Here is a 57,671-nt window from a genome sequence, read left to right as displayed (position 1 = left end):
ATGTTGCTGCTCATCAACGACCTGGTGAACAAGCCCGAGTTCTCCGCGCTCAAGGCCTATCTCGCCCTCATCCACACGACGCTCCAGAACCATCCGGAGGCCGTCAAGCGGGTTCGCATCACCGTGAAGGGCCGCCGTTCGCGCAACGACGCCGAAGGCCATTACAACATCACGGACAAGGAGGTCGTGCTGAACGCGGGTTACCGCACGCGCAAGGGAAGGTATGTCCTCCGCTCCGCCCAGGAGTTTCTGAGCTTGATGGTCCACGAGTACACGCATGTGCTCGACTTCGTGACGCGGGGACAGAACCCCACGACCCGGACGAGGGCGGGGGCTCAGGTCGCATACACCCAATACATCAACGGAGGAGCGGGGCTCGAGCACCTCAGCATGCGGAAGCTGCTCAACGCGATGGTCTCCCGGAAGATTGGCGGACACTATGGCTACAACGCGTCGCTGACGTTCTCGGAGATCATGGCCCGGTTCTCGGAGCTGGGAACCGGCTACGGGACGACCATGGGGCTGGCGTACAACCTGTATCTCTTCGCGGTGGAGTCATTGGGACGGCAGCAGGGAATCCAGGCGCGGGACGAGGATGAGGATGAGGAGGCGCTCGCGGCACGCGCTGCGGAGATGTTGCAGCGCCTGGGCACGACCATCGACGAGATCATCCTCGCCATCTTCCAGGACGTCGTCATGCCGTTCTGCCGGGCCGTGAACTCCAAGGCCTGCTCCGACTATTACATGGAGATCCTGATGATGAAGCTGCCCTCGGGAACGACCCTCTCCCAGCAGGGAATGCTGATGATGCAGGCGCAGATGCAGTTCCTGATGGGCGCGTCGATGAACGCGGAACCATAGGACGTCCGCAGACATTCCACTCACAACCGACCTCGCCAAGACGGTACACTCAAACGCAAAGTCCAATAAAACGGACCGTCTCGTGTGAACGATTCACATTTGAATTTGAAAGTGAGAGCACCATGCACAAAAGAACAACCCACCCCATGCTTCCGCTCCTCTTTGCGTTGTCGGTTTCTCTCATCACCTCGGGGTGTGGAGCCGATGAGAACGCTTCTGCGTCAGTCGATCGGCACCTCGCCACGAATGCGCGCGCTGACAGCTCCTTTGCCGATGAGGGGCTCTGGCAGCGGGTCGGTTATTGCACCACGTTGTGCCCTCCCAATGAATGCTGGCCCCCCGTCAACCCGGACGGTCAAGATTGCAAGCCGGTAGGCTCTACTTGCTTCTTCTGGGCCAGTGGTACGACTCGTACTGAGTGGAAGTGCGAGCCGTACTGAGTGGAAGTGCGAGTAGGGACGGCTCACTCACACCCGTTGAATGGCGTACGGCCAGGGCTGCTTCGAAACGCCTCCGGCGCCGTTCGAACTCGGCGGCAAGCACTACACCGAGCAGTTCGAGGCCGCGAAGAAGTCCCTCCGCGCCGGCCAGGGAGCACCGTGACCATGCGCCTCCACCGAGTCCTGCCGCTCGCGCTCGTCGTCCTCCAGGTGGCGCTCCTCACCGCCTGCCAGCCGCCCCTGGAGGTGACGCTCGCATCCAGCAACGAGCACCTGCCGGGCCCTGCCTTCCTCATCGACGAGCCGTCCCAGGACGGCGGTCCGCCGCGGTACGACGTCATCCGCGTCCTGGCCGAGGATGGGACGCAGGTGTGGCACGTGCGCGCCCTCTCCTTTGACGGGACGCGCGGACGCCGCGTCGTCTACGGCGAAGCGCCGGAGGGCTTCGAGACGGTGCAGTCCCCACAGCCCCTGGAGAGCGGACGGCTCTACAGCATCAGCGTCTCCGGCGAAGCGTCGGGCGCGCTGCGCTTCGTTGTCGACCCGGACGGCAGTGTCCATCCGGAGAAGGAGTAGCTCCCCGGTCGTCCCGCGCATCCGACCCAACAGGCTGCGCTCGCAGCTGTGACTTCACTTCCTCGGTTTGCCGTGCTGGCATGTTGAACCGTGCCAGCCGTCCTCCCTCCCCATCGTGCCGCGGGTGTTGCCGCGCTTCTCGCCCTCGCCGGGTGCGGCTCGGCCACCGTCAGCGGGGGAGGCTCTCCAGCGCGCGCGAAGTGGGTCAGCCCGGTCTTCACCACGCCGGACGGGGGCCAACTCCGGACGACCATTTACTACGGGCCCTGGCAGTGCAGCGCCGCGTTCCTGTCCCGCTGCGAGCGGAAGTGCTCGGCTCAGGGACTTCCCCTCATGGGCTGCATCTGGCTGGCCGACATCAAGGGGGACTGGCAGGGGCGCTACCTCTTCATGCCCGCGGAAGCAGGGGGCCGCCTTGCCATCACCCACTGCTGCTGCGACTACCCAAAGATCAGCAACACGCAACGCCTTCGAGACCAGTGGTCCAACGCCAGGGACCGGTTTCGCGACGAGTGGGCCTCCGAGTTCGGCGCGTGGCCCACGACGAGCGCAGGTAAGAACTTCCCCGGGCACCACATCTTCGACCTGGGCCACGGCGGCCCTCCAGTGGCTCCGGGCAACATCATCCCCGTCCCGGCCGACATCCACCAGACGTTCAACGACGAGTACCCCGCCTGCTACGCGCCTGGCGGAAAATGGCTGACGCCCGGGCCCGCGCGTCCGTACGTGGACTGAGGACGCGCTCGTGCTCATGGACAACCTGTTGGCCGAGTTCTTCCGGCACCACCATCCGAATCCTCCTGCGAGCGCCCAGCAGATCGCCGCCTTCGAGGCACGCATGGGATGGCAGCTGGACGCGGAGATGCGCGCCTTCTACCTGCGCTCCAACGGCGGAGGGCTCTTCTCGCCGATGCCGAATCCAAAGTACGGCATCTTGCCGCTGGACGAGATTCAGCGGGCTCGTGTCGCCATCCGGGGACGAGACCAGGACAGCGCAGGTCCCGCATCCCACTTCACGCTGGTGGACATGCAGGACACCGACTTCGTCATCGTGGACGTGGCCAGACGTGAGAATGACAGCTACCCGCTGCTTGACGCCTTCCATGAGACGTACCCGGGCGAGACGCCACGCATAGCGTCGAGCTTCGGGGAGTTCCTGGAGAAGGCCCTTCGAAGTCGGGGCCGAGCCTTCTGGTTAAGCGAGTGAGCACTGGTCGCGCATGGCGCGCATCCCTCATGCGTGCGATGTCCGCGCCGTGCCGACCCACGACAAGACGAAGACGCCGCCGGAGCGGCGCCGAGTACCCGCCGCCTCGGCCACGCCCACGACCGTCCAGCCCGCCGCTAATAATTGCAGCACCCGGGCTCGCCGCAACACCCGCACCGACTCGCGTCCTCGGTGCGTCAGCGCCTCCAGCGCTGCGCTGTCCGCCTGCTTCAGCTTCACGATGCGGCCGGAGCTGGAGGAGATGAAGAGCTCCGGCCCGAGCTCGCCCACCAGGTGCGCCTGCTGCGCGCGGACGGATCCGTCGGCCGCGTGGGCACCGCCCAGCATGAAGGTGTAGGTGCCGCTCATGTCCGCGCCGCCGACGCGAACCACGCCAGGTCCTTCAGGATGCCGTCCACCAGGGCGGAGAACTCCAGCCGGCCCGTGGTGACGAAGTTCGCGAAGGCGTCCGCCATGTGCTGCGTGGCCGTGCCGACGATCTCCTTCGTGTAGGAGAAGCCGCCGTGGAGCTGGTCCTGGAGGCGCTCCACCTCTTGCCGGTACTGCTCTGCGGTGATGCGCCCGTCTGCGAAGAGCTGCTTCACCATCTCCAGACGCTTCTGCAGTTCCGCCGTGGGGTTGAGCTGCTTGGCAGGCTGGTCAATCTCCGTTTTCATCGCCGCCGCGAACTCCGCGGCCTTGAGATGCCATGCCCAGACACAGGCTACGGGGGTTCGAAGGCTCTACCGGAATTCGTTCACGATGTAGACGCCTGCACGGGGCGAACCGAGCACGGCGGTTCCAGGCTTTGACTCCGGCAGCTTCCGGAGTTGTCCGAGCCCCAGCCTCGCGACCGCGCAGATGGGAACCTGATCTCCCCCATCCAGGGGTTGGGCGGCGTAGTACCGGATCACGGCCTGTGGCCCATCCGCCCAGACGCGGCCGTAGAGCCGGGCTGGTGCGTCAAGCGGACCCAGGTTGTCTTCGAGGACGCTTTCGATGGGGCCTGCGTACAGGGTGATGGGGTAGGCACGGGACTGGTTCGCGTCGAGCTGAACCCAGGCGGAGTCCCCCACGAACAGCCGCAGGTACTTCATCGCCTTGCGTGCTTCCTCGGGACAGTCCTCCGGTCCCGGCGTGCCGTCGGAACGCAGGGCCACCTTGCCCGTCGCCGTGCCGGGGCAGCCAGGTGCCGCCATGAGCAGGACGGAGCAGCCCAGGAGCGTGAACGTGCGGGATGCCATGCCTCGCGCTCCTATCGCGCCAGCAGCGCTGGATCTAGCTGGACAAACGCCTGCCTCAAGCCGTCCTGGCGGTAGATCTCAAGGAAGAGGCTGGTCAACACGCCTTCGGCCATGAACGCACTGCTGTCCACGACAGCGGCCACCACGCCGGAGCTTCCCAGCGTGATTTCGCGCGTCGTGACGCGAATCGCGACGGATCGCGCATGGCCGCCGTCCTTGGTCACCAGACGCGCTGACTTCAGGCTCCAGGGTTTTTGGGAGTGGGTGTTCTTGACCTTGAAGACGACCGCGACCTTTCCCTTGCCCTGGAACACCTGGGCATCCACTTCGCTGTCATCGTCCTTGCCGGAGAAGCGGTCCGCGAGCTTGAACGGTGTCTGAGCGATGGCCTCCGAAGCCAGCAGCGCCGCGAGCGCATGGTCCTCCGAGGTCTCTTCCTTGCGGTAGCGCTCGTTCTCCTCGGTCAGCGCGAAGTTCTCCTTGAGCGCGCGACGCAGCGCCGCGTGCATGCTCGCGTAGCTCTCTGGATCCCTGAACACGTCGACCTGCTGGTCCGCACCGTCCGACTGCCTCCAACCCGGGTGGCGAAGGAGGAACGCCACTTCCGTCCCATCCACCAGCGTCACGATCAGGGGAATGCCCTCGTCGTCAGCGAGATCATGGGTGGGCTCCAGAACGACCTTGTTGCGTACCACTGCCAAGGGTTCGAGGCGCCCCTCCCACCCGAGCAGCTTCGTCTTGCTGGCGTCCACGGTCTTCTCGAACCGCAGCGTCGTGACCATCTGCCCCCGCACATAGACGCGGTGGGTGGCGTCACTCGGATGCTCCGAGAGCAGCAGGGGCCGGACGACCGGTTCGCGGTCACGGGCCACGGCAGCGGAGGCCACGAACAGGCAGAGCAGCGCGGTCCGGAAGGGGGGGCGGGTTCGCATTTCGTGGCCAACCTAACAAGGCAGGTTCGCCTCAGACAACTCCTGAGGGTGGCCCGGCAGAGGCACTCCGCCCCGGCGCCCATCGCTGCACGCCCACGGACAAAAAAAACGCCCTGCTTCCACGGACTTGGGAAGCAGGGCGAGTGACCCCGACAGGAATCGAACCTGTGGCCTGCGGTTTAGGAAACCGCCGCTCTATCCAACTGAGCTACGGGATCGAAGGCGACGGGCGTTATAGCAGGCGACTTGACGCGCGCAACGGGTCTGACGCGCGGCCGGGCACGCTCTGTCCACCGTCCGCCGGACGCCTCGCCGGGGGAGCACACAGCCTCGGGCGCCTGTCTGGAATTGCCGTGCCGGCCGTAGCCGGAATCCGGCACCTTGAAGTCAGGGCGGGAATCATCAAAATGGCCGGGCCACGCGTGCTTCCGGGCCTCCCCGGGCGCTTGCTCCCCCACCCCGCGAGACGACACCCATGCTCGACCGCCCGATGTACCTGAAGCCCGATGTCGCCATCGAGCCGCTGTTCAACCAGTGGTACGTCTGGTGGTACCTCATCTCCCCCGCCACCGCGCCGCTGTTCATGTCCCGCCTGCACCTGAAGCTGATGCAGTCGTTCGTCGCGAACCCGGACGTGCACGTGGCCGCGCTCCAGAACCCGGCGCTCATGGGCGGCCCCTTCATCAACCACCCCGTGTCACGGGTGAACGACGTGAAGGCGCTGATGGAGCGCACCACCCGCGAGAACGCGGACATGCTCGCCTACACCAAGGCCGTGTCCGACCTGGAGCAGCTGCTGGCCAGCTCCAAGGGTGAGTCGCTGGAGCCGCTCTACGCCAAGGTGCCGGACATGCTCCGGGGCTACGTGGAGCTCACGTACGACCTGGCCCACCGGGCCAACGCCCGCATCATGGAGCCCCTGCTCTACCGCAGCAGCCTCTACAAGGAATCGGCGCAGAGCATCTCGCTCATGCGCGTCACCGGCGACGCGCGCAAGTACGTCTTCAGCACCCCGCGCCTGGAGGGCGACTCGCCCCTGTGGCTCCAGGTGCCCTTCCGGCACGAGGGCATCGACGCCCTCTTCCGCATGCGCCACACGCCGGGAAGCCCCGGCCAGGTGGCGGAGATGCTGGGCGTGCCGGCCTCCGCGGCGGACGCGTTCGCGGACCTCTTCACGGAAACCGCCCCGCGCAAGCCCGAGCCCTACACCGGCTCCGGCGTGCGCGTGCGCTACTTCGGCCACGCGTGCGTGCTGATGGAGACGCGCGAGGTGTCCGTCCTCACCGACCCCGTCATCAGCTACGAGTTCCCCACGGAGCAGCGGCGCTTCACCCACGCGGACCTGCCGGAGAAGATCGACTACGTCCTCATCACCCACGGCCACGCGGACCACCTGATGATGGAGACGCTGCTCCAGCTGCGTCACCGCATCGGCACCATCGTCGTGCCCCGCGCGAACGCGTACTCGCTGGCGGACCCGTCGCTGCGCCTGGTGCTGGAGCGGACGGGCTTCCGCAACGTCGTGGAGATTGACGACCTGCAGGAGATTCCCATCCCTGGCGGGTCGCTGATGGGCATCCCCTTCATCGGTGAGCACAGCGACCTGGCCGTGCAGGCGAAGACGGCGCACCTGGTGCGGCTGGCCGGCCGTTCGCTGCTGATGGCCGCGGACTCCAACGCGCTGGAGCCGCGCATGTACCAGCACCTGACGCAGCTGGTGGGGCCGCTGGACGCGCTCTACCTGGGCATGGAGTGCGAGGGCGGCCCGATGAGCTGGATGTACGGCCCGCTGCTCAGCCAGCCCCTGCCGCGCAAGATGGACCAGTCGCGGCGGCTCAACGGCTCAGACAGCGCCCGCGCCACGGAGATCCTCAACCACCTCAATCCGAAAGAGGTGTTCATCTACGCCATGGGCCAGGAGCCCTGGCTGCGCCACGTGATGGTGCTCCAGTACGACGAGACCGCGCCCCAGATGATCGAGTCGAACAAGTTCATCGACGTCTGCAAGGGCCGCGGCATCGCCGCCGCGCGCCCCTTCCTGAGCATGGAGCGCGTCCTCGAGTAGCTCGAGGAGCGCGGCCCCCCGCGGGCTACGGAAGCACGCGGGGCTGCTTGGGCCAGAAGATGTGGAACGTCGCGCCCGAGCCCAGCTCGGACTCGACGGCCACGCGCCCGCCCCGGGTCTCGACGATCTTCTTCACCACCGAGAGCCCGATGCCCGTGCCCTCGACCTTGTCGCGGCTCTCCAGCGTCTGGAAGATGCCCCAGATGCGCTCGTGGTAGCGCGGGTCGATGCCGGGCCCGTTGTCCTTCAGGGTGAAGTCGTGGAACGCGCCCGCGTCCGCACAGTCGATTTCAATGCGCACGTCCGCCCGCCCCGCGTGCTTGAGGGCGTTGCTCATCAGGTTCAGGAAGACCTGCTGGAGCGGCGCACGCTCCGCCTGGACCGTGGGCATCCCCTTCGCGATGACGATGCTCGCCTCCGGGGGCGGCGCGAGCAGGTCCCGGCTCTCCGCGAGGAGCGTGCCGACGTTCACCGTTTCCACCTTCTCGCGGATCCGGCTGACGCGCGAGTAGCTGAGGATGCCGTTGATCAGCGCCTCCAGCCGGTGCACGCGCCCGCGCAGCATGCGCATCTGGTTGCGCGTCTCCCCGTCCATCTTGTCCGTGAGCGCCTCCTCGATCCACTCCGACAGGCTCGCGATGCCGCGCAGCGGGGCCTTCAGGTCGTGTGACGCGACGTAGGCGAACTGATCGAGGTCCTGGTTGGTGACCGCCAGCTCCTGCGTGAGCCGCTCCGCGCGCTGGCGGGCCCGGACCTGCTCGCTCACCTCGAAGGCGATGACGGCGATGCCTTCCACCGTCCGGGAGGCGTCGTAGATGGGCTGGTAGATGAAGTTGAAGTAGCAGTCCTCCAGCCGGCCCTGGCGCAGCAGCGGCACCTGGAGCGCGTCTCCGAAGTACGGCTCACCCGTGCCGTACACCCGGTCCAGCAGCGGCACGACGACATCCTTCAGCTCGGGCAGCGCGTCCTTCAGCGGCTTGCCCACGATGTCGCGGCTCCCGATGAGCTCCAGGTAGCGCGGGTTGGCGAACTCGAAGACGTGGTCGCTCCCGCGCAGGACGCAGATGCCCGCGGGAGCCTGAAGGAAGAGCGACTCCAGCCGGGAGCGCTGCCGCTCGGCCTCGGCGAGCGCCGCCTGCTCCCGGGCCAGCGCCAGGGTCCGCGCGTCCTCCACCCGCTTGCGCTCGACGCCCACGGCGATGGAGTTGGAGACGGAGGCCATCAACCGCAGCGCGTCCGCGTCCAGCACGTTCCGGGAGAACAGGGCCATCACGCCCGCCAGCTCCCCGCCCACGACGAGCGGGTAGCCGGCGAAGGACCGCAATCCCTCGCGGGCCGCCCAGGCCTTGTCGCCCACGCGCTCGTCGTTCAGCACGTCGTTGGTGAGGTGCGGCTGACGCGTCTGGGCGATGGCGCCGATCTTGAGCGCCCCCACGGGCACCTCGCTGTGCGCGCCGTCCAGGTGCGTGTACATGCCCGCGCTCGCATGGAGCACCAGGACGTTCCGCGCCGGGTCGAGCACCCAGATGCGCGCGAACGCCGCGTCCACGTGCCTCACGATGGCTTCACAGCATTGCCGCAGCTGGTCGCCCAGCGGCTCGGCGCGGGTCAGCGCCGCGCCGACGTCCGCGCCCAGCTGCGCGCGGCGGGTGGCGATGCGGGTCTCCTCGTGGACCCGCGCGTTGGAGACCGCCGTCGCGATGTGCCCGGCCGCCAGGTCGAAGAAGTCCTGGTACGCCGCGTCCAGCGCGCGGCGCGGGCTGACGCCCATCACGAGGAAGCCCTGGAGCGCGTTCTCGCTGGAGCGGAACAGCGGGTGCACGACCGCCTCGCGGGACGGCTCGGGCCAGGCCCCACCCGGCCAGGGCGTGGCGTGCCCGGTGCTGGCCACGTGGACGGACCGCTGCGTGCGGGCGGCCTCCGCGAAGGGCCACGGGCCCTCCTCCACGCGGAGGCGTTGGGGGCTCACCGGCCCCCCGGCCTCGATTCCCAGCGTCGCCGCGAGGTGGGCTTCCGTCTCGTCGGGCGAGAGCAGGTACAGCAGCGCGAACGACACGTCCTCGCGGCTCTCGGCGAGCGTCCGCAGGGAGTGCTCGCAGGCCTCGTGGACCGAGGCCGTGGGCGCCGCGGCCGTCTGCGCGCCCAGGTTGCGCAGCAGCCGCAGCCGGCGCGCGCTCACGAGGCGTGAGGTCGTCTCCGCGCAGGCGCAGAAGATGCCGCCGACGCTCCCGTCCTCGCTCCAGAGCGGCGCGTAGGAGAACGTGAAGTACGTCTCCTCCAGGTAGCCGTTGCGCATCAGCATCAGCGGGAAGTCTTCCGACCACGTCGCCTTGCCCGTGTCGCGCACGCTGTCGAGCATGGGGCCAATGACGTCCCAGATCTCCCCCCAGCACTCCCGGCCGGGGCGCCCCAGGAACTGCGGGTGCTTCGTCGCTCCGAGGATGGGCCGGTACGCGTCGTTGTAGAGGCGCGCGTATTCAGGCCCCCACCAGATTTCGATGGGGTGCCTGGAGGCCAGGCACACGCTGACCGCGGTGCGCAGGGTCTGCGGCCACTGCTCCACCGGACCGACCGGGGAGCTGGCCCAGTCGAACTCGCGCATGCGCGTCGCCATCTCCCCCTCCCCCGCGAGGAAGGGGGCGCCAGGAGGGGCCATCACCAGCGCGGAGCGTTCACCCTGCGTCATGTCGTTCCTCACGCCTTGGGCCAGGTGAAGTGGAAGGTCGCGCCCTCCCCTTGCACAGAGTCCACCCAGGCCCTGCCGCCCCGGGTCTCGACGATCTTCCGCACCACGGACAGCCCGATGCCGGTGCCCTCGACCTTGTCGCGGCTCTCCAGCGTCTGGAAGATGCCCCAGATGCGCTCGTGGAACTCCGGGGCGATGCCCGCGCCGTTGTCCGCGACGGTGAACTCGTACTGCTCTCCGGCGTCCCGCCACGTCACCTGGATGCGCGGATCCGGGCGGTGCAGGCGCGTGAACTTGATGGCGTTCCCGATGAGGTTGAGGAACACCTGCTGCAACTTCACGCGCTCGGCGCTCACCGTGGGGCCTCCCGGCTGCACCGTGAGCTCCACCTCGGGCGGCGGGGCCAGCAGCTCCACGACCTCCTTGATCAGGGCCCCCGTGTCCACGGGGCCGGGCTCGTTCACCTTGCCCGCGCGGGAATAGGTGAGGATGCCGTCGATGAGCGCCTCCATGCGGTGCACCCGGCCGTGCAGACGCGTGATGAACTCCTGCGCCTCGGCGGTGAGGTTCGTGCCCACCTCCTCCTTGAGCCACTCCGCCAGGTTCGCGATGCCGCGCAGCGGCGCCTTGAGGTCGTGGGAGGCCACGTAGGCGAACTGATCCAGCTCGCGGTTGGACTGCTCCAGCGCCTGGGTGAGCCGCATCAGCTCGCGGTTGCGCTCCTCGGCCTGATGGCGGGCGCGCACCATCTCGGTGACCTCCACCGCGTGGGTCATGACGCCGAAGGACTCCCCCTTCTCGTCGAGGAGCGGCTGGTAGACGAAGTTGAAGTACGCGTCGTCCACCCGGCCGAAGCGCGCGACCCGCACGGGCACCTCGTTCCCGATGAAGGGCTCCTTCGTGGCGAACACCTGGTCGTAGAGCTCGAAGAGGCCCTGGCCCGCGAGGTCCGGGAAGGCGTCCGGAATGGTCTTGCCCACCAGGGGCCGGTTGCCCGTCACCTGGTCGTAGCCCGGGTTGGAGACCTGGATGACGTGCGTGGGCCCGCGCGCCACCATGATGGCCGCGGGCGCCTGCATGAAGACCTGGGTCAGCCGGTTGCGCTCCAGCTCCAGCTGCTGCTCCAGCCGGTGCTGCTGGGTGATGTCACGCAGGGTGAGCACCACGCCCAGCAGGGAGCGGGTCTCGGTGTAGACCGGGATGGCGCTGCCCTGGACGCGCAGCTTGTGGCCGTCCGGCGTGCAGATGTTCCACACCTCGTTGAGGACGCGCTCCCCGCGCCCCGCCCGCGCCGGAGGCAGCTCGCCGGTGGAGAGTGGCGTGCCGTCCACCCGCTCCTGCCGGAAGGCCTGTGCGGAGAAGGGCTCGCCCAGGCGCAGCCCCGGGTAGAGCGTCCGGGCCATTTCGTTGAGGAAGGTGATGTGGCCCGCCGTGTCGAAGGTGATCACGGCGTCGGCGATGTGGCCCAGCATCGCGATGCGCTCGGCCGCCAGCGCTTCGATGCTCCTGCGCGCCAGCACCTGCTCCGTGGTCTCCACCGCGTGCGCCATGATGCCGTACACGCTGCCGCTCGCGTCCTTGAGCGGCTGGTAGACGAAGTCCAGGTAGACGTCCTCCACCTCGCCGGTGCCCTTGCGGTCCAGCCGGACCAGCGCGTCGTGCGCGATGTAGGGCTTGCCGGTGGACCTGACGTTGTCCAGCAGCTCCCGGAAGCCCTGGTCCGCGATCTCCGGCAGGGCCTCGGTCACGGGCCTGCCGAGCAGGTCCCGGTTTCCCGTCAGCTGCTGGTACAGCGGGTTGGACACGGTGAAGCGGTGCTCAGGCCCTTCCAGCACGGCGATGCTGGCCGGGGCCTGCATGAAGACCTCGTACAGGCGCTCGCGCTCCGCCCGCGCCTCCGCCAGGGCGCGGTCGCGCTCGTTGCGGGCCTGGACCTCGCGGGTCACGTCGAAGACGGAGACGAAGACGCCGCCCACCTCACCCGTCTCGTCGCGGACCGGGCTGTAGCAGAGCGTGAGGTAGAACTCCTCGGGGTAGCCGTGCGGCGCGAGCGGGTACATCCGCTCCTCGAAGTTGACCGTCTCCCCGTTGAAGATGCGCGGGTAGATGGTCTCGTTGATGTGCCACACCTCCGGCCAGCACTCCTTGTTGCCCTGTCCCAGGCCGCCGGGGTGCTTGGTGCCCATGAGCAGCCGGTACCCGTCGTTGTAGAACTGGTAGAGCTGCGGACCCCACAGGACGATGAGCGGGAACTGGGAGCCCAGCACCATGCTCACCGCGGTCTTCAGGCTCTGGGGCCATTGCTCCGGGGGGCCCAGAGGATGCGCGCTCCAGTCCTTCTCCCGGTACAGCGCACCGACGTCACCTCCGCCGGGGAAGACCTGGGCCGCCGCGTTCGTTCCTGGCGTCCGCTGCACGGCCATGTCAGGGCATCTCCACGAGGGTCCAGTACTTGTTGAGCGTGGCCATGACCTCCACGAAGTTGATGAACGTGACGGGCTTGAGCAGGTAGCCGGCGACGTTCAGGTTGTACGCGTCGATCTTGTCCCGCTCGTCCGCGGACGTGGTGAGCACCACCACGGAGACGGTGCGCAGCTCCGGATCCGCGCGCAGCACGCGCAGGAACTCCAGGCCGTTCATCTTGGGCAGGTTGAGGTCCAGCAGCACCAGCCGGCGCCCCTCGGGCACCTTGCCGTTGCGCAGCATCTCCAGTCCCTCCAGGCCGTTGGTGGCGACGTAGAGCGGGTTGGCGATGTGGTTCTTCACGAAGGCGCGGCGGACGTTCATCACGTCCACCTCGTCGTCCTCGATCAGCAGGATGTGCAGCGTTCTGTCACCGGGGGTGGCGGCGGTCATCGGAGCCTTTCGAGCCTGCACGGCATCGCGGCTCAACAGGAGCCCGAGCGCGCCGGCATCTAGCGTTTGCTTCCGTGCGGATATCAGGCACCTTCGGAAGACTGTCTGCTTCCTGACGCGACCCTTCGCACGCCTGCTCGGGAGGGTGACTGGAGAGTGTTGTCTACCCTCCACTCCGCGCCCATGGATTGAGGGCGTTCGCCTGGGGACGGTATGGCGAAGGAGCCGGTGTGCCGCGCTCCCATGGATGACTCCCAGAAGACAAAGGACGAACTCCTCGCCGAGGTCCAGGGCCTGCGAAAGGCCCTGCGGCAGAACAGCGCCGACCTTGATCAGTTCACCTACGTGGCCAGCCATGATCTCCGGGCCCCGCTGCGTGGCATCTCCAACCTGTCCCAGTGGTTGGAGGAGGACCTGGGACCCCAGGTAGGCCCGGGGGCGCGCAAGCAATTGGAGCTGCTCCGGGGGCGCGTGCAGCGGATGGAGGCGATGCTGGATGGGCTGCTGGAGTACAGCCGCGCGGGCCGCGTCCGCCATCCAACCGAGCCGGTGCAGGTGGACCGGTTGATCCACGACGTGATGGCGCGGCTTGCCCCCAGGCCTTCCGCGCGGCTGGAGGCCGGCCCCGGGATGCCGGTCCTCGTCGCGGAGCGCGCGGCGCTGGAACAGGTCTTCCTGCACCTGCTCTCCAACGCCCTGAAGCACGCGGGGCGGGAGGACGTGCGGATCCGGGTGGAGGTGGAGGCCACCTCCGGGGCCCATCACTTCTCCGTCGCGGACGACGGCCAGGGAATCCCGCCCCGGTACCACGAGAAGATCTGGAGCCCGTTCCAGACGCTCGTCTCACGCGACAAGGTCGAGGGTGCGGGCATGGGCCTGAGTGTCGTGAAGAAGCTCGTGGAGGGCCGCGGCGGCCAGGTATGGGTGGAATCGGCCGAGGGCACAGGCACCACGCTCCACTTCACCTGGCCTGACCCGGAGGAACGCACCACGTGAGTGTCACCCCTGTGTCCCCTCCCTCCGAGGAAGTCCCCACCATGACCGAGCACCTCCGGCTGCTGATTGTCGATGACGACGAGGTCGACCGGCTCCTGGTCCAGCGACTCCTGGCCACGACCGGGCTGCCGGTGGACGTGGTGGAGGCCACGAGCGGGAGCGAAGCCCTGGAGCACCTGAAGGCGCGGGCCTTCGACGTCATCCTCCTGGACTTCTTCCTGCCCGGAGAGGACGGGTTCGGGGTGCTGCGCGAGCTGGGCAGCCAGGGCTCGCGCGCCCCCATCGTCGTCCTCACCGGCCAGGGCAGCGAGCAGACGGCTGTCGAGCTGATGAAGGCGGGCGCGTCCGACTACATCGCCAAGGGCCGGCTGTCCGCGGAGCGGCTGGAGCAGAGCCTGCGCCAGGCCATGCGGCTGCACCTGGCGGAGCAGCGGCACCGGGCGCTCGCGGAGGCCCTGCCGCAGATTGTCTGGACGGCGGGCCCTGACGGCCGGCCGGACTACTTCAACCGGCGCTGGTACGACTACACCGGTCTGCCCCCCGTGCCCTCGCTGGAGAAGAACGCGAGCGCGGCCACCCTGCTCCTCCGGGAGGCCATCCACGCGGACGACGTGGTGGGCTGTCTGGGCAAGTGGAACGAGAGCCGTCAGACGGGGACGCCCTTCGAGTGCGAGGGACGCATCCGACGCCATGCGGACGGCGCCTGGCGCTGGCACCTCATCCAGGCCCTGCCGCTGCGCAACGCGCACGGCCGCATCCTCCAGTGGCTGGGCACCTGCACCGACATCGATGATCAGAAGCGCGCCGCGGAGACGCTGAGCTTCCTGGCGGAGGCGAGCACCATGCTCACCGCCTCGCTGGAGATGTCCGTCACGCTGGAGCGGCTCTCCGCGTTGATGCTCCCCCGGCTGGGGGACTGGTGCGCCGTCTACCTCCAGGACGGCGACGGGCCCGTGCTCCAGGCGATGGCCGCCCACGTGGACCCCACCCGGGTGCCCCTGCTGCGCGAGCAGCACCGCGCCTTCCCTCCGTCCGCCACCGTCAGCCACGGCGTCGCGCGGGTGCTGCGCACGGGGGTGCCGGAGCTGGTGCCCGAGCTCACCGAGGACGTCCTCCTGGAGGTCCTGGGTCCGCAGGGCAACGACGAGCGGATCCGCCCGGGGTCGTGGATCATCGTCCCCCTGTGGGCACAGCGGCGCGTCTTCGGCGCGCTCATGGTGTGCGCTTCCCGTTCGGACCGCCGCTACGGCGCGAGGGATCTGGAGCTCGTGCAGGAGCTGGCGCGGCGGGCGGAGATCGCCATCGACAACGCGCGGCTGTTCGAGATGGCCAAGGCGGAGCACCTGGGCGCCGAGCAGGCCAACCGCGCCAAGGACGAGTTCCTGGCCGCGGTCTCCCACGAGCTGCGCACCCCGCTGATGGCGATGCTGGGCTGGACGCGGATGCTGCGCACGGGACAGCTGAGCCCGCAGAAGGCCGCCCGGGCCCTGGAGGCGGTGGAGCGCAACACGCAGGTGCAGACGCAGCTCATCGAGGACCTGCTCGACGTGTCGCGCATCATCACCGGCAAGATGCGGCTGGAGATCCGTCCGGTGAACCCCGCCGCGTTCATCGAGGCGGCGCTGGATTCGGTGCGGCACGCGGCCGACGCGAAGGGCGTCACGCTCTGCGCCGAGCTGCCCCCGGGCTCCGGCTCCATCCATGGCGACGCGGACCGGCTTCAGCAGATGGTCTGGAACCTGCTCTCCAACGCCATCAAGTTCACGCCCCGGGGCGGCCAGGTCACCGTGCGCCTGCTGTGGGTGGAGGGCCACATCCTCATCGAGGTCCAGGACTCCGGCCAGGGCATCCCCCGGGCCTACCTGGGGCAGATCTTCGAGCGCTTCTGGCAGGTCGACGGCAGCTCCACGCGCAAGCATGGCGGCCTGGGGCTGGGGCTGGCCATCGTGCGGCACCTCACGGAGCTGCACGGAGGCACCATCGAGGCGACGAGCGAGGGCGAGGGCCATGGCGCCCTCTTCCGGTTGACGCTGCCGCTGTCGGCCGCGGCGTCGTTACGGGGAGGCCCGCCCCTCCTCCAGTCCCAGGCGCGCCAGGAATCACCGTCGCTCGCCCAGAGCGTGCTGGAGGGGTTGCAGGTGCTGGTGGTGGACGACGAGCCCGACGCGCTCGAGCTGCTCGCGGTGGTGCTGGAGAGCCGCGGGGCCCAGGTCGTCACGGCCTCCAACGCCCGCGAGGCGCTGGAGAAGCAGCAGCTGCACCGGCCCCACGTCATCATCTCCGACATCGGCATGCCTGGAGAGGACGGCTACTCCTTCATCCGCAGGCTGCGCGCCCTGCCGCTGGAGCAGGGCGGCCAGACGCCCGCCATCGCGCTCACCGCCTTCGCGCGGATGGAGGACCGCACCCGGGCCCTGCTCGCGGGCTTCCAGATGCACGTGCCGAAGCCCATCGAGCCCGCGGAGCTCATCATCGTCCTCGCCTCACTCACCGGACGGCATCCGCTGGCGGACGAGCGCGTGCGGGGGCGCTCCGCGTAAAGGCGCGCGCGCTTCAGTGCTTGCGGCGCCGTGACTTGCGCAGGCCCGCGAGCAGCGCCTCGCCATCCGGCGTGCCCAGGCCCGTGCACGCGTTCCACACCGTCGCGTCGCTGGCGAAGTACGCGCCGTTGCCGCCCTGGGTGATGCGCCGGACGACGGGCTGTCCCTCGGTGACGAGCGCGTACAGCCGGGGATGGAGGAAGCCCACGCGCTCCCCCAGCGCCTCGTTGAGGCGGACGATGAGCGCGGCCCACATGGGGGCCGCGGCGCTGGTGCCCGCGGCCACGCCCTGCTGGCCCTTGAAGACGATTTGATAGCCGGTGTGCAGGTCCGCGTTCGCCGCCACGTCCGGCACGCCCCGGCCGGTGCTCCGCGAGACCTGGAACACGCCGCTCTTCCACGACGACTTCACCAGGTCAGGCACGCCCATGCCCTGCTGGTACAGCGGCAGCGCGTTCATGGTGCTGACGCCGCCGCTGCTCGCGCCCGCGGCCGTGGAGTGGGTCCCCAGGAGGCCCATGGACATCGCCTCGCCCAGGCGGTTCCACACGCGCTCGTGGTGGACGACGTCCCCCAGCGCCTCCAGCGTCGTGCCGCCGCAGCCCAGCACCAGCGCGCTCGCGGCGGGGTAGCTTGTCGCGGCCAGGGTGATGGCGCCGGTGGGCGACTGGGCGTTGACGGGCACCTGCGAGCCCAGGTCGCCCGACGCGGCGCACACGGTGATGCCCAGCAGCGCCGCCTGGATGAAGAGCCGCTCGAAGGCCAGCTCCTCGCCCTGCTGGATGAGCGACCCTTCATAGAAGGACCAGCTGGTGGTGAGCACCGACGGCAGGTTCTCCCGGTCGCTGATGGCCTCCGCCAGGACGCGGTGGTAGTCGCGCAGCGAGTAGTCCTTCGAGTCCGCGTTGTAGACGACGACGCGCGCCTGGGGACACACCGAGGCCACCAGCTCCACGTCCATGGTGACCTCCGCGTTGGAGGCGGTGCTGAGCCCTGGAGCGTTGGGCCCCACGTCCACCACCGGCGCCGTGCGCTTCACCCCCACGGACTCCAGGTACCGGGCCAGGTCCGCCGGCCGGTATCCGCCCGCCAGCTCGATGATGCCCACGCACTGGCCCTCGCCCTGGTTGCGGGGGTAGCGGTAGAGGTTCGCCACCTGGGGCGCCGTGTACGAGCGCACCCCCGCCTGCTTCGCCATCTCCCGGGGGATGGGCAGGCCCACCGAGTTGTGGGTGACGAGCGGCCGGGTGTCCAGGCCCAGGACCCACTCCGCCACGCCGTGCAGCGCGCGCGGCAGGGACACCGGCTTCGAGTGGGTCAGGTAGGACGTCTGCCCGTGCTGGTAGCGCCGCAGGTCCACGCCGAAGGCCTTGTTCATCGCCGCCGGGGCCCCCTGGAGGACGACGTAGCCACGGTCGCGGTGCTCGGACACGACGCGCAGCGCGTGCTTCTTCGCGAAGGCGCGGACGGTCTTCAGGTCCTTCGGGTCCGTGCCGTACTTCGCCTCGAACTCGTCGTGGGTGAGGGGGCGGCGCGGCGGATCCGCGCACAGCTCCGCCACCGTGGGCAGCGGCGAGCCGTGGCGCAGCACCAGGGTCACCTCCACGGTGCCGGTGGCGGCGCGGCTGCGGAGGGGACGGTGCACGGACTCCGGGGACACACGCGCGCTCTGCGCCAGGGGGATGCGGGGGGCCATGCGCGGCGTTCTACCACGCGGAGTCCGGGCCCCCGGAAGCAGGGGCCCGGTCGTATCCACGGACGCGGGCGCCGGTTAGGCTCGCGCGCCTGCCCATGGACCGAGTCCTCCGCATCAAGCCCCACCTGCGCGCCGAGGTGCTCGACGCGCGGCGCGTGTTCCTCGTCGGGGAGCGCGCCCAGTTCCTGCTGGAGGGCGAGCTGCACGCGAGCATCGTGCCCCTGCTGGATGGGGAGCGCACCGTGGCGAACGTCATCGCCGCGCTGGCGGGACGGGCCTCCGCGCCGGAGGTGCTCTACGCGCTGTCGCTGCTGGAGGAGCGCGGGCACGTGGAGGAGGCGCACGACGTCTTCGACGCCAGCGTCGCCGGCTTCTGGGAGTCGCTGGGCGTGGGCGCCGCCACCGCGGCCGGGCGGCTGTTGGACATGTCCGTCGCCGTGCGCGCCGTCGATGGCGAGGACGGAGAGCGGCTTTCGGAGGCGCTGCGCGACACCGGCCTGGACGTGCGCGAGGACGCCGACCGCTATGTGCTGCTGGTGGATGATTACCTGTCGCAGGAAGCGCTCGCGCTGGCCCGCGAGGCCCGGAGCGCGGGCGCCGCGTTCCTCCCGCTGAAGGTGTCCGGCACCGCGTGCCATGCGGGCCCGGTGGTGGGCAGCGGCGAGCGCGCGTGCTGGACGTGCCTCACGGCGCGGCTGTTGGACAACCGCCCCATCGAGAAGTACCTCGCGCGCAAGGGCACCCCTCCGCGCGCCGCCCGTCCGCCGCGCACGGGCCTGCCCACCACCGCGCAGGCGGGGCTGTCCTTCGCGGCGACGCTCGTGGCGCGCTGGGTGGTGGACGGGCCTGGCGGCGTGGGACAGACGCGGCTGTGGACGCTGGACTTCGCCACCTGGGCGCTGGAGTCGCACGCGGTGGCGCGGCGTCCGCAGTGTCCGGACTGCGGCGACCCCCAGTGGATGGAGGCGCGCGCGAAGGCGCCGCTGGAGCTGGCCTCGCGCCCCAAGCGCTTCACCGACGACGGTGGCCACCGCATCCTCACGCCCGAGGAGACCTGGGAGCGCCACCGCCACCTCATCAGCCCGGTGACGGGCGTGGTGAGCGACCTGCGCGCGGTGCCAGGTGACGCGCCCCTGGGCCACATCCAGTCCGCCGTCTTCCGCGTGTGTCCGTGGACGGACGCGCCGGCCTCCGGCGACTTCCACCGCGTGGCCAGTGGCAAGGGCCGCACGGAGGCCCAGGCCCGCGCGGGCGCGCTGTGTGAAGCACTGGAGCGCTACAGCGCGGTGTTCCAGGGCGACGAGCCCCGCGTCCACGCCACGGCGGCACAGCTGGGCGCGAAGGCCGTGCATCCAGACGCGCTCCAGCACTTCAGCGCCGCGCAGTTCCAGGCCCGGCCCGGCGACGGAGGCCGCCGCGAACCGCGCACCGCGGTGCCCCTGCCCTACGCGGATCAGCCCATGGACTGGAGCCCCGCGTATTCGCTCACGCACGGCGTGCACAGGTACGTGCCCACGTCGTTCGCGTACCTCTTCGCGCCCGGGCCATTCTGCTTCTTCAACTCCAACGGGAACGCGGCGGGCAACTGCGTGGAGGAGGCCATCCTCCAGGGCTTCCTGGAGCTGGTGGAGCGCGATGCGGTGGCGGTCTGGTGGTACAACCGCCTGCGCCGTCCCCGTCTGGACCTGAGCTCCTTCGACGAGCCGTGGTTCGCTTCCGTGGAGGCGCATTACCGGTCGCTGGGCCTCCAGTTGTCGGTGTTGGACCTCACGCACGACCTGGGCATCCCGGTGTTCGCCGCGCTCGCGTGGTCGCCGGAGCGCGGACGGGCCTGGGCCGGGTGCGGCTGCCACTTCGACGCGAAGCTCGCCGTGCAGCGCGCGCTCACGGAGGTGGCGCAGTGCTACGACCCGAAGGACACGTCCCCGTCGCCCTGGGACTCCGGCGCGCACGACGACGTCAGCTGGCTCTTCCCGGACGAAGCGGTCCCCGCGCGCGTCCGCGCCGACTTCCCGCACGTGTGGCATGACGACCTGCGGGACGACGTGCGCGAGTGCGTGGCCCGGGCCTCGCGCGTGGGACTGGAGACGCTGGTGGTGGAGCAATCACGGCCGGACGTGGGCGTATCCGCGGTGAAGGTCATCGTCCCGGGGCTGCGGCACTTCTGGCCCCGGCTGGGGCCCGGCCGGCTGTATGACGTTCCCGTCCGGATGGGGTGGCTTCAGGCCCCGAAAACCGAAGCGCAGCTCAACCCCGTGCCCTTCTACTTCTGAGCGATGGCGTCCTTCCTTCCTCCCAAACCGCGCATCCTGCTGGTCCAGTGCGGCCCCGACCGGCGCCACGTGGACCGCGAGACGGAGGACTTCGACCCGGAGCGCGGCCTGGTGAAGCGCGCGACGATGACGCCGCTGGCCTGCGCGACGCTCGCGGCGCTCACGCCGGACGGCTTCACCGTGGACATCTGGGACGAGGAGCTGCACGGGCAGCTGCGCGCGGACACGGAGCTGGCGGACTACGACATCGTCGGCGTGTCGGTGATGTACTCCGCCCTCACCTACCAGGCCCGCTTCCTGGGTGGCCTCTTCCGCGACCGGGGCGCCACGGTGGTCGCGGGCGGCCCCGCCGTCTCCGCCGCGCCGGAGGACTACCGGGGCTTCTTCGACGCCCTCTTCGTCAACGAGGCGGAGCGCACCTGGCCGCGATTCCTCGAGGACTGGCGCGGCGGCGAGTACGCGCCCGAGTACCGGCAGATCGACAAACCCTCGCTGAGCGAAAGCCCCCTGCCGCGCTGGGACGCCATCGCGGCGGACCTCCCGCGCTACGCGTGGGGCTCCGTGCAGACGACGCGCGGCTGTCCGTTCGACTGCTCCTTCTGCGACGTCATCTACCTGTACGGCCGCAAGCAGCGGCACAAGCCGGTGGAGCAGGTGCTGGAGGAGGTGCGCACCCACGCGGCGCTCGGCGCGGAGGGAGTCTTCTTCGCGGATGACGAGTTCATCGGCGACGCGGCGTACGCGAAGCAGGTGCTCGCGGGGCTGGTGCCGTTGAACCGCGCCCTGCCCCGCCCGCTGCGCTTCTTCACCCAGGTGACGATGAACCTGAGCCGCGACGCCGCGCTGCTGGAAGGCATGGCGGACGCCAACTTCTACACCGTCGTCCTGGGCATCGAGTCCTTCGACCCCGCGGCGCTCAAGGAGGCGCAGAAGCACCAGAACGTGCGCGCGGACCTCGTGGGCGACCTCTTGCGCATCCAGGCGCACGGCATCGGGCCGCGGGGCAGCTTCATCGTCGGGTTCGACCACGACACGCCCGCGGTCTTCGACTCGCTGTACGCGAACATCCAGCGCACGCACCTGCCCTGGGTGGTGGTGGCGCCCCTCCAGGCTCCGCGCGGCACGAAGCTGTGGACGCGGCTGCGCGCGGAAGGACGGCTCGCCACGCCTCGCAAGACCCACGCGAAGGACCGGGGCGCCATCGTGCTCAACGTGATGCCGCTGGGCATGACGCGGCCCCAGCTGCTCGAAGGCTTCCGCGACCTGGTGGAGCAGCTGTCCACCTGGGACGCCGCCTGCGAGCGCATCCGGGGCTTCATCGCCGGCATCCAGCGCCCGCCCCAGGTGAACGAGCCCCAGTGGCCAGAGGCCGTCACCGACCGCTTCCTGCGCGAGGCCACCGCCGCGTGGGCCCTGACGCCCACGGAGCGCCAGACCCTGGGGGACACGCTCGCACAGGTGCGCCGCACCGCCCCGGGGATGCTGCCGCGCGCGGTGTTCTTCCTCGCGCGCAACCAGAACGAGCGCCGCCGCCACGAGCGCCTCTTCACGGACTTCGACGCGGTGCTGGCCGCGGAACGGCAGGGCGACCTCGTGCCGGACACGCAGCCCGTCTACGTCCCGGCCACCTTCGCCACCGCGATGCGCGACGTGTTCCCGGACCTCTTCGTGCGCCTGAGCCGCGACCTGCCCGACCGCCGCGACGTGCCGGAGGCCTCGCGCGACGTGCTGGTGGACTTCGTCGCCCGCTGGGGCGAGGGCTTCCAGATGCTCCAGCCGCAGCACCACGAATTCCTGCGCGAGTTGTGCGACCGCGCGGTGGAGGCCCGGGGCGGACAGCCGGGCACGCTGGAGCACCAGGAGGAGCAGGCCCTGCGCACCCAGGCCCGCCGCACGGGCCTCCTGGAAGCGCTGCTCAAGGACGTGCGCGACGAGCTCGCGAGCTGGGGACCCTGACGCATGCGCGACGGCCTTCACATCTTCGACGCGGACCGGCACGTCCTGGAGCCGCTGAGCCTGTGGGCGGAGCAGCTGGAGCCCGGCCTGCGCCGTCACGCGCCCAGGCCGGGGCGCCCGCCGGACGAAACGCTGGAAGCACGCGTGGCGCGGCTGGGCCCCCAGGGCCTCCTGCCCGTGCTGCCCCTGCCGGAGGTGGACGGCAAGCCGCTGTGGAACCACATGCCGGAGAAGGCCTGGGTGGAGTTCTCCGCGCGCTCCTACGCGCAGCTGGGCCGTAATGAACTGCTTCAGCGGCCGGACGTGTACCTGGCCCAGATGGACCGCGACGGCGTGGACATGGCGGCGCTCTTCCCCACCTACGCGCTGCTCCTGGAGGGCTTCTCCCCCCTGAAGCCCCACGTCGCCACCGCGTACGCGTCCGTCTACAACACGTGGCTGCACGGCTTCTGCGCGCACCAGCCGGAGCGCCTGCGGGGCGTGGGGCTCATCAGCCGGCACGAACCGGAGGCCATGGTGGCGGAGGTCCGCCGCGTCGCGGGCTTCGGCTGGCGCGCCGTCATGGTGCGCCCCAACCCCATCGGCGGGCGGCTCCTCTCGGACCCGGCCTATGAACCCTTCTGGTCCGAGTGCGAGAAGCGCTCACTCGCGGTGGTGCTCCACGGCAGCGGGCACGTCTACGTGCCGTCCACGGGCGCGGACCGCTTCGACACCCGCTTCGCCAACCACGTCTGCGCCCACCCCATGGAGCTGATGATGGGTCTGCTCGCACTCCTCCAGGGGGGCGTGCTGGAGCGCCACCCCGCGCTGCGCATTGGCGCCATGGAGGCCGGCTGCGGATGGCTGCCATACTGGGCGTGGCGGCTGGACGAGGAATATCGCGCTGTAGGTGCAGAGGTCTCCGCCACCATCCGACAGCTCCCTTCCTCCTACCTGCGCCAGCACTGCTTCGTTTCCATGGAGCCGGATGAACCGTACCTGTCTGACGTGGTGCGCTACCTTCCCGAGGACCGGCTGGTTTTCGGAAGCGACTTCCCGCATCTGGACCACGGCGAGGATGTGCTGGGGTCGATGCTGTCCTTGCGTGACGCGATGACCGAAAGTCGTCTACGAAAGGTTCTCTGGGAAAACCCGACTCGGTTCTACGGTGTGGAACCGTGAGGCCGCACGAATGAGATTGTCGCTCGCCGAAGGTGTGGCGCTGCGTTGCCCCGACGCGGAGGACGCGCGTGTGGAGGGCCCTGGCCGCTCGCTGCGGTTGGGCCCGCTGGCCCCCGGTGTGCGCGCCGTCTTCGAATCGCTCGCGGACGGAGGCATCCACGAAGGCGAGGTGCCGGCCGCCGCGGGCTCGGACACGACGCTCGCGTGGTACTGGCTGGACCTGGCGGGTGACGGCGGCCTGCTGTCGTGGACGGTGGAGGAGCGGGGCAACCTGCTGCTCACGCTCACGCCCGCTTCCGCGTCCTTCCTGCGCCACCGCGCCACGTTCGACGCCACCCAGCCACTACAGCTGTCACGCTTCGCGCACACGCGCATGGCGGAGGGCCGCGCGGTGCTGGACTGCCCCACGGTGCACGCCACCGCGGCGCTGCATGACCGGCGCGTGGTGTCGCTGCTCTTCGACATGGCGCGCCCCACGCTGCTGGCGCGGCTGAACCAGTTCAACACCGGCATCGAGTCCTTCACGCTGCGCGAGCTGGTGCGCCTGCTGGCGGAGACGGGCATCCTGGTCCCCAACGGGCTGGACGTGCCGGCATCGGAGGAGACGCAGACGGCGCTGAAGCAGTGGGAGCCGCACGACCTGCTCTTCCACCTGCGCTCGCGGGGCTGGGGCCACCAGACGCGCGCGGGGGCCACCTACCGCTTCCGGGGCGAACTGCCCAACCCGCCCGCCATCAAGCCGTCGGTGACGCTGGAGACGGTGGAGCTGTACCGGCCGGACCTGGCGGCGCTGCGCACCGAGGACCGCTCCTTCACGGAGGTGGTGGAGGCCCGCCGCAGCCTGCGCGGCCGGGGCGCCACCCCGCTCACCGTGCGGCAGCTGGGGGAGCTGCTCTACCGCGCCGCGCGCGTGCGCGACGTGCGCACCACGCAGGACGGTGAAATCACCGACCGGCCCTACCCCAGCGCGGGCGCGGCGTACGCGCTGGAGCTGTACCCGCTGGTGGGCGAGTGCCAGGGCCTGGCCCCGGGCGCCTACCACTACGACCCGCTGGGTCACCGGCTGGAGAAGCTGAGCGCCCCCACGCCGGAGTTCCACGCGCTGCTGGATGAAGCCCGCGCGCCGGTGGAGCCCTACGAGCGGCCGGAGGTGCTGATGGTGGTGGCCGCGCGCGTGCCCCGGCTCGCGTGGAAGTACGAGACGCTGGCGTACTCGCTGGTGCTGCAGGACACCGGAGCGCTGGTGCAGACGCTCTACCTGGTGTCCACCGCGCTGGGGCTCAGGCCCTACGCGCTGGGCCGGAGCGACCCGGACTTCTTCCAGCGCGTGGCGGGCGTGGACGGCTTTGGCGAGGCCAGCGTCGGCGCCTTCGCGGTGTCGGGGGGCGATCCTCCGGACTCAGCCCCCTGAGCTGTCAGACAGGACGGCGGCTCAGCAGCAGGGGCTGCCGCAGCAGTGCGAACGGCCGTGGGTGTCGGTGAGGCTGGAGAGGGCCACGGCGTGGTCCGCCACGTCGGCCGGCTTCTTCGGCAGGTGCAGCTCCACCTCCGCGCTGTTCACCTTCCAGGTGCCGTCCGACTGCGCGTCCTTCACGCTGGAGGGGATGACCTTCAGCTGGATGCTGGCGGGCAGGTCGAAGTCGAAGCGCTTCTTGAGGGCCTGACGCGGATCCTTCTGCAGCGCGGCCTCGAACTCAGGCTCCTTCCACGCCAGCGCGACGGCGCGCATCCACACGGCCTGCCAGTCATTCACCGAGGCCTGCGTCCCCGCGCTCCGCGTGGGCTTGCGCGCCACGGGGCGGGCTCGTGCGGGCTCGGGCGCGGCCTTCGACTCCGGCTTCTTCTTGCTCATGTCAGCGTTCTCCTCCCAGCGCGCTCAACAGCGCGCGGGCCTCCGAGACGGGCGGCGTGTCCCATCCTTCGGAGAATGTACTGTAGACCGTTTGCAGCCGTTGCCGGGCTTCTTCCTGTCTTCCCGACGCCTGGAGCACCCGCGCCAACGCGGTGACGGCCTGCAGCTCGCGCATCCGGGCCCCCTGCGCGTGCGCGACTTCGGCCGCCTGCCGGAAGCACGTCTCCGCGGAGAGTGCAGTGTTTCCATCCCGCTGCAGCAGCACCTGGCCCTTGACGCGAAGCAGCTTGGACTCGTGGTACGCCTCGCCCAGGGCCTGCGCGCGCTGCCGGCCGCGCTCCACGGAGGCGAGCGCCGCCTCCACGTGGCCCAGCTCCAGCTCCAGCTCCGCGAGCATGGCGTAGTAGGCCGGCTGGTCCATCTCCGTGCCGAACGCCTCGCGCATCGCCACGCCCCGCCGCATCGCCTCCAGGTCCTTCGCCGCCCAGCCGCGCAGGATGCCCACGTAGGCGGACTGCTCCAGCAGGCCGTAGCGGTGGGACAGCTCCGCGTGCTGGGCAATGAGCCCGAGCGCCTCCGCCCGGTCGCCGTGCTCCTGCGCCATCAGCAGCAGGTAGATGAACGACAAGCCGATGCTGGTGCCGTGGTTCAGCTCGCGGCCCCACGCCACCGCGGCCTCGCCGTGCGCCTTCGCCTGGTCCGGGAAGCCCAGCAGCCACATCCCCCGGCACAGCACGGACTCGCCGCCCACGCGCGTGTCCTGCCCGTAGAGGATGCGGTGCATCCGGTGCGCCACCGGGTCGAAGAGCGCCAGGCACCGGTCCGCCTTCGCCTTCGCCTCGCCCAGGCGGCCTTCCAGCAATTCGATGTTGGAGAGGATGGTGAGCGCCACCGCCTCCTGCCCCGCGTCCCCGGTGCGCTGCGCCAGCGCCACCAGCCGGTCCAAGAGCCCACGCACCCGGCGCTGATCACCTCCCAGGTGGTAGAAGATGGAGAGGACCCACAGCGTCGGGGCCGCGTAGGGGCTCTCGCCCACGGTGAAGAGCAGCTCCAGCGAGCGCTCCGCCACGTTGCGCAGGTCCTGCGAGCGCCAGCCCTGCGTGGACATCAGCGCCGGCGCGAGCACGCCGTTGAGGCCCAGCTCCAGCTGCGCGCGCTCCACCGCGTCGTCGACGGCGTCCAGCCACGACAGGCCCAGCCGCGCGAAGAGGATGGCCTCCAGGTAGGCGGAGCGCACCAGCGCGGCGAACGCGGCCTTCTGCGCGTAGACGATGGCCTTGCGCTTCAGGTTCGCGGCGGACAGGTGGTGCGCGAGCAGGTCGGACCGCGACTCCACCAGCTCCGGGAAGTGCGCTTCCAGCGCCTCGGCGGTCTTCGCGTGCACCTGCTGCCGGTACCGCTTGAGCATGGAGTCGTAGGCCGCGTCCCGCACCAGCGCGTGCTTGAAGAGGTACACGGGCCCCTTCGGACGGCGCTTGCGGTGCAGGAGTCCCGAGCTCACCAGCCGCTCCAGGTCCGCCTCCAGCGCCTCGGGCGTCAGGGGGCTCACGTGGCGCAGCAGCTCATGCGTCAGCTCACGGCCCAGCACGGAGGCGATCTGCGCGGTCTCCTTGCCACGGCCCAGCCGGTCCAGTCGCGCGACGAGCAGGTCGCGCAGCGTGCCCGGCACCGCGGGCCCGGCCTTGCCCGCTTCCAGCGCGAAGCGGCCCTCGCGCTCCACCAGTGCGCCGGACTCGCGCAGCGTGCGCACCAGCTCCTCCACGAACAGCGGGATGCCGTCCGTGCGCGTGACAATCTCCTCCAGCGCCTCCGCGGACAGCGGGCCCCCGGCGGCGGCGGTGGCCAGCCGCTCCACCTCCCCGCGAGCCAGCGCGCCCAGCTGCACCTGCGTCACCGACGACGAGGCCCAGGGCGGCTCGAACTCCGGCCGCGCGCTGAACACCGTGAGCAGGCGGGACGAGGCCACCTCCTCCACCAGCGCCTTGAGCAGCTCCAGCGTGGACGGGTCCGCCCAGTGCAGGTCCTCCAGCGCCAGCACCACGGGCTGGCGCTCCGCCATCGCGGCGAGGAACGCGAGCAGCGCGTTGCGCGTGAGCTCCCGGTGCTTCAGGGGCGACACGTCCAGCGGGGCCCAGCGGTCCGGAGGCAGCGGCAGGGACAACAGCGGCGCGAACAGGGGCAGCGTCTCCGGCAGCTCGAAGCTGTAGCCGGACAGCAGCGCCTCCAGGCCCGTCAGCCGCCCTTCCGGTGACAGGTCGCGGTTGGGGTCCAGCATCCGCGAGAGCAGGTCCACAACCGGCGCGTACGCCTGGCCGGAGCTGTCCTGCGTGCAGCGGGCCTCCAGCCACGTGTGGGGCTCCGCGCCCAGCCGGTCACCCAGCTCCCGCGTGAGGCGCGACTTGCCGATGCCCGGCTCGCCGGAGATCAGCACCGCCTGTCCCTGCCCCGCGCGAGCCTGCTCCCAGCGCGACAGCACCAGGTCCAGCTCCCGCGCGCGGCCCACCAGCGTCAGCGCGTCGTCGGTACCGCTCCACGTCGCGTCCGCGCCCTGGAGCACGAACGTCTCCAGGCCCGGGGGCAACAGCTCATTCGGGGACGCGGGCACGCTCTCCAGCGGGAAGTGCTTGCGCACCAGCTGCTGCGTGTCGCCCGTGACGAGGATGGCACCCGAGGGCGCGGAGGTGGACAGCCGGAAGGCCAGCTTCGGCGTGGTGCCCACCACGAAGCCCAGGCCGGAGAGCGTGGGGTCCCGCTGCTCGCGCGACACCACCAGCCCCGTGTGCAGGCCCACGCGGATCTCCACCCGCGTGCCGCGTTTTGCCTCGATGGCCCGGCCGCGCCGCTTCACCTCGGCCACCATGTCCAGCGCCGCCTGCGCCGCGCGCCGCGCGTCGTCCTCCCGCGCCGCCGGATAGCCGAAGTAGAAGAGGACGATGTCGCCCAGCGCGCTGGCGATGTGGCCGTTGTAGCGCCGGGCGATTTCAATGCAGACCTCCTGCTGGGCGCCCAGCACGTGGTCCAGCTCCTCGATGTCCACCGGTCCCGGCGCCGTCTGCGTGGCGGACAGCGTGCAGCACACCACCGTCAGCTGGCGGCGCTCCCCTTCCGCCCACCGGCGCGCGCGCGTGGACAGGGCGTTGGGCGTGCGGCTGGACAGCTCCACCGTCGCCGTCTCGGCGTTGGGGGCCGCGGGCTGGATGCGCACGGGCGCGGGCCGGCGCGGCAGGTTGGACACGTCCACCGCTTCCAGCTGGCGCAGCAGCACCTCCGCGGAGACGGTGCGCTGGGACGGATCCTTGGAGGTGACTCGCTGGAGCAGCTTGCCCAGCGGGTGCGCGGCGATGGCCGGGGGAATGGGCACCGGCTCCGTGGAGAGCTGCTGGAAGATGACCTCCGCGACGGTGGCGCCCTCGAAGACGCGGCGGCCGGTGAGGCACTCCAGGAACACCAGCCCCCACGCGTACAGGTCCGAGCGCGGCGTGGGCGCCTGCCCGCGAAGCTGCTCCGGCGCCGCGTACGACGGCGTGCCCAGCGACTCATTGGTGGACGTGATGCGCGGCTGTGGCTCGGCGCGCGTCAGCTCGTCCGTCACCGACCCGATGCCGAAGTCCAGCACCAGCGCGTTGCGCCGGGCGCCGGTGGGCACGACCATGATGTTCGCGGGCTTCAGGTCGCGGTGCACCACGTTCTGCGCGTGCGCGCACGCCAGCGCGTCCAGCAGCTGGAGCATCAGGTGGCGCGTCTCCACGGGATCCAGCACGCCCTCGTCCGCGAGCACCTGCGCCAGGTTCTTGCCCGGCACGAACTCGAAGATGGAGTAGACGGCGCCGCCCTGCGCGCGGCCCGAGTCGATGAGCCGCACGATGTTCGGGTGGTGCATCTGCGCGCACAGCTTCATCTCGCGCTCGAAGCGCGCGCTGCGGCGCTCCACGGACTCCGGCGTCGCGCCGTCCGTCAGGCGCAAGAGCTTCACCGCCACGTTCTGGCCGGTGGTCACCTGGCGGGCCTTGTAGACGCGGCCGAAGCCGCCCTCGCCCAGCTCGGACAGGAGTTCGTACCGGCCCTGGAAGGCCTCCAGCAGCTGCGGGTCCATGGGGTTCTTCATCGCGTTCCCGAGCCTCGCTCCATTGATGAGCGTCCCCCCCGCCTGGGCAGGGTGATGACGAACTCCGTGAACTCACCCGGCACCGTCTCCATGCGGAAGGTGCCCTGGTGGCCCTGCACGATGATGTCATGGCTGAGTGACAGCCCCAGCCCCGTCCCCTGCCCCGGCGGCTTCGTGGTGAAGAAGGGGTCGAAGATTCTCGCCGCGCTCTCCGGCGGGATGCCCGGCCCGTTGTCGCGCAGCCGGACCTCCACCCCGTCCTGACGCGCGAGGGTGCGGACCTTGAGCACCGGCACATACGTGGCGCCCTGCGACTGGCGCTTCTGACGCATGGCATATAGCGCGTTGTCCACGACGTTGATGATGACGCGGCCCACCTCCGCGCGGCTGAGCTCCAGCGGGCCCACGGCCGGGTCGTACTCGGCCTCCAGCCGGACGGTCAGGGGCTCGCCGCGCATGCCGCCCTGCCCCAGCGCGACGCTCTCCGCGACCAGGGTGTTCAGGTCCACCGGCTCACGCGGCCCGGGCGCGCGGCGTGCGTGCTGGAGCATGCCCTGGATGAGCGCGTCCGCGCGGCGGCCGTGCTCGTTGATCTTCTGGACGTTGGTGCGCAGGCACGCGAGCGCCTCGTCCACGTCGCGCACGGAGTCCGCTGGCAGCCGCTCGCGCTGCGGCTCCATCACGCTGGCCAGGTCCTCCGTGAGCCCCACGGAGAGGCCCGCGAAGTTGCTGATGAAGTTGAGCGGGTTGCGCAGCTCGTGCGCCATGCCGCCCACCATCCCCGCGAGCGAGGCCAGCTTCGCGTCCATGATGAGCTGCATGCGCTGCACCGTCTCCTGCTCGATGCGGCGGTAGAGCCGGGCGTTCTCCAGCGCGAGCGCCGCCTGCCCCGCGAACGCGACGAGGAAGTCCAGGTCGTCCTCGGAGAAGCTCTTGGGCGTGGAGACGTTGTCCACGTACAGCACGCCCAGCACCTCGTCGCGCGGCTTGAGCGGCACGCACATGGAGGCGCGGATGGAGCTGAAGATGACGGACTCCGCGGCGTCCAGGCGCGGATCATTCACCGCGTCGGAGAAGAGCGCCGCCACGCTCTTGCGCAGCACGAAGTCCACGATGTTCTGGCTGTAGATGGGCCCGCGCACCGCCGTGCCCTCCGCCGTCTTCGACACGCGTGGCTCCAGCTTCCCGGTGCCCTCGTCCATCAGCAGGATGACGCCCCGGTCCACGTGGAGGATCTGAAACGCCAGGTCCAGCACCTTGCCGGGCAGCGCCTCCAGGTCGTCCGTGACGGACAACAGCTTCGCCACCTCCTGGAGGATGCGCATCCGCTCGCGCGAGCGCATGGCCGTGCCGGGTGCCTCCACCGCGGACTTCTCCGAGCCGGACACCGCCTGCACCAGCGTCTTCAGCGGCACGCGGGTGAGCGCGCGCGTGAGCTGGGGGCGGGGCTCGCCGGACGCGCCGGGCGCCGCGCCGGGCTGGCCCGGGGGCACGGTCGGCGGGGGCTCGTGGGTGAGCAGGAAGACGAGCTCGCCCAGGGTCAGCGTGTCGCCGGGGCGCAGCTCCTTGCGGCGGATCTGCACGCCGTTGACGAAGGTGCCGTTCTTGCTCTGGAGGTCGGTGACGAAGAAGCGCCCGTCGGAGGACTCGATGCGGGCGTGCTGGCGGGACAGGCTGCGGTGGGGGATGCAGATGCCCTGGTCGTCCGCGCGGCCAATGGTGAGCGGCGCGTCCCCCAGCGGGTAGGACAGCTCATCCGGCTGCCCTGGGTTGTAGACGAGCATCGTCACGGCCTTCGGACCCCCTCCAGGGTGGGAGCCTAGCCGAAAAGCCACCGCCCCGGCCGGTGGGGCCGGAGCGGCGGGACGCCCCTCTAGGCGGCGCTCGCGGCGGAGGCCAGGAGCCCCCGGTCCCGCAGCGTGTCCAGGATGCGCTCCAGCCCCGCCGCCACCGTCTCCGCGTCGGAGCGGACGGTGATTTCCGGGGACTCGGGCGGCTCGTACGGATCCGACACGCCGGTGAAGTGCGGGATCTCCCCGGCCAGGGCCTTCTTGTAGAGCCCCTTCACGTCACGGGCGATGAGCGCGTCCAGGCTGGCCTGGACGTAGACCTCCAGGAACGGGATGCCGGCCTGCGTGGCCAGGGCGCGCACCTCGTCCCGGGAGCTCTTGTACGGCGAGATGGCGGCGGTGATGACGCCCACCTCGTGCCTGGCCAGCACGCGCGCCACGTAGCCGATGCGCCGGACGTTCTCCTCGCGGTCCGCGCGGGTGAAGCCCAGGCCGCGGGAGAGGTACGTGCGCACCTCGTCCCCGTCGAGCAGCTCCACGCGCTGCACGGGCGACAGCTGCTGGGCCACCGCGGTGGACAGCGTGCTCTTGCCCGCGCCGGACATGCCGGTGAACCAGAGGATGAAGCCCGGACGCTGTTGCATCGCCATTTCCTACCTGTCCACCGCGGGGCCGTTGATCATCCCCGCGCCCACGGTGGCGTTGGTGCCTTCGTCGATGAGGATGAAGCTGCCGGTGCTGCGGTTGCGCCGGTACTCGTCGAAGAAGAGCGGCACCGTCGTGCGCAGCGTCACCCGGCCCACCTCGTTGAGCTTCAGGCCCGGGCTCTGGTCGTCGCGGTGCAGCGTGTTGACGTCCAGCCGGTAGTGCAGCTGCTTCACCATGGCGCGCGCCATGCGGGTGGTGTGCTTGATGGCCAGCCGTGAACCGGAGCTGAGCTGCGTCGTGTCCGACAGCCAGGTGACCATCGCGTCGATGTCCTGGCTCGCGGTGGGCGGGTTGCCCGGGCGGCACAGCATGTCGCCGCGGCTGATGTCCAGCTCCTCCTCCAGCGACACGTTCACCGACATGGGAGGGAACGCCTCCTTCATCGGCTTGCCGGCCAGCTCCAGCGACTTGATGCGCGTGGTGAAGCCGGACGGCATCACCATCACCTCGTCGCCCGGACGCATCACGCCGCCCAGGAGCTGCCCGGAGTACGCGCGGTAGTCGTGGAACTTCTTCGCGGACGCGGGCCGGATGACCCCCTGCACGGGGAAGCGCAGGTGGATGAGGTCGCGGTCGGACGCGATGTGCACGTTCTCCAGGTGGTGCAGGAGCGTGGGGCCCTGGTACCAGGGCATCTTCTCCGAGCGCGTCACCACGTTGTCCCCGCCCAGCGCGGAGATGGGGATGAACGACAGGTCGGACACGTCCAGCTTCATGGAGAACTGGCGGAACTCCTCCCGGATGCGGTCGAAGACGCCCTGGTCGTAGTCCACCAGGTCCATCTTGTTCACGCACAGCACCAGGTGGGGCACGCGCAGCAGCGACGCGATGAACGCGTGGCGGCGCGTCTGCTCCAGCACGCCCTTGCGCGCGTCCACCAGGATGAGCGCCAGGTCCGCCGTGGACGCGCCCGTCACCATGTTGCGCGTGTACTGCAGGTGTCCGGGCGTGTCCGCGATGATGAACTTGCGCTTCACCGTGGAGAAGTAGCGGTACGCCACGTCGATGGTGATGCCCTGCTCGCGCTCGGCCTTCAGGCCGTCCAGCAGCAGCGCCAGGTTGACGTACTCGTCGCCCCGGGCGTGGCTCGTGCGCTCCACCGCGGCGAGCTGGTCCTCGAGGATGGACTTCGTGTCGAACAACAGCCGCCCGATGAGGGTGCTCTTGCCGTCATCCACGGAGCCCGCGGTCGCGAATCTCAGCAGTTCCACTAGAAGTATCCCTCGCGCTTGCGGTCTTCCATCGCCGTCTCAGAGAACTTGTCGTCCGCGCGGCTGGCGCCACGCTCCGTCACGCGGGAGGCCATCACCTCCGTGATGACCTGCTCCACGGTGGACGCGGTGGACGGCACGCACGCAGTGCACGTCATGTCGCCCACGGTGCGGAAGCGCACCGTCTCCGTCGTCACCGTCTCGCCGGGCATCATGGACATGAAGGGCGACCAGGCCATCAGCATCCCGTCCCGGCGGAACACCTCGCGCCGGTGCGTGTAGTAGATGGACGGCAGCGCCACGTTCTCCCGGCCGATGTACTGCCAGATGTCCAGCTCGGTCCAGTTGGACAGGGGGAACACGCGCAGGTGCTCACCGCGGCGGTGGCGGCCGTTGTAGAGCGACCACAGCTCCGGCCGCTGGTTCTTCGGGTCCCACTGGCCGAACTCGTCGCGGAAGGAATACACGCGCTCCTTCGCGCGGGCCTTCTCCTCGTCGCGCCGGGCGCCGCCGAAGACGGCGTTGAAGCCGTTCTTCTCGATGGCCTCCAGCAGCGGCTGCGTCTGCAGGCGGTTGCGGGACGCGCGAGGACCCTTCTCCTCCGTCAGCTTCCCCGCGTCGATGGCCTCCTGCACGGACGCGACGATGAGCCGCGCGCCCAGCTCCGCCACCCGTTCATCGCGATACTGGATGACCTCCGGGAAGTTGTGCCCCGTGTCCACGTGCATCAGTGGGAACGGCAGCGGCGCGGGCCAGAAGGCCTTCACCGCCAGGTGCAACATCACCGCGGAGTCCTTCCCACCGGAGAAGAGCAGCACCGGCCGGTCCAGCTCCGCCGCGACTTCCCGGATGATGAAGATGGACTCGGCTTCCAGCGCCTCAAGATGTGAAAGCTCGTAACTCACGGCGGGCAAGCTACCACAACCCTTCCGACACCCAACCGTGCCCATGAAAGTTTCCGCGTCCCCGGCGATGACACACGCCGGATGCGACATGCGGGAGGGGGCGGTGAAACATGGCCGCCCGACCTGCTGGGACGGATGTTTCACGGCCCACTCCGGGTGCGTGCTCCGGAGGCTCACCGGGCGTGCAGGAGGGGATTTTCGCGCGGGGGGCCCATGGTATAGACGGCCGCGCCATGGCAAGCGCCTCCCCTCCCGTCCCCGACCGTTGGTTCCCGTCCCGCAGGCCGCTCCCGGAGCCGCGCCTGCGCCTGTTCTGCCTGCCGTTCGCGGGCGGCAGCGCGGCCATCTACACGCCCTGGAGCATGGCGCTGCCCACCGGGGTGGAGCTGTGCGCGGTGCAGCTGCCCGGGCGCGAGCGGCGCCTGATGGAGCCCGCGCTCAAGTCCCTGCCGGCGCTGATGGACGTGCTGATGCCGGCGCTGACGCCGCTGATGGACCGACCCTTCGCGCTGTTCGGCTACAGCATGGGGGCGCGCATCGGCCTGGAGGTGGCGCGGACGCTCCAGCGCCAGGGCGGACCGAAGCCGCTGGGCTTCATCGCCGCGGCGGCGCCCCCGCCGTCGCACAACGACCGGGACCCCATCCACCAGCTGGATGATCCGGGCTTCATCGCGAAGCTGCGCGAGTACGACGGCACGCCGGAGGAGGTCCTCCAGCACAAGGAGCTGCTGGAGCTGGTCCTCCCCACGCTGCGCGCGGACTTCGCGCTGGCCTGGTCCGAGGACGGCAAGGACGCGGCCCCGCTGGACATCCCGCTGTCCGTGTACGCGGGCAAGGGAGACAAGCACGTGGGGCTGGACATGATGGAGCACTGGCGCGCGGAGTCCACCGCCGACGTGCGCATCCGCCACTTCGAGGGCGGCCACTTCTTCATCCGCACGCACGGCCCGCCGGTGCTGGCCGCCGTGCGCGAGGACCTGACGCGCTGGATGACCGCGCAGGGCTAGGCCGTCTTGATGACCGGGGTCATGTCCCCGGACAGCGGCACGGTGTGCTGCCAGCGCACGGAGAGCGCCCCGCCCCGGGGCCTGCGGAAGGCCACCGCCGCCTGGTGCCGCGCGGACGGCTTGTGCTGCATGAACTGCCACACGTCCGGCAAGTCGTTCATGCGCGGGTCGAAGGAGATGCGCGGCATCTGCCCCGGCACCAGGTCGAAGCCGAACTGATCCAACGGCAGGGACAGGCCCGCGCCGCGCGCCTTGATGTAGGCCTCCTTCAGCGTCCAGTACTCGAAGAAGCGCGCACGCTGGTGCTCCTCCGGCAGCGAGCGCAGGGCCTGCACCTCCGTCTTCGCGAAGTAGTGGTCGGCGATCTCCACCGTCTCCCCCGGCCGCTCCGCGTCCTCGATGTCCGCGCCCAGGTCCACGTCCCGGCCCACCGCGACCAGGGCCATGCCGTCGGTGTGGCTCAGGTTGAAGCGCAGCCACTGGCCCACCGGCCCCACGATGGCGGGACGGCCGTACTCGTTGGGGACGAAGCGCCAGGCTTCCGGCGCGACGGGCGCGTAGCGCGACAGCGTCAGCCGCACCAGCGCGTGGGACACGAGGTACTGGCGCTGGTGGCGCTCGAAGTGGAAGCGCCGCTGCCGCTCGCGCTCGCCCGGGTCCAGCAGGGCCTTGTAGGCCTCCAGCAGGCGCGGGTCGTCGATGCGCTCGGGTTCGACGAGCCACACATGGACCTCGTCGGGGCGCAGGTCGAGGGGCGTGGAGAAAGGAGACACCGTCATGTCGTGCAGGCAATCAGGAACCGCCGCGCCTGTCACGGGGGCTGGTCCGGCCTCTCACCGGGCGCGTAGGCTTCCCGGTCCAACGGCAAGGGGGAACACACGCATGGACCTGTCCACCGCGACCACGAAGCTCCAGGCGCTGCGCCGGGACATGACCGGCCACACGGACCGCGACGACGAGCGCCGCATCCTGGACCTGTTGGAGGGCGCCACCAGCGAGGAGCTGAACTTCCTCCTGTCCAACGTGGACCTGGTGCGGCTGTTGTCGGACCTGGACGACCGGATGATGGGCCCCGACCATCACACCGCGCTCCTGGACCTGTTGTGCGCGCGCCGGGCCGCGGAGCTGTCCCTGCCGGTGCGCGCGTCGCTGGCCACCGCGCTCCAGAAGGGCGCCACGCGCGGGCAGGCGGAAACAAGGCTGCGCGACCTGTTCCTGGGGCTGAAGGGCCGGGAGCTGACCGGGTTCAAGAACCTGCTGGAGGCGGGCGGCGAGTACCACGACCTGCACAAGCTGGTGTTCGACGACATGGACGACGTGGCGGTGCGTGAGCACGTGCTCGCCCACTTCCAGCGCGAGGCCCAGGCCGTCCCCAGCGGGGAGAACAAGGTCCTGAGCGACATCGACGACACGTTCTTCGCCAACTGGGTGGACCCGCGCTACCCGAAGAAGACGGTGTACCCGGGCGTGCTCGCGTTCTACCAGGAGCTGGACCGGGGGCCGGGCATCATCCCGGGCCGCGCGGGCGACCTCGTCTTCGTGAGCGCCCGTCCGCAGGATCCGCTGGGCCTCATCGAGAACGCCACGCTGGACTCGCTGAGCAAGCGCGGCGTGCCGCTGGCGGTGATGCTCTCCGGCAGCTTCTTCTACCTTCTGGGCAACACGCGCATCGCGCAGAAGAAGTTCGAGAACTTCGAACAGTACGCGCGCCTCTTCCCCGAATACGGATTCGTGTTCGTGGGCGACAGCGGCCAGGGCGACGTGGAGTTCGGCGCCCGGATGCGCGCGGCCCTGCCCCAGGCGGTGCGCGCCGTGTTCATCCACGACGTGGTGGAAACGCCGAGGCCCAAGCGCGACGAGTGGCGCGCCCAGCACGTCTTCTTCTTCGACACGTACGTGGGCGCCGCGGTGGACGCGTTCCACGCGGGCGTCATCTCCCGCGACGGGGTGGACCGCATCGCCGCCGCCGCGACGGAATCCCTGGCGGCCATTACCTTCGCCACACCCGCCCAACGTCAGGCGCGTGAGGCGGAACTCGCGCGCGACCTGACGCTGGCATCAGCGCTGCCCCGGGCATTGAGCGTTTGAATTTCACAAGCCGTGGCTCGTCACGAGGCGCGGGCCGCATCCCCATGCAACGAAGGAGCACCGTCCCATGTTCCGTCCGCTGGCCCTGATGTCCGCCGCTGCCCTCGGCTTCCTCTGCACCGCGTGCGGAGCGGAGGAAGAGCCCATCCATCCCGGGGAGACCCAGGACACGCGTTACGGTGTCGCAGGCTCCTATCCCGTCACGATGACGATGTCCGGCGCTCAGCCGGCGGACGAAGCGCTTCTTCCCGGCCAGGCCTCGGTCGTGCTGGCCGTGGACACGGGCTCGCGGGACAAGCTGCGCGTCTCCATCAAGCCTCTTGAATGCGACCTGACCGCGACCATGACGGGCTCGTCCACCTTCGACCTGAACCCGGGCTCCTGTCGCCTGGTCGTTCCTCCGCACGATGAGCAGCAGTCCAGCTGCACCATCGTGCTCGCCATCAACGAGGGCTCCGGCGGACGCGACCCCGTGGCCGGCAGGGTTGGGCTGACCTTCAACGCCAGCTACACCCGGCGCTGCGCGGACTCCTCCGAGCCCTACTTCACCGGCGTGCTCATCAAGCTCGAGGGCACCTGATCCCTCGCCGTTCAATCTTCACTGCCCACCCCAGAGGTCCCGTCCCATGCTCCGCAGCCTCGCCCTGACGTCCGTCGCAGCCCTCTCCCTCTTCTGCGCTGCGTGCGGCGGGGATGACGACGACGCCCAGGACCCCGCGCAGATTGAGTACACGCGCTCCAACGTCACGGGCACGCACCCCGTCCTGATGACGATGACCATCCCCGGCTCTCCCGAGACCCCGGAGCCCATCCAGACAAGCCTCGTCCTGACCGAGGATGCGAGCACCCGGAATGGGCTGACCGTGGCCCTCCCGCCCCTCGAGTGCGACCTCACCGCGACGATGACGGGCGAGTACACCTTCAGCATGAAGCCGGGCACCTGCACCTTCCCCATTCCGGAGGACCCGGAGTTGGAGTGCTCCTTCTCCCTGTCCATCACCGGCGGCACGGGCGGCCGCGCCTCCGCGGGCGCGGCGGTCACGGCGACCTTCACCGGCAACTACAACGTCAACTGCACCAGCGACGGCCCGCCCTTCGCCCTGCCGGTGACGGTGAGGTTGGCCGGCACCTGAAGCACGCCTCCCGCCTTGGAGGCTTCTGGAGCCTCCTCACGCATCGCGTCGCAATTCCAATCTTTGGGGAATCTTCCAGCTAGACGGCTTTTCCGGTAATTACCCCCTCGGGGCTTCGTCGTTGGGGCGAAGACACAGGACGTACCCGAGGGGGTATCGATGCGACGGATGATTTCGCGCTCATGGCTGGGCATGGCCATGGGTCTGGCGTTGGCGCTGTGGCCGGGGATGGGGGCGGCGCAGCTGGCGCCCACCGGCGGTCACTACGGAGGGCGCGTCTCGGACACCGGCACGGAGCCGGGGATGGTGAACGCGTCGGGCGGGTTCTCGGCGTCGGTGCCGCTGGACCTGCCGCCCGCGCGCGGGGGCGTGCCGCTGCCGCTGTCCATCGTGTCGGGGGCGCGGGGCGTGGGCGCGGTGGGCCTGGGCTGGGACATCCCGTTCTCCTACGTGCGCCGGGACACCTCGTTCGCGCGCCGCAAGCCATACACGTCGCCCATGACGCCCCCCAAGGGCCGGGAGCAGGTGCTGCTGTCGCTCCAGGGCCAGGTGCTGGAGCTGGTGCCCCAGGGCACGCGCTGGGTGGCGCGCCGGGACGCCCCGGAGGTCTCCCTCCTGGAGCAGTCCGGCACCTGGGTGATGTACGACGGCCAGGGGCAGACCTGGACCTTCGTGGAGCCCGCGGAGCTGGCGGGGACGGGGTTCTGGCTGCTGGACACCATCCGCGGACCGGGCAACTCCGTGGTGAAGCTGGACTACGCGGTGGGCACGCCTTCGTGGGCCAGCGCGGACAACCGCGACTACGGCAACGGCGTGTCGGTGGACCTGGTGCGCGTGCGCTACAACCCCCACCCGCAGGAGGGCTGCTACAAGCACGAGGTCACCCTCGCGTACGGCGCGCCGCAGCCCCTGCCCCTGGCGCTGTCGGTGATGGGCGACCGGGTCCTGGCGCGCCTGCGCACCCTGGACTCCGTGGCCGTGGGCAGCCGGGCCACCTGCGCCAGCGCCCTCACCCCGCTGCGCACGTACGCCTTCAAGTACTCGCCGGACGCGGACACGCAGCAGCCGCGCCTGGGCTCGGTGCGGATGACCGGGCGCCAGGGCACGCCGGAGGCGTCCGTGCCGGTGCCGGTGGCCTCGTTCACCTACGGGAGCGCTACCACCAACGGCAAGCTGCTCTTCGCGAAGACGCAGTCGCTGCCCATGCCCACGGGCGCGGACGCGACGGTGATCGCCAGCACCGCGCGCGACAGCGCGTTCTTCCCGCCCTTCGCCTCCAGCCTGGGCTCCACGACGTGGCAGAGCCTCACCGACGTCACCGGGGATGGCCGGCCGGAGCTGGTCTTCAAGAAGGACAACAAGCTGTGGGTGGCCTCCAACCGCCCCGGCGCCGGGGGCTCCACCACGCTGGGCGCCACCACCGCCCAGCTCGCGGACGTCACCTTCGCCTCGGGTGCGTTCGAGCACCGCAGCGCCACCCAGAACCGGTTCAACCACAACGCCAGCAACGTCAACGTGGACAAGGTGTGGCGCCAGGCCCTGGACATGAACGGCGACGGCCGGGTGGACGTCGTCGACGCCGCGGAGGCCCCGGGCAAGTGGGTGGTCTACCTCAACACGCCCGGCACCGGCCCCTCGGGGGTGAAGTGGGCGCGGCGGGAGATCAACACCGCGGACGTGTACGCCACCCTGAGGAGCCGGGGGCTCGACGTGCGGGACGACTACGTGCCGCTCTCCAGCCGCTTCACCGGCTACAACCGCACCCTCGGCTACTGCTGGCGCTTCAACGGGACCACCGGGACCTGGGATGCGTACCTCCAGGGCTTCCAGGCCGGCGAGTGCGGCCAGAACTGGCCCAACCAGGTCCTCGAGAGCAACGAGGTGACCCTCACCGAGTGGGAGCTGCAGGACGTCAACGGGGATGGCTTCCCGGACCTCGTCTTCAACTCGTCACCGGTGGCCATGGTCGAGGCGCCGAAGCCGAGCACCCAGGGCGCGCAGCCGGGCCAGGTCATCAACGTCTCTCACAAGGTGTTCATCCGGCCGACCCAGCAGGAGGGCAATACCGTCGAGGCGGTGCTCAACGTGCAGGGGCTGCGCATGAGCACGAGCCTCTCCCGCGCCTTCTCCACCCCCATCACGATCCTGAGCGGCACGAGCTGCGGCGTCGGGTCGTGGGCGTCGTCCGGCAACTTCCAGGGCGTCGGCTGCGGGTTCGCGGACGTCAACGGTGACGGACTGCTGGACCGGGTGAGCTCGGGGATCGCCATGCTGGGAACGGGGCGGGGCTTCGCCAGCGTGTGGATCAAGATGCCCGGCTTCAACACCCAGTTCAGCAACTACGAGCGCGACTGCATCACCCCGGAGCCCGACGCGCCAGGCTCCACGCCGTTCGTCGCCGGCCTGCAGAACACGATGCGCGACGTCACCGGCGACGGCATCCTCGACTACCTGGGCCCCTCCACCGTGGCGGTGGGCACGGGGACGGGCTTCACCGCGCCCGTCCCCATCGAAACCACCGGGATCAACTTCCTCATGTCCAACGCGAGGGAGCGCTGCGACGGCACGCGGTCCGGCACCTTCGAGGGGCTCTACGACCTGGACGGGGACGGCCGGGCGGAGATCGTGAAGCTCAACGGCACCAACCTGGACGTGTACCCGCTGGTCGGCGGCAGCCTCCCCGGCAAGCCCGAGGCCGGCCGCATCGTCACGGTGGACAACGGCTACGGCGCGCTCACCACCGTGGGCTACCGCTCCGCGAAGGAGGACACCCTGACGAAGCACCAGGTGCCCTTCCCGGAGATCGTCGTCACGTCGGTGGAGACCACCGGCACGCAGGGCCTGGGCGGCACCCTGTCCGCCACGCGCTATGCCTACGGCGGCGCGGAGCTCGTCTATGACTCCGCGCTCCAGGCGTTCACCCTGGCCGGCTACCAGCGCTCCATCTCCACGCGCTCCACGGCGCTGGCGCCCCCGGCGCAGCAGGGCTTCTACGCCCAGCTGATCTACAACGGGTTCGCCACGGTCACGGACACGTATCCCCTGCCCGCCCCCTTTGCCACGACGAAGGCGGAGCGCTTCCTCCGCCAGGGCCTCGCGGGCCGGGTGCGCGACATCACCCAGCTCACGGTGCAGAACACGGACCCGTGGCCGCTGCTCTCCGTCGACGTGGCCAACGATTCTCGCCGGGTGAACGCCACGCACGTCGAATGGGACGCGAAGCTCTTCGAGGAGACGCGCCGTCCGAACATCAACTTGCACGACTGCATCGACATGATCGCCCCGCTGGACTTCGACGTGTCACTCGAGGACAGCGAGACCTCCGCCACGGCGTTCGACCTGTGCTCCGCGCACGGCTTCCTGTACACGAAGAGCAGCGGCACCTGGCGGGGCACCGCCGCGCCGCCCTCCACCGCCAACGTGGGGACCGGCGCGGAGGTGCGCGCCGTGGACGACTACGGGCGGGTGCTCAACGTCCTGTACCGCGGCGACGTGAACCGCTCCGACGACGACCTCTGCGTGGAGACGGTGTACGCCACGCCCGTGGGCACGGCGGCGCGCCGGCTGGATGCGCCGCGCTCGCGCCGCTACTGGTACTGCGACAAGACGCCCTACGTCACCTACGCCGCCGAGTCCTGGCTCTATGACGGGCTGCCCGCGGGCAGCGTGTCCGAGGGCCGCAACACCTCGCGCACCCGCGACCGCTACAACGTCATCACCGGGACGTACCTGGACTCCGTGCGCGTGAACGACGCCACGTACAACCCGGTCACCGGCAACCCCGTCACCGTCACCACGGAGCGCGAGGACGGCGCCCTGCGCGTGTCCTCGCTCACCTACGACGCCTTCGGCCTCATGCCGGTGACCCAGCGGGTGGACGCCACGGGACTGCCGGCGCTGGTCACCACCACCACGCTGGACCCGGTGAGCCTGGCGCCCGTGAGCGTGCTGGACCAGAACCAGACCCGGTCCGGCACGGATTACGACGGCTACGGCCGCCCCGTGCGCGCCACCGTGACGCCTCCCGGGGGCAGCCTGGGCGTGCTGATGACCACGAGCTACCTGGGCTTCAGCGGCACGGACCCGCTGGGGCGCCGCATGGCCGCGCGCATCTTCAGCGACCCCGTGACGCCGGGGACGGAGGCCAGCGCGCCCGCCACCACGGCCACGGTGTTCCTGGACGAGCTGGGCCGCGAGCGCCGCACGGAGGTCCCCCTGGGCACCGACTACGCGAACGAGGTGATGATCACCGGCGCCCGCGTCTACGACGGGCTGGGCCGCGTGCGCTTCCAGGCCGACCCGTATCCGGCGTCCCAGGCGGGCGCGACCGCCTACGGCACCACGTCCTTCTTCCTGGCGGACGGCATGCCGTCGTGCACCGTGCGGGCCCGGGGCATCCAGGCCGCCGTGGGCGCGACGGACGAGACCGCCGAGCGCTACCTCGCGTGCACCACACGCACGTTCGCCAACAGCCAGGAGACGGTGAGCACGCAGGACCCGTCGTCGCTGCTGCCCGGCAGCCCCCAGGCGGACGTGGTGCGCACCGCCACGATGACGGCCCTGGGGCGGCTGGTGTCGCGCTCCACGCTGAAGGCCGGCGTCCGCCTGGAGCACGCGGTGTTCACGCAGGACCGGCTGGGGCGCCCCACCGGGATGACGCGCTACCTGGACCCCGCCGCGCTCACCGGCCCCGTGGGGTGGACGTGGTCGTTCGACTCCTTCGGCCAGCTGCTCCAGTGGCAGGAACCGGAGGGCGCCGTGCAGACCCTGCGCCACAGCAGCTGGGGGGAGCCCGTGGAGGTGAGCTGGTCGGACACCACGGTGTTGCCCATCGCGGCCCACCGGCTGCTCAACACCTACGACGCCCTGGGCCGCATCAAGCACCAGGAGGAGCTGACGAACGGCCAGGTGGTGCCCGACTCGAAGCACGACTACTTCTATGACGTCGGCCTGAGCCCCACGTCCATGGTGACGCCCACGAACGTGCTGGGGCGGCTGGCCAAGGTGTCGTCCCCCACGGGCAGCGCGTATTACAGCTACGACGCCTACGGCCACACGAACGCGCGCACGTACATCGACAGCGCGGGCTTCACCTACGTGGAGAAGTCGCGGGTGCGCGCGGACGGCTCGCTCACGGCCCTGGGCTTCTACCTGCCGGACACGGACTACGCCTACGAGGAGGTCGGCTACGCCTACGACACGGCCAGCCGCCTGCGCACGGTGACCACGGACACCGGCAAGCAACTCTACAGCGCGCAAACCATTGACCCGTTCGGCCGGGTGCGCCTGGCGAAGTTCGGCGAGGTGGTGGAATACGCGGCCCAGTTCAGCGACCTGGGGCGCCGGGTGCTGGGCGAGACGCGCATCAGCACGCCCCAGGGCGCGCGGCGCACCGTCTACACCGCCTATGACCCCATGGGACGCGAGAAGGGGCGCGAGGAGCTCACCGACAGCGCCACCAGCGGCCCCGCCACGGTGCACACCTACGACGCCCTGGGCCGGCTCGCGTCGTCCAAGCGCACCTGGGGCATCAAGACCCAGATGAACTGGACGTTCGGCTACGACCCGCTGGGCAACGTGCTCCGGCAGAACGACGTGTCGGGCACGCTCGACGCTGCGCTCAGCTACCGCGCGGCGAACCGCGACCGGGTGTGCAACATCGAGTACAGCACCGCCACGCCCGCGGCCACGGCCTGCAAGGTGCTGCACGACGCGCTGGGCAGCGTGGTGCAGATGCCCACGCGCACCGGCACGCGCCAGCTGGGCTACTACCCCTCCGGCGCCCTGCGCTCCATCACGGAGCTCACCGGCGACGCCACCTTCCGCTACGGCGCGCTGGGGGAGATGCAGGAGCTGGACCTGCGCGGCGTGAGCGCGGTGGACGCGCGCCACGAGTGGCACCTGGGCGGCACGCTGGAGCGCCGGGAGCAGGTGGTCAACGGCCAGCCCGTGTCGCTCATCACCCGCAACATCCCGGGGCCGGGCGGCATCGTCGCCAGCCGGCGCGGGCCGGGGCAGGACTGGGTCTTCGGCTTCGGCGAGCAGCGCGGCGCGCGCCATTACACCGACCGCAACGGCGCCTTCGTGCAGGCGGTGAGCTACCAGCCCTTCGGCGCGGCGTCCTCCACCGGGAGCGCGTCGCCGGGCTCCACGCTCTACACCAGCACGCAGTGGAACGACGGCCAGGCGCTGGCGGCGTTCGGGCTGGTGAGCCTGGGCGCGCGTGTCTACGACCCGGTCATCGGCCGGTTCCTCAGCCGGGATCCGCTGGTCGTGCCGCGCACGGCGGCCACCACCAACCCCTACGCCTTCGCGCACAACGATCCGCAGAACGCGTCCGACCCCACGGGCATGGATCCGGGGTGCATCGGCCGGGAGTGCCAGGGCCCCGGGGGAGGCGGCGGCTTCCCGGGCGGTGGGCCGTCGGAGATCAACGACCCGCGCATCTACCTGCCCTCCCAGACGCAGTCCGGAGGCGGAGGCCCAGCCCCCAGCCCCCGGGCCGCCAGCCGGCCTCCGCCCACGCCCGGCGCGGTCTTCTCGGCGACGCTCTCCGGGCCGAAGACGGTGCTGGGCCGCACGATGATGCTGGAGGCCATGGCGGTGAGCGGTCTGGTCTTCACGGACGGCTCCTTCAACTACGACACGTTCGCGGCGACAGGAGCCCCGCTGTCGGCGTTGATCGACGCACTGGCGAACACCCAGGAGGGCGCGAAGGCGATCGAGAGCTCCCTCAACGCGACGTACGACAAGATCGCCAGCGCGTCCGCGGGATTCGGGGACGGCTTCGCCTGGTTCATCCCGACGCGCACGATCCGCAACGCCATGGGGTACTCCGTCAACGAGAACACCGGCTACTACAGCGGCGGTTCGGCGGTCGGCTTCGTGGGCAGCCTGCTGCTGCCGGCTCCCACGAGCATCGCCGGGACCTCGCGAGCGGTCCGGGCCGCCCGGGCGGAGGTCCAGGCGGAGGTGACGTCCGTGGCCATCCAGGTGCGCGCGGGGGCGTGCGCGAGGAACTGCGGCTATACGGCCATCGCCTTCGAGTCCACCATGAGCGGCGCGCCCATGATGCCCTTGGCCCGGGGCCCCATGTCCACGACCCTCGTGCAGGCCTATTTCGAGACGAACCTCGTCGCGCAGAGCAGCAAGAAGGCCCTCATCAGCACCGTGGAGGGATGGGGCAGCGGCGCCCGGGGCATCGTCGTGGGGACGCTCAAGAGCGACGCGAACGTCGCGCACGCCTTCAACGTCGTCAACGTGGGCGGGGAGGCCTTCTTCGTCGACGTGTTCGTGAGCCACCTGGGCCAGAAGGCCCTCTCCAGGCGGATGAGCTCGCAGTACTCGCTCCTGGAGGTCCTCCGGACGTTCTGATCCCGCGCTGAAGGCCCCGGGCCGCCCGGTTTCCATCACCGGGCGGCCCACCGGTCCCGGTCAGTTGGCGGGACGTGCGAGACACCCCAACCTTCCGTGCGCTTCACAAGGGTGGAGCGGCCGTCTTGGGGACGGAAGGAAGGGCTCCGGGAGGTTCCCGGGGCCCTTCCGGGGCGTGAGGGGGCGCGCGGTACCGATGGAACTGTTTCCCATCCATTTGCTGTTCATCGTCGTGTTGATGAACCGCTACATCCTGGGCCCCTTCTTGAGGCGGCTGAAGGGGCGGCGGTTCGAACGGGTGGATGACGCCTACCGCCCGAAGGTCGCCATCGTCGTTCCGCTGTTCAACGAAGGCCAGGGCATCTACCACACGGTCCGCGCGCTGCTGGAGCAGGACTATCCCAGCGAGCTCACCGAGATCATCGTCGTGGATGACTGCTCGCGCGATGACAGCGTCGCGTGGGCCACCAAGGCCGCGGAAGGGCACCCCAACGTCCGGGTGATGCGCAACCCGGAGAACATGGGCAAGCGCAAGGGCATCAACCGGGGCGTCCGCGCCGCGGAAGGCGCGGAGATCATCGTCTCCGTGGACTCCGACGTGGTGGTGGAGAAGAGCGCCGTGCGGCAGCTCATCCGCCGCTTCGTGCACCCCAACGTCGCCGCGGTGGGTGGACGCACCTTCGTCATCAACCGTCACCAGAACTGGCTGACGCGGATGATTGAAATCAAGTTCCACTTCGCCCAGAAGTGGCTCAAGGACCTGGAGCGCTCGTTCCGCCAGGTGATGTGCCTGTCCGGCTGTCTCACCGCGTACCGCCGCTCGGTGCTGCTGGAATTGGAGCCCATCCTGGAGGCGCGCGCCATCGCGGGCATCCCCATCAAGTACGGCGAGGACCGCTTCCTCACGCGGCAGATCGTCAAGCACGACTACGAGACGGTCTACACGCTGGACGCGTACTGCTTCACCGCCGCGCCGTCCACGCTCGCGGGCTACTTCAGCCAGCAGCTGCGGTGGCGGCGCTCCAACCTGGTGGACCTCATCTGCGGCCTGTCGCACGCGTGGCGGCTGCACCCGGTCATCACCGTGCACTACGTGTCGCAGCTGGCGCTCTTGCTCGCGTACCCGGTGGTCATCGTCCACAACATGCTCAACGGCGAGTTCTGGGACATCCTCGCGTTCCACTTCCTGGTGATTGGCCTGCTGGGCTTCATCTACCGGCTGGAGACGCGCTACCTGCCCGAGGACCGGCGCGTGCCCGCGGTGAGCTTCCTGCCCATGGCGCTGCTCATGCCAGTGACGTACGCGCTCTTCACGCCGCTGGCCCTCCTGACGCTCGACTCCGGGAGCTGGGAGACGCGCGGCAGCCCGACGCCGGCCCAGGCGCCCTCCCCCGCCCCGCTCACCTCCAACTCCGCAGGCGAGGGAACCCCGTCATGAATCAGCAGGTCGCCAACCGGCTCAACTCCGTCGCGGTGTCCGCCTACAAGTTCATGGGGTCGGTGCTGCTGGCGCTGATCCTCCTGGGCCTGCTGTCATTCCTCGCGGTGCAGGGCTTCTTCCTGGCGAGCAGCAGCTGGGCGGCGCCCACCATCCTGTCCCCCACCGACCCCAACGTGCTCGCGCTCAACGCGCAGGCGGCGCAGCAGGAGTCGGAGCGGGATGGGCTGATGGCCCGGCGCCGCGAAGCCTCCGACCGCCTCCGGGAAGCCGAGCGCACCGTGGCCACGGAGCAGTCCTTCCAGCAGCGCTTCGTCGTGGCGCTCCAAGGCGAGAAGCGCTCTCGCGACCGGCTGGCGAAGCGGCTGTCCGCGTTGCGCCAGGAGTACCTGCGCGCGGGCGGGGAGATCGCCGAGTCCAACCGCGCGTACAGCGGCCTGGCGCGCACGCGGACGAACGCGCTCTACGGCGCGAAGCTGATGGAGCGCGAGGACGTGCTCACCACCAACCACCACCTGGCGCAGATGGCGCAGAGCAACCTGTCGCTGGCGCAGGAGACGGTGGACCTGGACATGCGCCTGGACACGCTCCGGCGCGAGAGCGCGGGGCTCACCGCCGCGGAGAACGGCCTGGGCCGCGACGACACCGCCGAGGGCCTCACCACGGACACGCTGCTGCTGGAGCGGGAGTACACGCAGTCGGTGCTGGTGATGGCCCGGGCGCAGGCGCAGCGCAAGACCCTGGAGGAGGACGTGCGCGCGCTGGATGACCGCATCCGCCGCTTCAACCACCTGCTCCAGGTGGTGCATGGCTCGCCGTACCTCAAGGCGCTGGAGCAGAACCTCACGGTGGCCTTCGTGCCCTACGAGAACCTGCCCAACGCCCGCGCCGGCACCCCGCTGTACACCTGCGCGCTGAAGATTCTCTGGTGCCGCGAGGTGGGCGTGGTGGGCCCCGTGCTGGAGGGCGAGGTGTCCCAGCAGCACCCCATCCGCCAGTACCACTTGCGAGGCGTGATGGTGGAACTCCAGCTTCGGGACGCGCCAAGCGCGCGAGAGCCGCTGCTTCACCTGGGCCATCCCCCGTTGATGCTGTGAGCCCCATCTTGAAACACGAAAGGGAGCGGAGGATGCGGACGAGCCTCGCGAGAGGAGCCCTGCTGGGGCTTGGGTTGTGGGCGGGCATGGCCCCGGCGGCGGAAGAAGCGGGGACGGTGCGGGCCCAGGGCGACCTCGCGAAGGGCTACTGCGAGCGCGTGCGCGGAACCTCGCGCGCGTTGGCCGCGCTGGAGCTGGCGCCGGAGGTGTTCGCCAGCGTCGGCGCGGTGAACGCGGGTGACGCGATGGGCGGCTCGGACGACATGCCGCTGGGCTCGCCCAAGCTGCGCGTCACCGCAGGGCTGGGCTACGACTTCGTGGGCCTCTACCGGGGCCGCACTCTGCGCTCGCGCGCGGAGGCCGAGTGCCGCCGCTACCAGGCGCTCGCCGCGCTCCAGAGCGCCGTGGAGCACGGCTCCCGGCTGGGCGAAGCGGCGGCGCTGGACGCACGCGCGCGGGCGCTGGCCACCTCCCTGCCCCGCGCGGAAGAGCTGGTGGCCCAGCTGCGCAGTGACCTGCGCGACGGCGGCGCGACGCTGGAGGAGCTCAACGCGGTGCAGGTGCGATTGGATCACCTGCGTTCGCTCGCGCGCGACACCGCCCAGGCCCGCGAGCAGCTGGCGCTCGAACCCACACCGCCGGAAGGACAGACCTTGAACGCGCTGCTCAGCGCCTTCGAGGCCGCGGATGATCAGGTGGAGGTCCTGTCCGGCGGCCTGCGCACGGCGTCCGCGTGGCGCCTGAGCGTGCGAGGCGGCTACGACGAGGTCTTCGACGTGGACCAGGACACGCCCCTCTTCGGCCAGCTCACGCTGGGCTACAACCTGGGCAACCTGTGGCAGGGCCGGGCCAACGCCCAGGCCCGCGAGGGCCGCCGCCAGGAGGCGCGCGACGCGGTGGACGGAGCGCCCCGGCGCGTGCGCCAGCTGCTGGGCGAGCTGCGCATCACCGAGCGGAGCGAACAGCAGCGGCTGGGCGAGGTGTCCGCGCTGGTGTCGGACCTTCAGGGGCAGTTGCGCGAGGTGGAGCAATTGCAGACAAGGCAGGTGCGCCGCTTCAGGGACTACCTGCTGCTGGAGCTGGCGAGGCTCCAGGCGGAACAGGCCTACCTGGGCGCGCACCTGGAGACACTCCAGACGCTGCTGGGAGGCACGAGCCCATGAGCGACGCGCGGCAACGGTGGTGGGTGGCGCTCGGGACGTCGGCGGTGTTGATGCTGTGGGCAGGCGCCCTGCTCCTGAGCCACGGCGCCTGCAACAGCACGAGGAAGCCCATGGACTCCCCTGTGTCTTCCAGCACGCGAGCGCTTCGCGCTGATCCGTCACCCTCGAAGAACAGCCTGGCCCCGGTCACGCGGCGGCAGCTGCACGTCACCGAAGGGCAGCTCGTGAACCTCCAGGAGGAGGCGCGGGACGGGACGCGGTTCGCCATCGAGGTGCCCCGCCAGCGCGCGGTCGTGCCGGAGACGACAGGCGATGAGGCGGAGCTGCGCTTCACCTGGCTGGGCTCCACCGATCCAGTGATTCCGCTGGCGTCCGGCCGGCACCGCGAACAGGTGGGCCTCAAGCTGCGCGCCCGGGATGGCTGCAACGCCCTCTACGCCATGTGGCGGATCGCGCCGTCCGCGGGCATCGTGGTCCAGTTCAAGTCCAACCCGGACGACCACGAGAGCGGCGAGTGCGGCAACGCTGGCTACTCCACCGTACAGCCGCGCGTCATGGAGCCGTTGGACAAGCTCTCCCCGGGGGAGCCGCACGTGCTGCGGGCCCGCATCGACGCGGACGTGCTGACCGTGTACGCGGACGGGCAGCGCGTCTGGGAGGGATTGCTGCCCGCCGACGCGCTCCGACTGGAAGGCCCCGCGGGGATGCGCACGGACAACGCGCGCGTGCGCTTCGAGCTGCTCGTGCCCCAGGCGGCCGGGCCCACCTCGCACCGCTGACGCCGCCGTCCGGAACCCGGCCCCTGTCGCCGGGCCCCCTTGCATGGGGAATCCGGGCATGGGTTGCTTCGGGTCCGATGCCCGACCGCGACCCGCTGGCCTCGACGTACCGTCCCCCGCAGGGCCTGGAAGCGCTGGAGGACGCCCTCCGCCGCGACCTGGACATCCTGTCCTACCCCGCGCGCAGCTGGGTGCCGCCGCGCTCCACCCCGGATGGCCGCCCCATCCTGGACGTGCTCATCATTGGCGGAGGCCAGAGCGGCCTGGGCGCCGCGTTCGGGTTGATGCGCGAGCGGGTGACGAACCTGCTGGTGCTGGACGACGGCAAGGACGGCTTCCACGGGCCCTGGAAGACGTTCGCGCGGATGATCACCCTGCGCACGCCCAAGTACCTCACCGGCCCGGACTTCAACATCCCGAACCTCTCCTTCCGCGCCTGGTACGAGGCGCAGCACGGCGCGGAGGGCTTCCAGCAGGTGGCCCTCATCCCGAAGGAGCTGTGGGCGGACTACCTCCTCTGGTACCGGCGCGTGCTGGGCATCCCCGTGAAGTGCGGCACCAAGGCGGGCGCGCTGCGCTGGCGCGCGGACCTGGACTGCTTCGAGGTCCCCGCCGCGCACAACGGCGAGGCGGAGTTCCTCCTCGCGCGCAAGGTGGTGATGGCCACGGGCATTGACGGCTCCGGCCGCTGGGACGCGCCCCCGGAGGTGCAGCCGCTGCCGCGCGCGCTGTGGGCGCACACGCATGACCCCATCGACTTCCATGCGTTGAAGGGCAAGCGCATCGGTGTGCTGGGCGCCGGGGCCTCCGCGTTCGACAACGCCTCCGTGGCGCTGGAGGCGGGCGCGGGCGGGGTGGACCTGTTCTACCGCCGCAAGAAGCTGCCCAACGTGAACCCCTACCGCTGGGCGGAGTTCGCCGGCTTCCTGCGCCACCACGGCGACCTGCCGGACGCGCAGCGCTGGCGCTTCATCCGGCAGATCATCGAGATGGGTCAGCTGCCGCCGCGCGACACCTTCGAGCGCGCGCGCCGCCACCCGCACTTCCAGCTGCACGCGGAGAGCCCCTGGGTGGAGGTGAAGCAGCAGGACGGCAAGGCCGTGGTGCGCACGCCGCACGCGACGCACACGTTCGACTTCCTCATCATCGCGTCCGGCTTCACCACGGACCTGTCGCTGCGCCCGGAGCTGGCGGAGCTGCACCCGCACATCGCGCTGTGGAAGGACCGCTTCACGCCGCCGGAGAACGAGCGGCACGCGGACCTCCTGCGCCACCCGTACCTGGGCCCCTCCTTCGAGTTCCAGGAGAAGCAGCCCGGCAGCGCGCCGTGGATTGGCGGCGTCTTCAACTACACCTTCGGGTGTCTGCTCTCCCTGGGCTTCGGCGGCGCCAGCATCTCCGGCATGAAGTACAGCCTGCCCCGGCTGGTGGGCGGCATCACGAAGCAGCTCTACCTGGATGACAGCGAGCGCCACTTCCGCGCGCTCGCGGACTACGCGACGACGGAGTTCGAGACGTGAGTGCTTCTGGAGTGACGGTGTTTCGCGGTGAGCGCGTGGTGACGCCCGAAGGCACGCGCGCCGCGGCGGTGGTGGTGCGCGACGGGCGCATCGAAGGCATCCACGAGACGGTGGACGTGCCCCTGGGCGCGAACGTGGTGGACCTGGGCCGGGACGCGCTGCTGCCCGGCATCGTGGACAGCCACGCGCACATCAACGAGCCCGGCCGCACGGACTGGGAGGGCTTCGCCACGGCGACGGCGGCGGCGGCGGCGGGCGGCATCACCACCGTGGTGGACATGCCGCTCAACTCCATCCCGGCCACGACGTCCCTGGCCGCGCTGCGCACCAAGGCGGAGGCCGCGTCCGGCCAGTGCGCCATCGACTACGGCCTGTGGGGCGGCGTCATCCCCGGCAACGCGAACGAGCTCCAGGCGATGGCCGACGCGGGGGCGCCGGGCTTCAAGTGCTTCCTCGTGCACTCGGGCGTGGACGAGTTCCCCGCCGCCACGCGCGAGGTGCTGGACGCGGCCATGCCCATCCTCGCGAAGGCGGGCGTGCCGCTGCTGGTCCACGCGGAGCTGACGGACCACGAGCCGCCCTTCGCGGGCGACGTGCGCGCGTACGCCAGCTACCTCGCGTCGCGCCCGGCCGCGTGGGAGGTGGACGCCATCCGGATGATGATCGACCTGTGCCGCAAGCACCGGGGCCCCGTGCACATCGTCCACCTGTCCGCGGCGGACGCGCTGGACGACATCGCGAAGGCAAAGGCGGAGGGCCTGCCCTTCACGGTGGAGACGTGCCCGCACTACCTCACCTTCACCTCGGAGGAGATTGAAGCCGGCGCCACCCACTTCAAGTGCGCCCCGCCCATCCGCGAGGCGGCCAACCGCGAGCGGCTGTGGGCCGCGGTGAAGAGCGGCCTCATCGACCTGGTGGTGTCGGACCATTCCCCCTGCACGCCCGCGCTCAAGAAGCTGGAGGCCGGGGACTTCTCCGGCGCGTGGGGCGGCATCGCCGGGCTGCAGCTGAGCGTGTCCGCGGTGTGGACGGGCATGCGCGCGCACGGCCTGGGCCTGGACGCGCTGGTGGACCGCATGGCGCACCGCACCGCGAAGCTGGCCGGATTGTCGGGGCGCAAAGGAGCCATCCGGCCGGGACTGGACGCGGACTTCGTCGTCTTCGCTCCGGAGGCGCGCTTCAAGGTGGCGCCAGAGGACATCCGGCACCGGCACCGGCTGACACCGTACGCGGGACGCGAGCTGGAAGGCCGGGTGTTGAGGACATACCTGCGCGGCCAGCGTATCTTCGACGCCACCGAGGGACTGACGGGCCCGCGCATCGGCCAGTGGCTGCCGCGCGGATAGGCCCCGGCGGTCCGGGAGAGGACAACCGATGCAAGCCGAAGCACCCGGGGCGATGCACGTCGCCTTCGCTGACCTGATTGACCTGGCCGCACGCAAGGTGGGCGGCAAGGCCCTGCTGGCCAACGACGAGTTCTTCGCGCCCAAGGAAGCGATGCTGGAGCCCGGGCGCGGCGTCTTCATCGCGGACAAGTACACGGAGCGCGGCAAGTGGATGGACGGCTGGGAGACGCGCCGCAAGCGCGTGCCCGGCTATGACTGGTGCATCGTGAAGCTGGGCCTGCCCGGCGCCATCCACGGCATCGACGTGGACACCAACCACTTCATCGGCAACTTCCCCGAGTACGCCTCCCTGGAGGCGTGCGAGGTGGACGGGGACCCGACGCCGGAGTCGCTGGCGGAGGACGTGTCGCGCTGGACGGAGCTGGTCCCCAAGCAGCGCCTGCGCGGCGGCTCCCGCAACCTCTTCGCGGTGGCAAACGAGCGGAGATTCACGCACGTGCGCCTCAACATCTACCCGGACGGCGGCGTCGCGCGCCTGCGCGTGCACGGGCAGGTGCTGCCGGACTGGCACGCCCTCAAGAAGGCGGGGCTGGTGGACCTGGCGGCGGCGGCCAACGGCGGCTCCGTCGTCACGTGCAATGATCAGTTCTTCGGCACGAAGGACAACCTCATCTTCCCGGGCCGCGCCGCCAACATGGGCGAGGGCTGGGAGACGCGCCGCAAGCGCGTGCCGGGCTTCGACTGGATCGTCGTGAAGCTGGCCACCGCGGGCACGCTGCGCCGAGCGGAGGTGGACACCCACTTCTTCAAGGGCAACTTCCCGGACCGCTGCTCGCTGGAGGGCATCCACCTGGAGGAGCCGCTCCTGGACTTCGCCAACGCGACGCACCTGAAGTGGAAGGAGCTGCTGCCCCAGTCCAAGCTCCAGGCGGATCACTGCCACGTCTTCGAGAAGGAGCTGAAGGACGTGGGCCCCATCACCCACGTGCGCCTCAACATCTTCCCGGATGGCGGCGTCAGCCGGCTGCGCCTCTTCGGGGAACCGGCGTGAGCACACCGCTGGAGCGCCTGAACACCGCCACGACGGAAGAGGCCACCCAGGCCTTCACCCGCTGCTGCGGCAGCACGAAGTGGGTGCAGCGGATGCTGGCCGTCCGCCCGTTCCGCGACGCGGAGCACGTGTACGCGGAGGCCGTGGACGCCTGGGCGCGCACGGGACCGCAGGACTGGCTGGAGGCCTTCACGCACCACCCGCGCATCGGCGACGTGTCCAAGCTGCGGGAGAAGTTCGCCTCCACCGCGCAGTGGTCATCGCAGGAACAGAAGGGCGTGGCCGGCGCGGACGAAGGCGTGTTGCAGGCGCTGGCCCAGGGCAACCGGGACTACGAGTCCCGCTATGGCTTCATCTTCCTCGTGTGCGCCACGGGCAAGAGCGCGGCGGAGATGCTGGAGCTGCTCCAGGACCGCATGCACAACACCCCGGAGGCGGAGCTGAAGATCGCCGCCGGGGAGCAGGCGAAGATCACCCGCATCCGACTGGAGAAGCTCCTCGCGTCATGAGCACCCTCAGCACGCATGTCCTGGACACGAGCACGGGCCGTCCCGCGGAGGGGCTCTCCCTCCTGCTGGAGGCGCGCACGACGGGCGACCTCTTCCTGGAGATTGCCCGGGGCGTCACCAACGCGGATGGACGGGTGAAGGACCTGTCGGGCGCGAACACGAAGCTCGCGCCCGGCGTGTACCGCCTCACCTTCGACACCGGGGCCTGGTTCCAGGCCCGGGGCCAGCGGGGCTTCTACCCGTCCGTGCAGGTGCTCTTCGAAGTCACCGCCACGGACGAGCACTACCACGTCCCGCTGCTCCTGAGCCCCTTCGGCTTCTCCACCTACCGGGGCAGCTGAAGCGTCAGACGCGCGGCGGTTCGACGGGGGCCTTGTCGCCGCCGCGGTCCACCTTGTTGCCGCCCTCCGGCTTGTCGGCGACGGGCTCCGCGCAGAGCGTGGAGTTGTTCGTCTTGCACCCGCCGCCGTTCTGCAGGTCGAACTGCCAGCGGTGGCGCGGGCACACCACGTAGCGGCCCTCCTCCACCCAGCCCTCCGCCAGGTCCGCGCCCTGGTGCGGGCAGAAGCGCTGGATGGAGAAGCGCTTGCCGCCGGCCTCCACCACGGTGCGCTCCTTCTGGGCCTCCGTGGCGCGGATGCCGTCGCAGAACTCGCGGATGTCCTCCACCTCCACGCCCAGGAAGCCGTGCAGCACGGGCTCGTACACGTCCGGGTTGCGCGACAGGCGCAGGCGGAAGGACAGGAGGAAGTCCTCCCAGTTCAGCTTGCGGTCCAGCACGCGCACGATGTCGCTCGCGTTCACCTTCATCGCGTAGCGGCTCTTGTCGAGCATCTCCGTCACTTCATCCACGCGGCGCTTCTTGAAGTCCACGCGCAACAGCCGCGTGGGCGCCTCCGTCAGCTCCACGTAGAGCGGCATGCCCACGCGGTCGTGCAGGTCCAGCAGGTCCAGCTTGCGCTGCAGCTCCACGCGCAGGCGGGAGTGGATTTCGTCCACCTCCTCGCGCATCAGGTTGCGGCGGCGCTCGCGGAAGACGTAGGCCATGTCCTTCGCGTACGTCTGGAGGTAGTCCTTGAAGTTCTCCGTCGTCACGCGCTCCGGCACCTGGGACACGAACTCCAGCGAGCCCGCGTCCAGCACGTCCCCGGGCATGGGCTCCAGGTAGCGCGTGGGCAGCGTGGGCATGCGCTTCTCCAGGTAGGAGAAGAGCACCGGCGCGCGCGGGAAGATGTTCACGTCCTCGAAGTTCAGGCTGTAGAGCGCGGGGTCCAGGAAGGCCGCCGGGCCCGCGGCCGCGATGTACGCGCGGGGCCGCACCACGTCCAGCGCGCGCGCCACCGCCTCGAACTTGCTGTCGCGCTTCTTCAGGCTGATGGCCGAGTACGTCTCCTTCGGGTACTCGTAGCAGGTGGGGTGCCAGATGGCGCCGGAGAACTGGGCGGAGAAGACGTCGATGGGCCCCTCCTCCGCGATGACGCGCACCAGCCGGTCGTGCATCTTGCAGTCGTTGATGTTGAGGAAGCACTGCCCGTCACCGCGCACCATCACGCTGGAGTCGCGGTTGGTGCCCTGCTCGGACACGAAGAGCTTGATGTAGCCGCCCTTGATGGGAATCTCGCGCGAGTCCTCGCACGCGATGACGCGCTTGCAGCCGTACTTCTCGAAGATGTCCCGCAGCTCCGAGCGGCGGAACTTGGGCACCAGCACGGTGAAGTCCCGCTTCGCGATGGTGGCCAGGAACTCCGGGTCGAAGTGATCCTTGTGCTCGTGGCTGATGTAGAGGAAGCGCTCCTTGCCCGGCGTCTCCAGCAGCTCCTTCACGCGCGGGGCCAGGTGGTGGTTGCGCGGCAGCTGCATCCACGCGGAGTCGAAGGCTCCCTGGGGCGTCAGCCACGGATCCATGACGACGAGCGCTCCAGCGGTCTCCACCGCGAAGCCCGCATGACCCAGGAAGGTGATCCGCATGAACGTCGTCCCTCGAATGGAGGGCATGGCCGGGAGGGCCGCGCCCTGGAGTGGATGTGCGCGGGCGGCCCGTGGCCCCGGCATCAGCAAGGCTGCGAAGCTAGGGCGTCTCTTTCCAGCGGCACCCCGGCGCGCCCCTCTTGTTGGAAAGGCCACGCACGTCACGTCCGGCCGCGAACAAAAAAGGGGAGGAGGACCGTGCCAGGTCCCCCTCCCCTGATGCTTTCAGGACATGCGGCGTGCGGCCCGCCTAGGGCTGGATCTCCCGCACGCTCATCCACTTGAAGTCCACGTCCGTGGCGTTGTCCCAGCGGAACGTGGCGATGGGCCCGCCCCACGTAATGGGCATGGCGCCCACGGAGCCGCCGCAGTGCTGGGCATCCCCGCCCCAGGCCCCGTCGTCGGTCATGTCGTAGACCTTGGTCCAGGAGACCTTGTCGGCGTTGTCGTTGAGGTACAGCTCCAGCTTCACGGCCTCCGCGCCGTTCGCGCCTGGCACGTTGTGCATCACGGCCTTGAAGCCCACCCAGCGGCCCTTCAGCGCGGAGGTGGCCGGCTTGTACGGCGCCTGGTCATAGGACACGTGCCAGGTCTCCTTCTCCCAGCGCACGCGGCCGTCGTAGTGCAGGCCGCCCTTGTAGCTGCTGCCCTCGCAGCCGGAGCTGTTGTCGTTGTGCTTCCCGCCACGCGCGTACCAGGCGAAGTTGTCCTGCGTGTTGGCCACCGCGTTGACCTTCACGAAGCCGGTCATCTCGATGTTCTTCCAGTCGTTCGCCGCCTGCATGTAGCCGCGGCCCGCCAGCACGTCGCGGTCGTACGTGGGGATCTGCTTCGCGTCGTAGCCCGTGGCCGGGTAGGCGCTCATGCGGACCTTCGTGCTCTTCATCTTCCAGGAGCCGTCCGCGTTGCGCGTGATGGTGCCCTGGGGATCAAAGCGCTTGTCCGCCGTCGCGTTCTCCGCGAGCTCCCACGCCTCACCGCCCTGCTTGGACGGGTACAGCATCGTCACGCCGAAGCCGTCCACGCCCGAGGGCGCGGGCGCCGGCGTGGCCTCTGGAGGCATCGTGGGTTCGGGCGTGGAGGGGTCCGGCGGCGCCTCCGTCTCCGAGGGGACGGGCTCCGGGGTGCCCTCTGGTTC

43 protein-coding genes and 1 tRNA gene (1 of these 44 running past the window's edge) are annotated in these 57,671 nt (G+C 70.2%); 26 read left to right on the top strand and 18 right to left on the bottom strand.

Annotated features, from left to right (window positions below; translation table 11 throughout):
• The 5 genes from D7W81_RS03365 to D7W81_RS03350 form a co-directional block, all read left to right on the top strand.
• Positions 1-861: the 3' portion of a hypothetical protein gene (locus D7W81_RS03365; RefSeq protein ID WP_120553855.1), read on the top strand. The gene continues 222 nt to the left of window position 1, outside the view; only the last 861 of its 1,083 coding nucleotides appear in the window; its start codon lies off the left edge, out of view; its stop codon occupies positions 859-861.
• Between the two features lie 480 nt (positions 862-1,341).
• The gene (locus tag D7W81_RS44015) at positions 1,342-1,464 is read left to right on the top strand and encodes a hypothetical protein (protein ID WP_279637798.1); all 123 of its coding nucleotides are present in this window, start codon (positions 1,342-1,344) and stop codon (positions 1,462-1,464) included.
• 2 nt (positions 1,465-1,466) lie between these two features.
• On the top strand, positions 1,467-1,877 hold the full coding sequence (locus tag D7W81_RS03360; protein ID WP_120553854.1) for a hypothetical protein: 411 nt from the start codon (positions 1,467-1,469) through the stop codon (positions 1,875-1,877).
• 333 nt (positions 1,878-2,210) lie between these two features.
• Complete coding sequence (locus tag D7W81_RS43260; protein WP_244226936.1) at positions 2,211-2,612, top strand: hypothetical protein; 402 nt, start codon at positions 2,211-2,213, stop codon at positions 2,610-2,612.
• A 16-nt stretch (positions 2,613-2,628) separates the two neighbouring features.
• Positions 2,629-3,084: an SMI1/KNR4 family protein gene (locus D7W81_RS03350; protein WP_167508028.1), complete on the top strand. Its 456-nt coding sequence runs from the start codon at positions 2,629-2,631 to the stop codon at positions 3,082-3,084.
• Between the two features lie 27 nt (positions 3,085-3,111).
• Here the strand turns inward: D7W81_RS03350 and D7W81_RS03345 are convergent, their stop codons facing one another.
• From D7W81_RS03345 to D7W81_RS03325, 5 genes are all read right to left on the bottom strand, one after another.
• Complete coding sequence (locus D7W81_RS03345) at positions 3,112-3,477, bottom strand: hypothetical protein (protein ID WP_120553851.1); 366 nt, start codon at positions 3,475-3,477, stop codon at positions 3,112-3,114.
• Positions 3,450-3,761, bottom strand: coding sequence for a phage tail tape measure C-terminal domain-containing protein (locus D7W81_RS03340; protein ID WP_120553850.1), 312 nt, complete (start codon positions 3,759-3,761; stop codon positions 3,450-3,452). The genes D7W81_RS03345 and D7W81_RS03340 overlap by 28 nt, the downstream gene beginning before the upstream one ends.
• A 66-nt stretch (positions 3,762-3,827) precedes the next feature.
• Positions 3,828-4,328 carry a hypothetical protein gene (locus tag D7W81_RS03335; protein WP_120553849.1) on the bottom strand — a complete coding sequence of 167 codons (501 nt, stop codon included), beginning with the start codon at positions 4,326-4,328 and terminating at the stop codon, positions 3,828-3,830.
• Positions 4,329-4,339: 11 nt separating this feature from the next.
• Positions 4,340-5,260: a DUF2381 family protein gene (locus D7W81_RS03330; protein WP_120553848.1), complete on the bottom strand. Its 921-nt coding sequence runs from the start codon at positions 5,258-5,260 to the stop codon at positions 4,340-4,342.
• A 144-nt stretch (positions 5,261-5,404) separates the two neighbouring features.
• Positions 5,405-5,478 (bottom strand) — tRNA-Arg (locus D7W81_RS03325).
• Positions 5,479-5,735: 257 nt separating this feature from the next.
• On the opposite strand from D7W81_RS03325, the gene D7W81_RS03320 reads away from it, so the two are divergent.
• Positions 5,736-7,325 carry an MBL fold metallo-hydrolase gene (locus D7W81_RS03320; protein ID WP_120553847.1) on the top strand — a complete coding sequence of 530 codons (1,590 nt, stop codon included), beginning with the start codon at positions 5,736-5,738 and terminating at the stop codon, positions 7,323-7,325.
• Positions 7,326-7,350: 25 nt separating this feature from the next.
• Here the strand turns inward: D7W81_RS03320 and D7W81_RS03315 are convergent, their stop codons facing one another.
• The 3 genes from D7W81_RS03315 to D7W81_RS03305 are packed head-to-tail and all read right to left on the bottom strand — an operon-like array spanning position 7,351 to position 12,867.
• Positions 7,351-10,011 (bottom strand): GAF domain-containing protein, encoded by a 2,661-nt coding sequence (locus tag D7W81_RS03315; RefSeq protein WP_120553846.1) that lies wholly within the window; start codon positions 10,009-10,011, stop codon positions 7,351-7,353.
• A gap of 8 nt (positions 10,012-10,019) precedes the next feature.
• Positions 10,020-12,434: a PAS domain-containing sensor histidine kinase gene (locus D7W81_RS03310; RefSeq protein WP_120553845.1), complete on the bottom strand. Its 2,415-nt coding sequence runs from the start codon at positions 12,432-12,434 to the stop codon at positions 10,020-10,022.
• Between the two features lies 1 nt (position 12,435).
• On the bottom strand, positions 12,436-12,867 hold the full coding sequence (locus tag D7W81_RS03305) for a response regulator (protein ID WP_120553844.1): 432 nt from the start codon (positions 12,865-12,867) through the stop codon (positions 12,436-12,438).
• Positions 12,868-13,080: 213 nt separating this feature from the next.
• Between D7W81_RS03305 and D7W81_RS03300 the strand changes: the two genes are divergently transcribed.
• Positions 13,081-13,863: a sensor histidine kinase gene (locus D7W81_RS03300; protein WP_120553843.1), complete on the top strand. Its 783-nt coding sequence runs from the start codon at positions 13,081-13,083 to the stop codon at positions 13,861-13,863.
• Positions 13,864-13,904: 41 nt separating this feature from the next.
• On the top strand, positions 13,905-16,403 hold the full coding sequence (locus D7W81_RS03295) for a response regulator (protein ID WP_120553842.1): 2,499 nt from the start codon (positions 13,905-13,907) through the stop codon (positions 16,401-16,403).
• A 13-nt stretch (positions 16,404-16,416) separates the two neighbouring features.
• Here D7W81_RS03295 and D7W81_RS03290 read toward each other — a convergent pair whose 3' ends face one another.
• Positions 16,417-18,099 (bottom strand): S53 family peptidase, encoded by a 1,683-nt coding sequence (locus tag D7W81_RS03290; protein WP_120553841.1) that lies wholly within the window; start codon positions 18,097-18,099, stop codon positions 16,417-16,419.
• Positions 18,100-18,194: 95 nt separating this feature from the next.
• Here D7W81_RS03290 and D7W81_RS03285 point away from each other — a divergent pair, with 95 nt between their 5' ends.
• The 4 genes from D7W81_RS03285 to D7W81_RS03270 are packed head-to-tail and all read left to right on the top strand — an operon-like array spanning position 18,195 to position 24,900.
• Positions 18,195-20,372 carry a TOMM precursor leader peptide-binding protein gene (locus D7W81_RS03285; protein WP_120553840.1) on the top strand — a complete coding sequence of 726 codons (2,178 nt, stop codon included), beginning with the start codon at positions 18,195-18,197 and terminating at the stop codon, positions 20,370-20,372.
• 3 nt (positions 20,373-20,375) lie between these two features.
• Positions 20,376-22,328 (top strand): B12-binding domain-containing radical SAM protein, encoded by a 1,953-nt coding sequence (locus D7W81_RS03280; RefSeq protein ID WP_120553839.1) that lies wholly within the window; start codon positions 20,376-20,378, stop codon positions 22,326-22,328.
• Positions 22,329-22,331: 3 nt separating this feature from the next.
• On the top strand, positions 22,332-23,489 hold the full coding sequence (locus D7W81_RS03275; RefSeq protein ID WP_120553838.1) for an amidohydrolase family protein: 1,158 nt from the start codon (positions 22,332-22,334) through the stop codon (positions 23,487-23,489).
• Positions 23,490-23,499: 10 nt separating this feature from the next.
• Positions 23,500-24,900: a SagB/ThcOx family dehydrogenase gene (locus D7W81_RS03270; protein ID WP_120553837.1), complete on the top strand. Its 1,401-nt coding sequence runs from the start codon at positions 23,500-23,502 to the stop codon at positions 24,898-24,900.
• Between the two features lie 21 nt (positions 24,901-24,921).
• Here D7W81_RS03270 and D7W81_RS03265 read toward each other — a convergent pair whose 3' ends face one another.
• The 6 genes from D7W81_RS03265 to cysD form a co-directional block, all read right to left on the bottom strand.
• Positions 24,922-25,341: a BMA_0021/BMA_0022 family TOMM bacteriocin gene (locus D7W81_RS03265; RefSeq protein WP_120553836.1), complete on the bottom strand. Its 420-nt coding sequence runs from the start codon at positions 25,339-25,341 to the stop codon at positions 24,922-24,924.
• A gap of 1 nt (position 25,342) precedes the next feature.
• On the bottom strand, positions 25,343-29,446 hold the full coding sequence (locus tag D7W81_RS03260; RefSeq protein WP_120553835.1) for a TOMM system kinase/cyclase fusion protein: 4,104 nt from the start codon (positions 29,444-29,446) through the stop codon (positions 25,343-25,345).
• The gene (locus D7W81_RS03255) at positions 29,443-31,230 is read right to left on the bottom strand and encodes an ATP-binding protein (protein WP_120553834.1); all 1,788 of its coding nucleotides are present in this window, start codon (positions 31,228-31,230) and stop codon (positions 29,443-29,445) included. Before D7W81_RS03255 ends, D7W81_RS03260 begins: the two co-directional genes overlap by 4 nt.
• 89 nt (positions 31,231-31,319) lie before the next feature.
• On the bottom strand, positions 31,320-31,880 hold the full coding sequence (cysC, locus tag D7W81_RS03250) for an adenylyl-sulfate kinase (RefSeq protein WP_120553833.1): 561 nt from the start codon (positions 31,878-31,880) through the stop codon (positions 31,320-31,322).
• A gap of 9 nt (positions 31,881-31,889) precedes the next feature.
• Positions 31,890-33,155: a sulfate adenylyltransferase subunit 1 gene (locus D7W81_RS03245; RefSeq protein ID WP_120553832.1), complete on the bottom strand. Its 1,266-nt coding sequence runs from the start codon at positions 33,153-33,155 to the stop codon at positions 31,890-31,892.
• Positions 33,155-34,105 carry a sulfate adenylyltransferase subunit CysD gene (cysD, locus tag D7W81_RS03240; RefSeq protein ID WP_208721138.1) on the bottom strand — a complete coding sequence of 317 codons (951 nt, stop codon included), beginning with the start codon at positions 34,103-34,105 and terminating at the stop codon, positions 33,155-33,157. Before cysD ends, D7W81_RS03245 begins: the two co-directional genes overlap by 1 nt.
• A 188-nt stretch (positions 34,106-34,293) precedes the next feature.
• On the opposite strand from cysD, the gene D7W81_RS03235 reads away from it, so the two are divergent.
• Complete coding sequence (locus D7W81_RS03235; RefSeq protein WP_120553830.1) at positions 34,294-35,067, top strand: thioesterase II family protein; 774 nt, start codon at positions 34,294-34,296, stop codon at positions 35,065-35,067.
• On the opposite strand, the gene D7W81_RS03230 is transcribed toward D7W81_RS03235, so the two are convergent.
• Positions 35,064-35,846 carry a 4'-phosphopantetheinyl transferase family protein gene (locus tag D7W81_RS03230; protein ID WP_120553829.1) on the bottom strand — a complete coding sequence of 261 codons (783 nt, stop codon included), beginning with the start codon at positions 35,844-35,846 and terminating at the stop codon, positions 35,064-35,066. The genes D7W81_RS03235 and D7W81_RS03230 overlap by 4 nt on opposite strands.
• Before the next feature lie 103 nt (positions 35,847-35,949).
• Here D7W81_RS03230 and D7W81_RS03225 point away from each other — a divergent pair, with 103 nt between their 5' ends.
• The 13 genes from D7W81_RS03225 (at position 35,950) to uraH (ending at position 54,906) form a co-directional block, all read left to right on the top strand.
• Entirely contained in the window at positions 35,950-37,155 is a 1,206-nt protein-coding gene (locus D7W81_RS03225) for a phosphatase domain-containing protein (RefSeq protein WP_120553828.1), read from the top strand.
• A 67-nt stretch (positions 37,156-37,222) separates the two neighbouring features.
• Positions 37,223-37,735 (top strand): hypothetical protein, encoded by a 513-nt coding sequence (locus D7W81_RS03220; RefSeq protein WP_120553827.1) that lies wholly within the window; start codon positions 37,223-37,225, stop codon positions 37,733-37,735.
• 46 nt (positions 37,736-37,781) lie between these two features.
• The gene (locus D7W81_RS03215; RefSeq protein ID WP_120553826.1) at positions 37,782-38,288 is read left to right on the top strand and encodes a hypothetical protein; all 507 of its coding nucleotides are present in this window, start codon (positions 37,782-37,784) and stop codon (positions 38,286-38,288) included.
• A 168-nt stretch (positions 38,289-38,456) separates the two neighbouring features.
• A complete protein-coding gene (locus D7W81_RS03210) occupies positions 38,457-45,662 on the top strand; it encodes an RHS repeat domain-containing protein (RefSeq protein WP_120553825.1) in 7,206 nt (2,401 codons plus the stop codon).
• A gap of 196 nt (positions 45,663-45,858) precedes the next feature.
• Positions 45,859-47,100 carry a glycosyltransferase family 2 protein gene (locus D7W81_RS03205; protein ID WP_120553824.1) on the top strand — a complete coding sequence of 414 codons (1,242 nt, stop codon included), beginning with the start codon at positions 45,859-45,861 and terminating at the stop codon, positions 47,098-47,100.
• Positions 47,097-48,197, top strand: coding sequence for a coiled-coil domain-containing protein (locus D7W81_RS03200; protein ID WP_120553823.1), 1,101 nt, complete (start codon positions 47,097-47,099; stop codon positions 48,195-48,197). The genes D7W81_RS03205 and D7W81_RS03200 overlap by 4 nt, the downstream gene beginning before the upstream one ends.
• 32 nt (positions 48,198-48,229) lie before the next feature.
• Positions 48,230-49,360: a hypothetical protein gene (locus tag D7W81_RS03195; protein ID WP_120553822.1), complete on the top strand. Its 1,131-nt coding sequence runs from the start codon at positions 48,230-48,232 to the stop codon at positions 49,358-49,360.
• Positions 49,357-50,139: a hypothetical protein gene (locus D7W81_RS03190; RefSeq protein WP_120553821.1), complete on the top strand. Its 783-nt coding sequence runs from the start codon at positions 49,357-49,359 to the stop codon at positions 50,137-50,139. The genes D7W81_RS03195 and D7W81_RS03190 overlap by 4 nt, the downstream gene beginning before the upstream one ends.
• Positions 50,140-50,216: 77 nt before the next feature.
• Entirely contained in the window at positions 50,217-51,659 is a 1,443-nt protein-coding gene (locus D7W81_RS03185) for an NAD(P)-binding domain-containing protein (RefSeq protein ID WP_120553820.1), read from the top strand.
• Positions 51,656-53,005 (top strand): allantoinase AllB, encoded by a 1,350-nt coding sequence (gene allB / locus D7W81_RS03180; RefSeq protein ID WP_120553819.1) that lies wholly within the window; start codon positions 51,656-51,658, stop codon positions 53,003-53,005. The genes D7W81_RS03185 and allB overlap by 4 nt, the downstream gene beginning before the upstream one ends.
• Before the next feature lie 28 nt (positions 53,006-53,033).
• Positions 53,034-54,056 (top strand): allantoicase, encoded by a 1,023-nt coding sequence (gene alc / locus D7W81_RS03175; protein WP_120529062.1) that lies wholly within the window; start codon positions 53,034-53,036, stop codon positions 54,054-54,056.
• Positions 54,053-54,565: a 2-oxo-4-hydroxy-4-carboxy-5-ureidoimidazoline decarboxylase gene (gene uraD / locus D7W81_RS03170; RefSeq protein ID WP_120553818.1), complete on the top strand. Its 513-nt coding sequence runs from the start codon at positions 54,053-54,055 to the stop codon at positions 54,563-54,565. Before alc ends, uraD begins: the two co-directional genes overlap by 4 nt.
• Positions 54,562-54,906: a hydroxyisourate hydrolase gene (uraH, locus tag D7W81_RS03165; protein WP_120553817.1), complete on the top strand. Its 345-nt coding sequence runs from the start codon at positions 54,562-54,564 to the stop codon at positions 54,904-54,906. The genes uraD and uraH overlap by 4 nt, the downstream gene beginning before the upstream one ends.
• Before the next feature lie 4 nt (positions 54,907-54,910).
• On the opposite strand, the gene D7W81_RS03160 is transcribed toward uraH, so the two are convergent.
• Together D7W81_RS03160 and D7W81_RS03155 are read right to left on the bottom strand one after the other, a co-directional pair.
• Entirely contained in the window at positions 54,911-56,533 is a 1,623-nt protein-coding gene (locus D7W81_RS03160; RefSeq protein ID WP_120553816.1) for a Rieske 2Fe-2S domain-containing protein, read from the bottom strand.
• A 250-nt stretch (positions 56,534-56,783) separates the two neighbouring features.
• Positions 56,784-57,671: carbohydrate-binding protein (locus tag D7W81_RS03155; RefSeq protein WP_244226935.1), on the bottom strand; the 888-nt coding region annotated here is incomplete at its 5' end.

It is taken from the genome of Corallococcus aberystwythensis, from assembly GCF_003612165.1.
Classification (GTDB): domain Bacteria; phylum Myxococcota; class Myxococcia; order Myxococcales; family Myxococcaceae; genus Corallococcus; species Corallococcus aberystwythensis.
This window is presented reverse-complemented; position numbering and strand designations above follow the sequence as displayed.

Excerpts from the sequence above, each read along its gene's own strand:
- D7W81_RS44015 (WP_279637798.1), top strand. The coding sequence starts at position 1,342 with ATGGCGTACGGCCAGGGCTGCTTCGAAACGCCTCCGGCGCCGTTCGAA.
- D7W81_RS03360 (WP_120553854.1), top strand. The coding sequence starts at position 1,467 with ATGCGCCTCCACCGAGTCCTGCCGCTCGCGCTCGTCGTCCTCCAGGTG.
- D7W81_RS43260 (WP_244226936.1), top strand. The coding sequence starts at position 2,211 with ATGGGCTGCATCTGGCTGGCCGACATCAAGGGGGACTGGCAGGGGCGC.
- D7W81_RS03350 (WP_167508028.1), top strand. The coding sequence starts at position 2,629 with ATGGACAACCTGTTGGCCGAGTTCTTCCGGCACCACCATCCGAATCCT.
- D7W81_RS03340 (WP_120553850.1), bottom strand. The coding sequence starts at position 3,761 with ATGAAAACGGAGATTGACCAGCCTGCCAAGCAGCTCAACCCCACGGCG.
- D7W81_RS03335 (WP_120553849.1), bottom strand. The coding sequence starts at position 4,328 with ATGGCATCCCGCACGTTCACGCTCCTGGGCTGCTCCGTCCTGCTCATG.
- D7W81_RS03330 (WP_120553848.1), bottom strand. The coding sequence starts at position 5,260 with ATGCGAACCCGCCCCCCCTTCCGGACCGCGCTGCTCTGCCTGTTCGTG.
- D7W81_RS03320 (WP_120553847.1), top strand. The coding sequence starts at position 5,736 with ATGCTCGACCGCCCGATGTACCTGAAGCCCGATGTCGCCATCGAGCCG.
- D7W81_RS03315 (WP_120553846.1), bottom strand. The coding sequence starts at position 10,011 with ATGACGCAGGGTGAACGCTCCGCGCTGGTGATGGCCCCTCCTGGCGCC.
- D7W81_RS03310 (WP_120553845.1), bottom strand. The coding sequence starts at position 12,434 with ATGGCCGTGCAGCGGACGCCAGGAACGAACGCGGCGGCCCAGGTCTTC.
- D7W81_RS03305 (WP_120553844.1), bottom strand. The coding sequence starts at position 12,867 with ATGACCGCCGCCACCCCCGGTGACAGAACGCTGCACATCCTGCTGATC.
- D7W81_RS03300 (WP_120553843.1), top strand. The coding sequence starts at position 13,081 with ATGGCGAAGGAGCCGGTGTGCCGCGCTCCCATGGATGACTCCCAGAAG.
- D7W81_RS03295 (WP_120553842.1), top strand. The coding sequence starts at position 13,905 with ATGACCGAGCACCTCCGGCTGCTGATTGTCGATGACGACGAGGTCGAC.
- D7W81_RS03290 (WP_120553841.1), bottom strand. The coding sequence starts at position 18,099 with ATGGCCCCCCGCATCCCCCTGGCGCAGAGCGCGCGTGTGTCCCCGGAG.
- D7W81_RS03285 (WP_120553840.1), top strand. The coding sequence starts at position 18,195 with ATGGACCGAGTCCTCCGCATCAAGCCCCACCTGCGCGCCGAGGTGCTC.
- D7W81_RS03280 (WP_120553839.1), top strand. The coding sequence starts at position 20,376 with ATGGCGTCCTTCCTTCCTCCCAAACCGCGCATCCTGCTGGTCCAGTGC.
- D7W81_RS03275 (WP_120553838.1), top strand. The coding sequence starts at position 22,332 with ATGCGCGACGGCCTTCACATCTTCGACGCGGACCGGCACGTCCTGGAG.
- D7W81_RS03270 (WP_120553837.1), top strand. The coding sequence starts at position 23,500 with ATGAGATTGTCGCTCGCCGAAGGTGTGGCGCTGCGTTGCCCCGACGCG.
- D7W81_RS03265 (WP_120553836.1), bottom strand. The coding sequence starts at position 25,341 with ATGAGCAAGAAGAAGCCGGAGTCGAAGGCCGCGCCCGAGCCCGCACGA.
- D7W81_RS03260 (WP_120553835.1), bottom strand. The coding sequence starts at position 29,446 with ATGAAGAACCCCATGGACCCGCAGCTGCTGGAGGCCTTCCAGGGCCGG.
- D7W81_RS03255 (WP_120553834.1), bottom strand. The coding sequence starts at position 31,230 with ATGCTCGTCTACAACCCAGGGCAGCCGGATGAGCTGTCCTACCCGCTG.
- cysC (WP_120553833.1), bottom strand. The coding sequence starts at position 31,880 with ATGCAACAGCGTCCGGGCTTCATCCTCTGGTTCACCGGCATGTCCGGC.
- cysD (WP_208721138.1), bottom strand. The coding sequence starts at position 34,105 with ATGGGCACGGTTGGGTGTCGGAAGGGTTGTGGTAGCTTGCCCGCCGTG.
- D7W81_RS03235 (WP_120553830.1), top strand. The coding sequence starts at position 34,294 with ATGGCAAGCGCCTCCCCTCCCGTCCCCGACCGTTGGTTCCCGTCCCGC.
- D7W81_RS03230 (WP_120553829.1), bottom strand. The coding sequence starts at position 35,846 with ATGACGGTGTCTCCTTTCTCCACGCCCCTCGACCTGCGCCCCGACGAG.
- D7W81_RS03225 (WP_120553828.1), top strand. The coding sequence starts at position 35,950 with ATGGACCTGTCCACCGCGACCACGAAGCTCCAGGCGCTGCGCCGGGAC.
- D7W81_RS03220 (WP_120553827.1), top strand. The coding sequence starts at position 37,223 with ATGTTCCGTCCGCTGGCCCTGATGTCCGCCGCTGCCCTCGGCTTCCTC.
- D7W81_RS03215 (WP_120553826.1), top strand. The coding sequence starts at position 37,782 with ATGCTCCGCAGCCTCGCCCTGACGTCCGTCGCAGCCCTCTCCCTCTTC.
- D7W81_RS03210 (WP_120553825.1), top strand. The coding sequence starts at position 38,457 with ATGATTTCGCGCTCATGGCTGGGCATGGCCATGGGTCTGGCGTTGGCG.
- D7W81_RS03205 (WP_120553824.1), top strand. The coding sequence starts at position 45,859 with ATGGAACTGTTTCCCATCCATTTGCTGTTCATCGTCGTGTTGATGAAC.
- D7W81_RS03200 (WP_120553823.1), top strand. The coding sequence starts at position 47,097 with ATGAATCAGCAGGTCGCCAACCGGCTCAACTCCGTCGCGGTGTCCGCC.
- D7W81_RS03195 (WP_120553822.1), top strand. The coding sequence starts at position 48,230 with ATGCGGACGAGCCTCGCGAGAGGAGCCCTGCTGGGGCTTGGGTTGTGG.
- D7W81_RS03190 (WP_120553821.1), top strand. The coding sequence starts at position 49,357 with ATGAGCGACGCGCGGCAACGGTGGTGGGTGGCGCTCGGGACGTCGGCG.
- D7W81_RS03185 (WP_120553820.1), top strand. The coding sequence starts at position 50,217 with ATGCCCGACCGCGACCCGCTGGCCTCGACGTACCGTCCCCCGCAGGGC.
- alc (WP_120529062.1), top strand. The coding sequence starts at position 53,034 with ATGCAAGCCGAAGCACCCGGGGCGATGCACGTCGCCTTCGCTGACCTG.
- uraH (WP_120553817.1), top strand. The coding sequence starts at position 54,562 with ATGAGCACCCTCAGCACGCATGTCCTGGACACGAGCACGGGCCGTCCC.
- D7W81_RS03160 (WP_120553816.1), bottom strand. The coding sequence starts at position 56,533 with ATGCGGATCACCTTCCTGGGTCATGCGGGCTTCGCGGTGGAGACCGCT.